Origin of the sequence: Psychroserpens mesophilus, from assembly GCF_050617655.1 — a bacterium.
Taxonomy (GTDB): Bacteria; Bacteroidota; Bacteroidia; order Flavobacteriales; family Flavobacteriaceae; genus Psychroserpens; species Psychroserpens mesophilus_A.
Genome location: NZ_JBODQC010000001.1, coordinates 519,042 through 576,712, shown reverse-complemented (window position 1 = coordinate 576,712; position 57,671 = coordinate 519,042). Strand labels below are relative to the sequence as shown.

Sequence of the window (57,671 nt, the reverse complement as noted above, 5' to 3'; positions counted from 1 at the left end):
TCCTGTCCAACCAATTGGTTGACCTCCTGGGTTTCCACCAATCGTATCATCATTAAACCAGTTATTTGGATCACCTAAATCTCCAACATTTTGCCATGAAGCACCTCCATCTACAGATGACTGTAACACCATTCCATCCCAGCTAAATTCTGCATTCCACCAAATACTAAATTCAATTGATGGCGCACTTAATGAAGATAAATCAAATACAGGACTTACAACAGCTGCGTCTTCACCAGTACCATAGCTTCCAGTCAGGTTAGTAACCCATGCATTTACTCCTGAATCTGCACTATTGATAATAGTATTTGCAGGCGTTCCTAATTCCCAAGAACCTGAAGCGGGATCATCAACTGTCCATCCGCCATCACCAGATTCGAAATCTTCAAAATAGGGATAGTTAGTGATTTGTGCATTAATATTCCAGGTTGAAAAAGCAAGGAATAATGCGAATAGGAAAGTAATCTTTTTCATTTGATATATACTATTAATTATTTTATATAATTTATTGGCACTAAACACCTTAGTCCTAGCCAAACACAATTGTAGCTAAACAAATAAGGTTAATCATAATAAGAATAGGAGCAAATAAGTAACCGAAGATAAAAAAAATGGTTATTAAGAAAGCCTTAACATTGCTATAATAGATAAAGTGCTGTTTTTATCGATAAAAAGATTGACTCATTAATTCATCTTACTTAATCGTATATAAACTGGAAAATGATCACTAAATCCTCCTTTATATTTTTTCCCAATATAAGTCCTAAATGGTTGCCCTTTAAATTTTCCGTGATATTGTGTTAAAAATTTGTCATCAAAAATATCGGCATCCTCAAATTTTAGACTCAAATCATCAGTTTCAAAAAAATTTGTTGAAAACAATATTTGATCGAAAACATTCCATCTAAAGTTATGATTCTGAGTACCTCTAGTATAAGACAACAAAGTGTTCATTGGGTTGAATAATTCTCCTTTTTCAGCAAGCATTTTAACACTTTCATTATTTGGATTATCATTAAAATCACCCATGACAATTAGTTTAGGGTTGTGTTCTTTTAATTTTATTAATTCTATAATTTCAACAGCCATTTGAGATGCAGCAATTCTGTTAATGGATGACGTTTCAAGTCCTTCACGACGAGATGGCCAATGATTTATTATACAATGAATTAACTCTCCATTAAGTTTTCCTGAAACAAGTAAAATATCTCTGGTAAAGTCTTGAATACCATTTTCCTTTTCAAGATAGATAGAAAAGGGTTTGGAATTTAACAGTTCAAATTCATCTTTGTTATAAATAAATCCAACATCAATTCCTCGTTCATCTTTAGAATCATAATGAACGATATCGTAATTGCAGTCTTTCAAACTTTCAGTTTCAATTAAATCCTGTAGTACTTTTTTATTTTCAGCTTCAGCTATCCCAATTAATGAAGGTGGCTTTTGTATGTGATTGAAACCAATTTTTGAGATGACATCTGCTAATTTATGTAGTTTTTTTTCGTACCTTTTTTTCGTCCATCGTTTATCTGATTTTGGCAAAAAATCATTATCGTGCGTAAGTCCATTGTCTTCAAAATCAAAAAGGTTCTCTACGTTATAAAATGCGACTGTGTAATAGTGTTCTTTTTCCACAAAACAAATTTAAATTTAAAATGCAATACACCTACTTTCAATTATGTAACTTTGTAAATATTTTAATTTATGATAGAAAAAAAAGACATACAACTTGAAAAGGCTGTTCTCATAGGAGTTATCACTAAAGAACAAAATGAAGAACGTTCTAAAGAATATTTAGATGAGTTAGAATTTTTAACTTACACTGCTGGTGGTGAAGTTTTAAAACGATTTGTTCAGAAAATGGACATGCCTAACCCAAAAACATTTATTGGCTCTGGTAAAATGGAAGAAGTTGAGACCTTCATTAAAGACAATGATATAGGCACTGCTATTTTTGATGATGAATTATCTGCAGCTCAAGAACGTAATATTAGTAAAATTTTAGGCTGTAAAGTATTAGATCGCACAAATCTAATTCTAGATATTTTTGCTCAACGAGCTACAACAAGTTATGCCAGAACTCAAGTAGAACTTGCACAATGTGAATATTTATTGCCTAGATTAAAAGGAATGTGGACACACCTTGAGCGACAAAAAGGTGGTATTGGGATGCGTGGTCCTGGTGAAACTGAAATTGAAACCGACAGACGTATTGTTAGAGATAAAATTGCTTTATTAAAAGCTAAAATAAAAACCATTGACAAGCAAATGGCTGTGCAACGAGGAAACCGAGGCAAAATGGTTCGAGTGGCTTTGGTAGGCTACACCAACGTTGGTAAGTCCACATTAATGAATGTAATTAGTAAAAGTGATGTATTTGCTGAAAACAAGTTATTTGCTACACTTGATACAACGGTTCGAAAAGTAGTGATTCAAAACTTACCTTTTTTATTAACTGATACTGTTGGTTTTATCAGAAAACTACCAACGCAATTGATTGAATCTTTTAAAAGTACTCTTGATGAAGTAAGGGAAGCTGATTTATTATTGCATGTTGTAGATATTTCTCATCCTAACTTTGAAGGACATATCGATTCTGTAAACAAGATTCTGGGAGAGATTGAAAGCTCAGATAAACCAACCATCATGGTTTTTAATAAAATAGACGCTTACAAACCTGAGCCTTTAGATGAGGATGATTTAGTAACTGAAAAAACATCAGCACATTATACTTTAGAAGAATGGAAGAACACATGGATGAATAAAGTTGGAAATAATGCTTTATTTATTTCTGCATTAAATAAGAAAAATTTGGACACTTTTAAAAAACGAGTCTATGATGAAGTTAGAGAAATACATGTGACCCGTTTTCCATATAATCATTTTTTGTATCCTGATTATGAAGATGAGTAATAAACTCATTAAAGCTAAAAAGGCTGCCTCTTAATTGAGACAGCCTTTTTAGTTCATATCAAATTTGATTACCAAATTCTAACTCTATCTTCTGGAGCTATCCACATGGCATCTCCTTCTTTAATATCAAATGCTTCGTAAAAGGCATCAATATTTCTTAAAGGTTGTGTTGCTCTTACCATTCCAGGAGAGTGTGTATCTGTTTTGATAAGTGTACGTAATGCATCGTCTCTTGTTAAGGTTCTCCAAACTGTTGCCCAAGACATAAAGAAACGTTGCTCAGGTGTAAACCCATCAATATTTTCTGGTCTTCCATTTTTTTCAAAATGTAATTGCAGCCCATCATAAGCACCAAGTACACCTCCAAGATCACCAATATTTTCTCCTAATGTATACTTACCATTAATGAACACACTATCTAAAACTTCGATAGCATCATATTGCTCAGCTAAAGCATCACCACGCTTAGTAAATTCTTCAAGATCTTTATCTGTCCACCAGTTTTTTAAATTTCCATCGCCATCAAAACGAGATCCAGAATCATCAAAAGCATGAGAAATTTCATGTCCTATAACAGCACCTATTCCTCCATAATTTACAGCATCATCAGCTGTATAGTTATAAAAAGGTGGTTGTAATATTGCAGCAGGAAAAACGATTTCGTTATTCAAAGGGTTAAAATATGCATTTACCATTTGTGGAGGCATTCCCCATTTTGATTTATCTACTGGCTCACCAATTTCTGATAGATTATCTTCCATAGACCATTGACCAACAGCCATCATATTCTCAGCATAGCTATTTCCTTCTTTAACCATCAAATTAGAATAATCTTCCCACTCGTCAGGATAAGCAATCTTAACAGTAAATTTATCTAGCTTCTCAATAGCTTTGGTCTTAGTGTCTTCAGTCATCCAGTCTAATTTCTGGATTCTATTTTGAAATGCAGTGATTACATTAGCAATCATTTGCTCAGCTTTCTCTTTAGCTTCTGGTGGAAATTTGGCTTCTACATATAATTTTCCGATAGCTTCTCCCACACTACCTGTAACTGTTCCTAAGGCACGTTCTTCTGCTGATTTTTGTTTTTTTGCTCCACTTAATGTTTTAGAATAAAACTCCCAGTTTGCCGTTTCAATCTCAGTAGTTAACCATCCAGCAGCATTATCTAAGGTACTCCAAACCATTAGCGTTTTTATGTCTTCAATTGGAGTTGATGTTAAAAACTCGCTTAATGCAGTCATGTATTTTGGTTGCATTACTAACACGGTATCTAATTCTTTTTTAACTCCCATATCATCAATCATCTTACTCCAGTCAATAGCAGGAGACATCTCCTGTAATTGCGAAATAGATCTTGGATTATTGAAATTACGAGCATCTCTAGCAGCTACCTTATCTAATCGAGGCTCGGCTAACTCCGTTTCCATTTTTAAAATTTTATTAGCTGCAGCATCTGCGTCTTCTTCACTGTAGTTAATGAATTGAAGCATTCTAGAAATATGCGCTTTGTATTGTTCTCTGATTTCCTTTGATTTTTCATCCTGATCTAAATAGTAGTCTCTTTGTAACCCTAAACCTCCAGGAAACAACCATGCAGCATTCATACTACTGTCATTTAAATCTGGACTAGCTCCAATTCCTGCAAAAGGGGCAGAAACACCTAGAGTTGTAGCGTAAACCGTTTGCATTTCATCAATGCTGTTAATACTGTTAATTTTATCAAGTAACGGCTGTAATGGTTTTATACCTGCTTCATTACGAGCAATAGTATCTAATTCTGATTCAAAAATCAGCAATGCCTTTTTTTGATCCGTTCCATCTTCATATTTACCCAGTTCTTTCGATGTTTTTAAAATTTCTAAAACATCATTTCTGGTGTCTTTTCGCAATACTCCAAATCCTCCCCAACGTGTTTCGTCATCAGGAATTTGAGTGTTTTTAGCCCAATTTCCATTGACGAAATTGTAGAAATCATCTTTTGGATCTACCTCTCTATCCATGTTATCGAGATTAATTCCAGGAATGTTCTCGACCATTGCTGTTTCCTCTTTTGGTTCTTCTTTACATCCTAAAAATGTAAAAACTGCCAAAACTGAGATTATCAAAATATTTTTGATATTAGTTTTCATAGTGTTTATAGTGTTTTTAATTTTGATTTAAAATTAGTCATTAATTAGAAGCTCTAACTTGTTGTTTGTTACATATTAACAAAATATTAAGAGAAAAGAATTCTGCTTTGTTAATAATTAATTTGGCTTTAAGATGTTATTTGCCTCAAACTCAAGCTTTTTGTTAATTTGAAGATTCAGATTAGAAAAGGCAACAAATACTTCTTTTATCGCTTTGATCTGTTCGTCTTTAGAAATATTATCAAGTAGTAATAGGCTATTCAGCTTAAGCATTTTTGTTTCTAATGCTGTGATTCTAGAATTAATTTCATTAGTACTTAATGCATTTGGAATTTCTAATCTAAAATCGTTTATAAACGTAGTAATTAATGTGATATCACTTTTAAAAAAAGATAAATCAGCCATCTTTAAATACTCCATTTGCCTGTTTAGTTCTTGGTACTTTTGCCAATCATTAACTGTTTTGGAAGCGTCGTTGCTTAACGCGTAATCATTATATTTGAGACTTTCAATCTCTTTTTTAGTTATGGTTTTAGATTCTTTTGGTTCTACTGAAGGTTCAATTTCTACATTTTGGGGATCTGTTTTACAACTGAAAACCATCATACAAATAACACAATACAACAAGAAATTAAATCGCATAAATTAATAACTGAATTTGGTCGTAAATATACTTAAAGAGAATATACTTTTAGGGTTATAAAAATGGATTTAACAAAAAATAAAGTGTTGTTAAATTTAAGCATTAATCTTTTTTGTCCTTTTTATTCTTAGTATTTTTGACTCATATTAATAACCGTATTTTTTTTATGTCAAAAGTATTAATCATTGGTGCTGGTGGTCAAATTGGATCTGAATTAACCTATAAACTTCGTAAAATTCATGGTGATGATAATATTGTAGCTAGTGATATCCGTTTTTCAAATATAGACATTACAAAATCAGGAGTTTTTGAAGTTCTTGATGCTAAAGACTATGACGCTATTAAAAATTGTGTTATAAAACACAATATTGATACGGTGTATTTAATGGCTGCAATGCTTAGTGCAACAGGAGAAAAACATCCAATGATGGCTTGGGATTTAAATATGAATTCTCTATTTCATGTTTTAAATCTCGCAAAAGATGGTATGATTAAAAAAGTATTTTGGCCATCTAGCATTGCTGTTTTTGGTCCCACAACTCCTTCTGTTGATACACCTCAGCATACCATTATGGAACCAACAACAGTTTATGGTATTACAAAACAAGTTGGAGAACGTTGGTGTGAATATTACAACAAACAATATGGTGTAGATGTAAGAAGTATTAGATATCCAGGAATTATTAGCTGGAAAACCATGCCAGGAGGAGGCACAACAGATTATGCTGTAGAAATTTATCACAAAGCTATAACCCACAAAACTTATGAATGCTTCTTATCTGAAGATACCCAACTTCCAATGATGTTTATGAACGATGCTATCAAAGCTACTTTAGATTTAATGGACGCTCCAGAGGATTGCTTAACAATTAGGTCTTCATACAATTTATCTGCAGTTAGTTTTACTCCTAGAGAAATATTTGAAAGTATAAAAGCCCATATCCCAGATTTCTCGATTTCGTATCATCCTGATTTTAGACAGAAAATTGCTGATAGCTGGCCATCCTCTATTGATGACAGTATAGCTCGCAAGGACTGGAAGTGGAATCACGATTTTAATTTAGAGCTAATGACTAAAGAAATGATTTTTCAATTAGAAAAAAAGTATCAGTCTTCTGAAAAAGTTAGCTAAAAAGTGACGACAATTTAAAACAGTCACGATGTACCAATAGAATATTAATTTAAACTATTGGCATTATGAAATCTTATCCTTTACTTGTTATTCTATTTATCTTTTTCTATTACTCTTGCAACGGACAAAAAGATCACAACTTACATTCAAATTCTAATATAGATACTGAAGAATTTATTGAAAACAACCAACAGTATAATTCTGAGAAGGCTGCTTCAAACACCAATACCTCTTCAAAAAAGCTAAAACTTTACAAGATAAAAAATAAGCAATTTGATATGTTATTTGGTGTAATGCCAATTCCAGTTTCATGGGAAATTACTAAGAACTCAGAAGATAATTTGCTCTTTAAAGCTTCAAATGGGATTAAAGTTTATGGTGAACGTTATAACATGTTTTTTTATTCTAATAATCAGGAGTTAAATTATTTTTATCAGCAAAACGGAACCCAAATAAAAGCACCTAAAGACATCAATCGTGTTATAAATGAAGATTTGAAGCCGTTTCTGGAATCTAACGGACTAAAATACATAGGTCAATTTCCGCTTCCTCAACTCGCTCACGCAGACAAACAGTTAGACAATGCTATTTTCAAATCTATGCCTGAAGAAAAAAAATATGAATGTATCGTTACCGAATGGGAAGATAAAAATGGTATTAAATCTCTGGGAGTCGTAAGATATTTTACCAATTACTACCCAACAGTTGGAGGTATGGATTGGGGCTATACATTAAATGGATTAGATGCTCCAAAAGCTGTATATGAAGATGCAAAAAAAGATTATATCAATGCCTTGCTCAATCTGCAAGTCAATCCAAACTGGATTCAAAAAAACAATCAATATTACGCTCAAAAATCTCAACAAAGTAATGCAGAGCATCAACAGCGTATGGCTTCTATTCGTGCGCAAGGTCAAGCCTTAATTAATACTGGAAACACCTACAGCTCAATAAGTGATAGTAATCATGAAAGCTGGAAAAGGAGAAATGCAATGACAGATGCAGGACACTCCAAATCTGTTGATGCGATCTGGGAACGTAGTAATGTACATGACCAAAGCGGAAACCAATATCAAGTTCAAGGGTATTATAACACAGTTTGGAAAAACAATAATAACGAATACATTGGAACCAATAATACCAACTGGAATCCTAACGTTGATAATACAACTAATAGCATTAATTGGGAACAATTAGAAAATAATGATGACAATTAATTAGTCGTTTCGATGTACTTAAAAACAGTTAATCGTCGAAAAGTTGATTTAATAGCATAGTATTGGTTGAAAATTGAAATAATTGTATCTTTCTGTTGATTAGCTATTAACATGAGGGAAGCCCACAAAACCAACCATCAATTACAACTTGTAGAAGCTATTAAAGCAAACGATCAAATTGCTTTAAAACAGTTTTATATGAGTAATTATCACAAAATTGAAGCCTTAGTCTTAAAAAATAGTGGCTCAGTTGATCATGCAAAAGACTTATATCAAGACAGTTTTATTGCCGTTTGGAAAAATTTAAAAGCGAATAAATTTGAACCAAAAAACGAAACGGCTTTACAAGGCTATTTATACCAAATTGCCAAAAACAAATGGATGGATGTTTTGCGATCAAGTACATTCAAAAAAACCAATGGATTCACCGATGAAACTTTAGCTTTTTTAAAAGAAGAACCAAAAGATGAATATAAAGGCGCTAATGAAGACAAATTAAAAGCAACAATGAATGCTTTTAAAAATCTCGGTCAACCCTGTAAACAGCTACTAACTAACTTTTATTATGAAAAGAAATCACTGAAAATTATAGCTTCAGAATTACAACTTGAAGAAGCTTCAGTGCGAAACAAAAAATACAGATGCATGGAAAAACTCCGAAGCATTGTGTTATCCTCAAAATCTTAAAAAAATTGAAAACTAATAGCACCATATCACAAGAACAACTCGAAGCCATTGAGCGATACATTAATGGAACAATGTCTCAAGAAGAACTCAAAGCATTTAAAACACAACTTGAGAATGATTCCGAATTTAAAACTCAAGTTGAAGATATCAGGATACTTCTATCTGGTATAGAAGAACAGTCACTTAAAGCACAGCTTGATGAATTTCATAACGACATCATAAAACAACCTTCTCAAGAGGACTCACCTAAAGTTCGTTATTTACAATTCAGAAAATTAGTAGCAGCTGCAGCTATCATTATTGCTTTAGGAAGTTTTTGGTTTTACAATCAAAACTCTACAGACAGATTATACTCAAAATATTTTGTGCCAGATCCAGGATTACCAACCACAATGAGCCATAGTTCAAATTTTGAGTTTTATGATGCCATGGTAAATTACAAACAAGGCGATTATAAAATTGCTATTGAAAAATGGGAAGTTTTAAAAGAAAAAACACCAAGTAATGATACACTAAACTACTTTTTAGGTGTTGCCTATTTAGCAAACAAAAGCGAAACTAATGCCATTCCTTTTTTAGAAAAATCAATTCAAGATAAAGATTTTCCCTTAGCTAATGATGCCTATTACTATTTAGGTTTAGCCTATTTAAAAGAAGGTAATATTAAAAAAGCAAAAGAAAACTTTCAAAAATCTAACATTGAAAACAGCAACATACTTCTGTCCAAATTGAACGACTAACCTTATTAAAAACAAGCAATTATGAGAAATTTTTTCAATTGTTATAGTCCTACCATGCTTTTTATTTTAGTAGTAGGCTTTAATCAATTTGGTTTTTCTCAACCCGATTCAATTTCTGGCATTAAACTCATCGATTATTATTTAGTTAATCAAAACATTAATAAAGCTGACACAGAATTAAAAAAACAAATCCACTCATTTGAGAGTAAGAACCTGTTCGATTCTCTAATTAATTACCCTTATTACGTAGGTAAAGTTTCATTGGCAAAAACCAATAAACATAATGCCGTTCTAACTGCTGAAAAGTTTGTAGAAAACATCAATTCCAAAAGAAAAAACCCCTTTATAAATTATAAAACCCTGTTAAGCCTAGCCGATTTTTATGATGAAGTTAGTGAAAACCAAAAATCCCTAAAAGTCACAGAAGAAGCGCTCAACATAGCTCAAAACATAAAAAATATAAGAGGAGATGCTATTGGTAAAATTCGTTATAATGTTGGAGCCTCATTAATGTCTCTTGGTGAAATAGAAAAAGCAAAAACCTATTTTATTCAGGCATTAAATGATTATGAATCTTATGACCAAACAGATCCAAAGGCTTTATCTGACACAAATAATGCTGTAGGAGCAACCATGTGGATGTCTTCTAAGTTAGATAGTGCCAAGTATTACTATTCTAAAGCAATAAAAGCCTTAGGTGTGATTAAACAAGGAGATTCAATTGAGAATTTATATTTAAAAACCGTAATTCAATCTAACATCTCATTGTTGGAGTATTCGGAAGGTGATTTACAAAAAGCGATACAAACACAAACATCCGTTATTAACAATTACGAAACAGTCGCAACTAATTCATTAGACGAAAACATTGTGTCTAAGTCAAAACGTTATCAGGCAAGAGCCATCTCTAATTTAGCGGTATTTTATAACGAATATGGAAATCTATACAAAGCCAATGAAATATTAAAGTATGCATTAGAGAAGAAAAAAAAGATGTTAAGTACAGCCAGCGATGTCGCATTTACTCTTATTCAGATTGGGCAATCTCAACTTTCACTTCAAAATTACGATGAAGCCATTACATCTTTAAATGCTGGATTACAACAGCTGGAGAAAAACTCTGAAAACAACAGTTATTGGAAAGCTACAGCTTTTCATGCATTAGCAGAAGTTTATACTGCTCAGAATAATATCATGAAAGCCAAAGCATATTTTGACAAAAGTGAAGTACTTTTTCTAGAAACTTTAGGGAACGAATATGACAAGGAGTTTTTAAACTTTTTAAGCAATAAAGCTCTTTTTTTAGCAGATAATAACGAGCCTAAAAAAGCCGTTGAAACTTCAAAAAAAGCTTACAATTATGTGTTAAAAAACAGCACTAATAATTCGTATCAACTATTTAAACAAATTAGTAATCTGGCAGAAACCTATTACTTATCAAAACACTATAATGAGGCTCAAGAATGGATAAAACGTGGTCATGAATATCTAGACAATAAGACCAATCGTTATACCTCAAGGATGGATTCTGTCATACTTCAACTCAACAAACCAAAATTAACACTTTTAAACACAAAATCAGACTACTATACAACACCACAAAGAGATGCTGTTTTTTTAAAATATAACATAGAAAAACTAGATGAGGCTTTGCGTTTATTAGAAAAACGTAAAGAAACCATTTTCACTTCACAAGATGTAAACATCTTACTTTCAGACTATAAAAACAATACTGACTTTGCAAAAAAATTGAATTTAGAATTGTACGAAATCAATAATGATACAAGCTCATTAAAAAAGTTAATAGAACTTCACGAATCTAGTATTTACAATCGGATTAGATCACGGCTAAACATGAGAAATAATCTCTCGTTTTCTAATATTCCTGAAACTGTTTTACATAGAGAGAAAAAATTGAAAGCCTCTATTTCAAAGGCTTTGGAAGACATCAATGATTTTAACTCTTATTTAAATGCAAATCACAACTGGGCATTGTTTTTGGATTCATTAAAACAAAAACATCCAAAATACTATAAAATGCGATATGCCAGTATTGAAACACCTCTGGATAATTTGCAAACTCATATTTCAGAAGAGGTAACTATTGTGCGTTATTTATATGTTGAAGAACAACTTTATGCTTTTTTAGTTAGCAAGGCAGATTATAATCTGATTAAATTAGACTCAAAAGACATTAGCAATTACATCATATCTTTAAGTGAAGACCAAACAACTAATCAAGCCACAAATGACTACCTTTTTTTATTGTATAATAAACTCTGGAAACCTTTTGAAAATAAAATAGGCACAAAAAATATTGTCATTATTCCAGATAGAGAGCTTTTTAATTTAAGTTTTGAAACCTTGACCAACTCTAAAGCAAACTCTGTTGAAAAGTTAGCAGAAAACAGCCTGTTGTCTAATTACAATATCTCTTACAATTATAGTTTGTTGCTCTTAAATGAGAATCAAAAAACAATAGATTACTCAAATGATTTTATAGCGTTTGCTCCTGAATTTAATGACAAAATGAAAGACAACTACAAAGTTTCAATTGTAGATTCGTTATCTGTCGATAAAACTTATTTACATTTATTACCTCAACCTTTTAGTGTTGAACTGGTAAAAGAATATTCAAAACTATTTAATGGTAAGTTATTTATAAACGAAAATGCTTCAAAACAAGTATTCACCAAGGAAGCCAATGAACATAAAATCATTCATATTGGAACACATGCTGAATCTAATAACATATTACCTGAGCTATCTCGTCTGGTTTTTGCCAAAGACGCGTCAAATAAAGACAACTCACTTTATACTTATGAAATTTACAATCAAAATTTAGCGTCGCATCTTGCTGTGTTAACAGCTTGTGAAACTGGTAAGCCAACATACCAGTCTGGAGAAGGTATGATTTCTTTAGCTCATGCTTTTAATTACGCTGGAAGCGAAAGTATTTTAACAAGTCTTTGGAAAATAGATGAGCAGTCTAGTGCAAAAATTATCAAATTATTTTATGATAATATTTCTGAAGGATTGCCTAAAGATAAAGCTTTACGTCTTGCAAAACTTGATTATATTAAAACTGCTCATGGACGAACAAAACACCCAAAATACTGGGCTGGTTTAGTTCTTATAGGAGATACTGCACCTATAGACTTAAATACGTCTTCAAATTTATTATTTTGGCTGCTTGGATCTTTAGTTATAATAATTTTAACCGTCATCGTCATCAAAAAACGAAACGCATAAAAAAAGAGTTTTCAAATAGATGAAAACTCTTTCTGTTATAAACTAACGGATAAACCAACGTTCAAAAAATTCCCTACAAATTAATAGCATTGTTGATTCATCACTTATTCATCGTATGAGTTTTAAAATGTGAGCAAAAAAACTATCTGAAACGTAACTGTCATTATCGTATTTTGATAAATTGTACCTTTCAGATAGTCTGGTTTAACTAACTCTATTATTGCTTTATAATTCGCTTGGTTATAGAATTATTAGAGGTGTATATTCTAACAAAATACATGCCGTTTGCATACCCTTCTAAAGATACTTGCATGGTTTCATTCATAGGCTTTAAATCTATTGTGTTCACCAGTTTTCCAGTGACATCTATGATTTCTAAATTAATGAGTTTTAACTGACTTGTATTCTTTATGTTCAATGTACTTAATACTGGATTAGGGTAAACAATGATATTATGATCTGATAATTGAAAATCGTCAACTCCTAAAGTAGTGTCATCTACTTTTAAGTTAAATGAACAAGACTCAATGTTTTCAAAGTCGTCAGTTACTTCAATTGAAATAAGATAATCTCCATCAGGCAAAATTGTACCTGGAGCAGGAGTTTGTTGAACCGTAAAACCACAATTATCTGAAGCAGCTACAGTTCCTTCAACAAAATAGTCTGGCAATATAAAATCGCCTGTTGTTTCAACTGTAAAACCACTTGGACAGTTTACTACAGGAGCAATATTATCTTCAACAGTAACAATAATTGTAGCCGAATCTTCATTTCCACTTTGGTCAATTACTGTTAATTTAACGGTGTTATCACCCAAATCAGCACAGGTGAAATCTGTAATATCAAGACTTAAACCTGTTACAGAACAATTATCATTTGAACCATTATCAATTTCTGAAGGTAAAACGCTTGCATTTCCAGAAGCGTCTAACTGAACTGTAATATTTTGGGCAATCGCTGTTGGGTTTATAGCATCTTGAACCGTAACTAAAGCTGAAGCTGAATCACTATTTCCACTCTGATCTGTAACGGTTAAGTTAACTGTATTTGCTCCTAAATTTGCACAAGTAAAATCTGAAACATCTAAACTTAGATTCGCTACTGAACAATTATCATTAGAGCCATCATCAATATCTGATGGTAAAATACTTGCATTTCCAGAAGCATCTAACTGAACTGTAATATTTTGGGTAATCGCTGTTGGGTTTATAGCATCTTGAACCGTAACTAAAGCTGAAGCTGAATCACTATTTCCACTCTGATCTGTAACGGTTAAGTTAACTGTATTTGCTCCTAAATTTGCACAAGTAAAATCTGAAACATCTAAACTTAGATTCGCTACTGAACAATTATCATTAGAGCCATCATCAATATCTGAAGGCAGAACACTTACATTTCCAGAAGCCTCCAACTGAACTGTTATATTTTGAGTTACTACATTTGGATTAGTGACATCTTCAACAGTAACAATAGCTTGTGCCTCGGCAAAATTACCATCATTATCTGTGACTGTTAAGGTTACTATATTATCACCTAAATCAGCACATGTGAAAACGGTAGTATCAAGAGAAAACTGGAGTTCATTTGTTGGTGTACAGTTGTCAGTTGTTCCGTTATCAACATCAGTATCTGCAATACTCACATTTCCACTGGCATCTAATTGCACTGTAATATCTTGAGTAATAATATTTGGTGGTAGAATATCCAACTTATCGGTAATCGTCAAAACCACTTTATTATTGTCTGGATAAGAGATATCAAATGTATAGCGTTTTCCATCAAAATCGACATTCTCGATAGGTGACTGTAAATTCTCTGTTGCAATAGTTCCTGAAGTTGTTGCAATGGTAAACTCGTCACCTATAGTGCCCTCAAATCCCATGGTAACATTTACCATACCTTCAAAAACAACATTGGTTCCTGTAATGACCAAAACATCATGTTCTGTATCAGGTATAAGTCCGTTTAATTCAATATCGAGAATTGTATTTCCTGTGGATATATAGTTTCCAATGACAGTTAAAGTTCCAGGTGAAGCACCAGGTGCTATGGTTCCATTATTTGTAAAGTTTGTAATGGTTGGCATATTAAAAATAGAAATTCCTTTGATTATTCCGCCAGCCTGATGATCTAAAACTCCACTAAAATTTAAGGTTCCAAATGCAGCTTCAATAGTTCCTGTATTAATTACCTCAACATTTATTACCGTTGAATTAGACGAACTACATATAAGTAACCCTTCATTATTTAATAGATTGATACCTACTCCTGTCTCACTTATTCCAGAATTATCTGCCTGAAAATCTATGGTGCCTGTAAGTGAGTTATTTAAAACACTATCATTTTGGATGAATATATCGCCTCCACTTTCAAAATTAATTTCTTCATTATTGTTGAGCGTTGTGATGCCATTAATAAAAACATTACTTGTTTGAACTGCTATCTTATTTTCATTTATTAAAATCCCTCCACCATCTAGGCTTCCACTAACCCAAGTTATCGTTTCATTTCCAGAAAAATCAAATATAGCAGTATCAGGACTGTTTACCCTAACAGTCGATCGCCAGTTTAGTGTTCCCTGCAGATTTCCAGTTAGTGTTCCTGAAAGGGTTACAGAAACATCCCAATCTAGATTGGCACCAGAAAACACGTTATAAATACCATCTGTAAGTTCTATGGCATCCACAACACCATTGCTTAAATTTAGGATTCCTTCTTCTACTTGTATTGTACCATTATTATTTTTTAGTTCAACATTTATAGTGGCTTGGTCTGTTGGGTCTGCGGTTACAAAGGATGTTTTTATCAGTCCAAAATTGCTCAGTAAATTAATTCCTGCTCCTGACTCACTTATTCCAGAATTATCTGCCTGAAAATCTATGGTTCCTGTAAGTGAGTTATTTAAAACGCTATCATTTTGAATGAATATATCGCCTGCACCTTCAAAATTAATTTCTCCACTATTGTTGAGTGTAGTGCTTCCATAAATAAAAACGTTACTTGTCTGAACTGCTATCTTATTTTTATTAAACAATGTTCCTCCGCCATCTAAATTTCCACTAGCCCAAATCAAAGTTTCGTTTCCTGTGAAATCAAAAGTAGCTGTATCGGCCACATTAACTCTTACCGCATCTCTCCAAACAATATTTCCCTCAAGATTTCCCGTTAAAGTTCCAGATACAGTGACATCATTATCCCATTCTAAGGTAGCATTTGTAAACACATTATAAATACCATCTTGAAGTTCTATAGAATCTACAGTCCCATTAGACAAATTTAAAATCCCTTTTTCAACTTGGATAGTCCCATCATTGTTTTTTAATTCTACACTTATGGTTGCTTGATCATCAGGATTTGATGTTACAAAGGATGTTTTTATCAATCCAGAATTGTTAAGTAAATTAGTTCCAGCTCCTGATTCACTTATTCCAGAATTATCTGCCTGAAAATCTATGATCCCTGTAAGTGAGTTAATTAGAGCACTGTCATTTTGGATGAATATATCACCTCCACTTTCAAAATTAATTTCGCCACTATTGTTGAGTGTGGTAATGCCATTAATAAAAACATTGCTTGTTTGAACTGCAATCTTATTTTTATTAAATAATGTTCCTCCGCCATCTAAACTTCCACTAACCCAAGTTATCGTTTCATTTCCTGTGAAATCAAAAGTCGCTGTATCTGCTGCATTAACTCTCACCAAATCTCTCCATACAATATTACCTACTAAGTTTCCCGTTAAAGTACCAGATACAGTGACATCGTTATCCCATTCTAAAGTAGCATTTGCAAACACATTATAGGTACCATCTTGTAGTTCTATAGAATCTACTGTTCCATTAGACAAATTTAAAGTCCCGTTTTCAACTTGTACAGTACCATCATTGTTTTTGAATTCTACGCTAATGGTTGCCTGATCATCAGGATCTGATGTTACAAAGGATGTTTTTATCAATCCAGAATTATTTAGCAAATTAGTTCCAACTCCAGATTCACTTATTCCAGAATTATCTGCCTGAAAATCTAAAATGCCAGTTACAGTATTATTTAGTACGGCATCTGCTGCTATAAATATATTTCCACTAGTCGTGAAATTAATAAATCCATCATTATTCAAAATAGTACCAAGAGCTAATGTCACATTAGTCCCATCTATATTCATAACTCCAGAGTTTGTCAATATAATTCCGTTTCCTCTTAAAGATCCTGCACTCCAGTTAATAGTTGTATTTGAACCAAAGGTTGAGGGTTCTGCAAAGGTAAAACTATTGTCTATATCAAAAACAGCATTTCCTTGTACATCAATAGATTTAACCGTTCCTACACTATTAAGAGTTACTGTAAAACCAGTTGGAATAATTACATCATCTGATGCAGTTGGCACCAGATTAGTGTCCCAGTTGTCTGTATTGTTCCAATTTGTGTTTGTTCCCAAACCTGTCCATGTAGTCTGAGCCATTGCTATTGCAGTCGTTAAACTCAATAGCATGAGTAGTAAAATTCGTTTCATAATTAATAGCTTTATATGTTTATATAGCTGTACATCGAATAAAATTTAAAATGTGAGCATCCTATAAAAGATTGTAGAATTCTTTAAAACTCTATTTATAAAGCCTAATAATTAAACCAGAATCAAAATTATACAAGCATTACTAAAAATTATGTAACGCAAACAGGCTAATTGTTTTGTAAATTATAGTATATAAAAATTAAGAATTATGAAATCTATTATACTCACTTTTATTTTATTGTTTAACGCTTTTACAGCATTCACTCAAAATGTTGAAGGTACATACTCGAATGAGTGGATATCAGACATTGGTGAAGGAATGATTTACACTATAACATTGGAAGATGATGGAAGCTTTACTTTTTATTACACACGTAAATATATTGGAGGTATTCCAGACAAGAATGTTGCAGTAGAAGGTACATGGACTTTAGATGGTCGTTTATTAATCCTAGATACTGACGTTGAAAGTCCTGAAGAATCTGAATTTGCTTCAGAACTAGATTCGAACAAAGCAAGATTTGTAAGTTATTCTCCAAGACACCACAAATATGATGAGGTTGAACCTTCATTAGAATTTTATGAATCTGATGTCTTTTATTTGAAAGACATGGATTTGATCAAAACAAAAGAAGACATAATCGCATTACATGAAGAAGATGACAATCAAGATGATTATCAAACTGATGTTGAATAAAATAATTATAATGCTACATGTAGAAGTTTTAAAATAAAGCTGTAATTAGCATTATTAAACGTATTAAACGTATTAAACTTAAGAGATTCCATGGCTTTAGCTTTGGGATTTTTTATTCAATGCAGCTTAGTTAGACTTAAATCTGTTTAAAATTAGCACTTTAGTTTGCACCACAAAAAAAGTCCAGCATTTCTGCTGAACTTTAGTTTGCTCCTCCTCTTGGGCTCGAACCAAGGACCCTCTGATTAACAGTCAGATGCTCTAACCAACTGAGCTAAGGAGGAGTGTTTGTCGCTTTTGCGAGCGCAAATATATATTATTTTTTAAGTTTCACAAACAAAAAAAACAAAAAAATGATTCAAATCTTTATTATATCCAATCGTTAATATTGGCAAATAAAACTAAAGTAATTAATATGATGAATCCAACAAGTTGAGCTCGTTCTAAAAATTTTTCGCTAGGTGCTCTGCCTGAGATCATTTCATACAATAAAAACATCACATGACCTCCATCTAAGGCAGGAATCGGCAGTAAATTTAAGACGCCTAACATTATTGAAAGAAAAGCTGTAAGAACCCAAAATGCTTGCCAGCTCCATACACTTGGAAAAATACTATAGATTGCTTTAAAACCACCAACTCCTTTATAAGCACCTGTACTTGGATTGAAAATGGCTTTTAATTGAGCTCCATATTTATTTAGTGTATCCACAAAATCTGATCCTCCTGCTACCCAACTTTCACCAAACGTATAAGTCTGTATCGCAATATCATAATATCCTAATTCTGCAAAACGGTCATTATCAAATGCTGGTTGGAATCCAAATTTTCCATGTTCATCAACTTTTAACTCACGGGAAATCGTATCCTTATCTCTTAACAATTCTACTCTTAAAGTCTGACTTTTATAGTTCGTCATTAAAGAGTCTAATTGATCAAAATATCTTAATGGCTTACCATCAATAGAAATAATAATGTCTTCGGCCTTAACATCTAACGATTTATTTAAAGAGGAATCTGCAACAGACCCTATCATAAATGGTATTCTACGTTCAAAGAGCTCTTTACTTTTTGCAGAAGTAAACTGACCAAGAAAATCTTCTGGTAAATCAATTACTTTTTTCTGACCATTTCTTTTAATCGTAATATTCTCAGCTCCAATGATATTTGAACGAACATCATAATCATTTACAACTTTGATATCATTTACTGCTAATATTTTATCTCCAGTTTTAAAACCTAAATCCTGAAGAAACTCATTTTCAACCCAATAACCATCTTTTAAACTCTCAATTTTAGTAGTTTTATCTCCATAGACAAAAGCAACAAAAACATAAATTAAATAAGCTAAAATAAAATTAACTGTTACACCACCAAGCATAATAATTAAACGTTGCCAAGCTGGTTTAGAGCGAAACTCCCAAGGCTGTGGAGGTTGAGCCATTTGATCTTTGTCCATGCTTTCATCAATCATTCCTGCAATTTTAACATAGCCTCCCAAAGGCAGCCAGCCAATACCATAAACGGTTTCTCCAATCTTTTTCTTGAATAAGGAAAATTTAATATCAAAAAACAAGTAGAACTTCTCTACTTTGGTTTTAAATAGTTTTGCTGGTATAAAGTGCCCTAATTCGTGAAGTACAATTAGAAGAGAAAGGCTTAATAAAAATTGTGATATTCGTATTACAAACTCCATGTATATCTCTGGTCAAAATTTTACAAGCCACAAAAGTAGTGTTTTATTACCAATTTAATTTTGAAATTTTTCATAAAAAATTGAAGTGTTTTATGTTTAAATAATGGATATTATTTAAGTGCAGCTTCTTTGATAAACAAATTAAAACTGAAAGTGCAATACACTTTAGGTGAGCTAACCATCTCAAATTATCACCAAATATGTGAAAAGATGTATTTAAAGTCAGGCTTAATTCTTTACCAGATTTTTATTAATAACACCATTATTGGTTTTAATTTGCATAAAAAGTAAACCTTCGGAAAAAGTGGACACATCAATTGCTTCTGTCCACTCTGAACGATACAATACTTGTCCGATAGCATTGTAAATTGTTATCGAATCAACATTTAATGTTTCTGGTTTTTTAAGATTTATGGTTACTGAAGATGGATTTGGAAACACTTTAAGTTCGCTTTCAAATTCAAATGTGTCTGAACTAAGCACCACTTGATTATTTGCCGAAATAATATCATATTCTGGATTGAAAATCACTTCCTGGACCTCAAATCCTACAGACTCTGTGAACTGTTGCATATTTGAAGTATGATCTAATACAAGATCTAATTCTTCCCCAAAGGTTCCTATTAACCGTATTGGAACTGGTGCTTCAAAAAACGACACAGATGGATGGCTTTGAGATTGTAAAAGCTCAATTGTAATTTCATTAGGTGAAGACTGATTCCAGTTTACAGTATAACTTGGATAGCCTTGATTGTATAACCAGTCACTAAAAAATTCGGATAAATCTTCTCCAGTAGAGGTTTCTACAATAGCAATGAAATCTTCTGTTTTTGCGTAACCATAAGCATGTTCAGGAGTCGTTAAATAATCTTGTAAAGCTTGAAAAAAACTGGCATCACCTAATTTCTTTCGAAGTATATGTAAGACCATAGCTCCTTTATTATAGCTAAGTCGGGAACTAAAAATACGACTTACGCTTGTGGTATCAATATCACTTAAATACACTGCGCCTCCAGATTGTGATGTAATTGAATTAATACGCTGTTGCTTCCATGTTCTGAAATTTGAATTTCCATCTAAGTTTTCATAAACCAAGCCAGACAAATAAGTAGCAAATCCTTCATTTAACCATATATCTTTCCAGCTGCCACAAGTAATTTTGTTTCCAAACCATTGATGTGCAAGTTCATGAGCAATTAGGTTTCTTCCGTAGCTTCCCATAAATGAAACCGTTGTATGTTCCATACCTCCACCAAAGCCAAATTGTGCATGACCATATTTTTCATCTTCATATGGGTAAGCTTCAAAAAGGTCAATAAATAAATCCATAATGTCAACAGTAACAGGAGTACTTGCTTGAGCATTGGACAAACTTTCAGAATAGACATAATTTACAATATCAAATGGGTTTCCGTTGTTAGGAACCTCATGAGAATACACTTCGTAATTAGTAACAGAAATCGCAATCAAATATGCAGGAATCGGATAACGATGTTTAAAATGTGTTGTTTTGTTGGTTCCATTAATGACCTGACTTTGCTCTAATCCGTTAGAAACAGCTATATATTCTTCATTTGTTGGATTAAATCGTGGTGCTGTAATTAACACATCAATAGAATCTATTTTATCTATCAAATCTTGTTTACAAGGCCACCAAGCTTTTGCTCCATAAGGTTCAGACAAAGTCCAGATAGTAGGATCACCATTATGAGTTTCCTGAACAAAAGAACCTAATCCAGAACTAATAGGATTTCCGGAGTAACTAATCGTCAACGAATCTAATACACCTGTATTCTGAACAACAGGTAAGGTTATTACCAATTCATCATTAGAATTTTGGGTGAATGCTAACATCGTTCCTCTTTGCTCTACCTGAGAAACTACAATGTTACTAGACAAATCAAAAGTGACAGTACTCATGTTACTTTTAGCTTCAAAGTAAGTGGTAACATCTCCAGAAATAAAAGCAACTGAAGGATCTAAATCTAGTTCCAGTCTATGGTATTTTAAATCGTAATTCCCTGTATTTAAATTGGCTCTATGCATTATTTGGCTTAAAGCAGATTTTGCTTCAGCAATGCGTACATCTTCTAACGTTTCATTAAAATCTTGAGAAAACGAATGCAACGATAGTAGGCAAAAAAGGGTAAGTAATAGTATTCTCATAGAACTCTAATTTTTTCTTTCTTTTAGCAATATAGCGTGTTAAAAGTACTGAATTTGTAGTAAATCTGTCGTATTTTTGCATCCAAATCTTACATTAAAGTCATAAAAACCAAGTTATGCTCGCGTTTTTTAAACAATTTAAACTCTTTTTCATTGTACTGTTAATTGTCTCTGGAGTAATCATTTCTATTTTCTATTCTATACTTAAAGTAGAGCAACCCTTACCAATTTATCAACCAAACCGCATAGACGCATCTCTTGTAGATAGTACAATTCAGCATAAAAAGAAATACCATACAATAGCAGATTTTAAGCTTATAAATCAAAATGGGAAAATCATTACACAAGATGATTATAAAGATAAAATTTATATTGCTGATTTCTTTTTTACAACATGCCAAACCATTTGCCCGATTATGACAGATCAAATGCATCGCATTCAAGAAAATATTATTAATGACGATGAGGTGATGCTTCTCTCTCATTCTGTAACACCAGAAATAGATTCTGTAGCACAATTAAAACGCTATGCTATCGAAAAAGATGTTAATGATGCTAAATGGAATCTCGTTACAGGTGATCGTAAACAAATTTATGATTTAGCGCGAAAATCGTACTTAGTTGTTAAAAATGATGATTCTGAAGACTATGGAATGATTCATACTGAAAATTTCGCACTCATCGATAAAGACAAACAAATTAGAGGCATCTATAATGGCGTTAGTCCAACTTCTGTTGACTCATTGCTTCAGGATATCAAGCGACTCAAAAAGGAATATCAATAGTTTTATCACAACAATTTCTTCACAACGATTTTTTGACTTATTTTTGCTTCTTTAAAATCAATCTAAATAAGCTTAAAGGTGACATTAGCAGATATAAAACGAGGACAACAAGCCATCATTACTGATGTTTCCTCAATTCATATTCCTCTTAAATTATTAGAAATGGGATGTTTGCCTGGTAATTTAGTAGAACTTGTTCAAGTGGCTCCTTTTGCCGATCCAATGTATCTCAATATTAACGGAACTCACTTGGCAATTAGAAAAGAAACTGCAATTCATATTTTAATCGATATTACTAATGGCTAAACAAATTAATGTTGCGCTTATTGGAAACCCGAATACAGGAAAAACATCTGTCTTTAATGCTTTAACAGGTCTAAATCAAAAGGTTGGCAATTATCCTGGCATAACTGTCGAGAAAAAAGAAGGGGTTTGCAAATTGCCCAGAGGTGTAAAAGCCCATATCATCGACCTTCCAGGAACGTATAGTTTGAATGCATCGTCATTAGACGAAAACGTGGTGATTGAATTATTACTTAATAAAAATGATAAAGATTTTCCAGATGTAGCAGTTGTGGTAAGCGATGTTGAAAATCTTAAACGAAATTTACTACTTTTTACTCAAATAAAAGATTTAGAGATTCCAACGATTTTGGTCATAAATATGTCTGACCGAATGAAATATAAAGGTATTCAACTAGACATCCCTGTTTTAGAAAAAGAACTGCAAACTAAGATTGCTCTTATCAGTACCCGAAAAAATAAAGGTATAGAACAACTCAAAGAGCTTATCATTAATTATAAAGAACTTTCTGTAAAACCTTGTGTTAATGCATCAGAAATTGATCATAATTATTTCGATAATCTCCGTAAAGCATTTCCAAATCAATTATTATATAAGCTTTGGTTGGTTATTACTCAGGATGTTAACTTCGGAAAAACGGACAGAAATGAAATTGACGCTATTAATAGTTTTAAAACGAAGAGTAAAGCCGATTTAAAACGATTACAGCAAAAAGAAACGATTAAGCGATATCAATTTATTAATAACGCGCTTAAAAAAGGGCAAACCATCGATTTGAAATCAGCTAAAGATTTACGCATTCAACTCGATAGGATTTTAACTCATAAAGTTTGGGGATACCTCATTTTCTTTATCATTTTACTGACCATATTTCAAGCTATTTATGATTGGTCAAGTGTTCCGATGGACTTTATAGACACAGTTTTTGCGTCCTTTAGTGAATGGACAAAAAACAGTTTACCTCAAGGTGCATTTACCAATTTAATTGCTGAAGGCATTATTCCTGGACTTGGAGGAATTGTGATTTTTATTCCTCAAATAGCCTTCCTGTTTCTATTCATTTCTGTTTTAGAAGAAAGTGGTTATATGAGTCGTGTCGTTTTTTTAATGGATCGTATTATGAGACGTTTCGGACTCAGCGGAAAAAGTATTGTTCCTTTAATTTCAGGAACTGCTTGTGCCATTCCAGCCATAATGGCAACCAGAAATATTGAAAGCTGGAAAGAACGTTTAATTACCATTCTCGTAACCCCTTTTACAACATGCTCTGCCAGACTTCCTGTGTACCTTATCATCATAGCTTTAGTAATTCCTGAAGGTCGATTTATTGGGTTAAGCTATCAGGCACTAACTTTAATGCTTTTGTATTTAATAGGATTTGGTGCTGCAATTGTATCAGCCTGGATGTTGAATAAAATACTTAAAATTAAAAGTAAAACATTTTTTGTGGTTGAAATGCCAAATTATAAATTACCACTATTCAAAAATGTAGCACTGACAGTTATTGAAAAAACAAAGTCTTTTGTCTTTGGAGCTGGTAAAATCATTTTAGCCATCTCCATTGTCTTATGGTTTTTAGCATCTTATGGTCCAGGTGATGACTTTAATAAAGCTGAAGAAATTGTAGCCATAGAATATGCATCTCAAAACTTATCTGCTGAAGAATTACAACAAAAAATAGCGTCTCATAAATTAGAGCATTCCTTTATTGGAATTGCTGGTCATGCTATTGAACCTGCTATCAGACCATTAGGTTACGACTGGAAAATTGGTATTGCCATTGTAAGTTCATTTGCTGCCAGAGAAGTCTTTGTTGGTACCTTAGCTACTATTTACAGTGTAGGAAATGATGAAGAAGAAACCATTAAAAACCGAATGGCAGGAGAAGTTAATCCTATTTTAGGCGGACCATTATTTAATTTTGCCAGTGGAATTTCACTCTTATTATTTTATGCTTTTGCCATGCAATGTATGAGTACGTTAGCCATTGTTAAACGGGAAACCAATAGCTGGAAATGGCCAACCTTACAACTTGTTATCATGAGTGGTTTTGCTTATATTGTTGCTTTAATCGCTTTTCAAGTCTTAAAATAAAATGAATACCATCATACAAAACATACTCGTTTTTACAACACTTGCCATTGCAATCGCTTTTCTGGTGCGTAAATTCATCTGGAAACCAAAAAAAGCTTCAACCAAAGCTTGTGGTGGAGATGATGGTTGTGGTTGTCATTAAAAAACCATTACTTATATTTTTTTAACCATGCCAACGTATGAGCAACCTTGCTGATTAAATTACTTGGTTTTCTATTAATGCCATGTGACGCATCAGGCAACTCAACCAATACAGTTTCTATTTTTCTGAGTTTTAAAGCATGGTATAGTTGTTTGGCTTCACTTGTAGGAGTTCGCAAATCATTCATTCCAACAATAACCATTGTTGGTGTTTCAACATTGCCAACTAATGAAAGTGGAGAAAATTTCCAATAGGTTTCAAAATTTTCCCATGGTTGATCAGGATATCTTGAATTAGCATATCCATAATAATTATCTGCCACTAAAGTTTTGCTAATCCAGTTAATCACAGGTTTATGCACAACTGCAGCCTTAAAACGATCGTTTTTTCCTATCATCCAGGCTGTCATGATGCCTCCAGCACTTCCTCCAGTAACGTATAATTTAGTTTGATCTGCAAGACCTTTATTAATTAAGTAATCAACACCATCCATCACATCGTTATAATCTTCTCCTGGATAATTATTGTATAGCAAATTTGCAAATTCTTCACCATAGCTCGTACTTCCTCTTGGGTTTGGATAAAATACTATATAACCATCAGCTGCATATAATTGCATTTCAGGAGAAAACCGATCACCATAATTAGAAATTGGTCCACCATGATTTTCAACAAGCAAAGGATACGATTTTGATGCCTCATAAAAAGGCGGCTTTACAATCCAGCCTTGAATTTGTCTTCCGTCAAACGTTGATGTGTACCAAACCTCTTCAACTTCACCAAGTGTTCTATAATCTAAAACATCAGAATTTAAATCGGTAATCAATGTTGGTTCCTTTTGATTCGATTTCAACACGGCTAAATCTGAAGGATATTCTGGTCGTGTATGTGTGTAAACAATGGTGCCTTTATTTGATACAGAATAAGATCCTCCACCATAAGGACGACCAATAGTGGTTCCTCCCAAATCATCACCAAGTTTTGTGATTTGTCCAGACCTTGTTATATGAGCTATTTTAGTATTACCTTTACTATCATAGGTAAAATACAAACCTTTTCCATTAGGCTCCCAAGAAATATCAGACACACTTTCATCTAAATCTGAAGATATAATTCTGCGATTAGTACCATCTATATTTATGAGATGTAAAACCGTATTTTGGTACGTTTGTACTTTATCTAAATACCCTAAAAAAGCAATTGTTTTTCCGTCTGGAGAAACTCTAGGTGAATAATCTGGACCATCCTGAGAGGTCAAAACTTTAATGTGCTTTGTCGCTATATCAACACTGTAAATTTCACTGTTATTAAATCTATATTCCCAATCTTCTACTCTATTTGCTGCAAAATAAATGGTCTTTCCATCAGGAGAAAATGATAAACTACTATTATGGTCATAATGGCCTGTTGTAATTTGATGCGCAGAACCACCTTCCGCAGGAATTGTGAAAATATGAGTAAAACCGGGTTCCATGTAACCAGAGCCATCTCTTTCATGTTTTAAACGGTCTGTTATTCTTGCTGGTTTTGCCCATTTTGCTCCTTTAGGTTTTGAAGGCAAATCAGCAATCACAGGAGGTTTTTCAGATATAAACATGGTGAATGCAAGATGCGTTCCATCTGGAGACCAGGTTAAATTTCCAGGAGATTTTTCAAGCTGTGATAACTTTGCAAACTGACCTGTTTTAGTCCAGTACATATACAATTCTGAACCTTCATTTGTAGCACTTATAAAAGCAATTCGATCTCCACTTGGTGACCATCTTGCCTGAGATTCATTGACTTCTCTTGAGGTTAATTTTTGATGTGAAGAACCATCAGTATTGATAATCCATAGATTTCCTTGCGAATTGTCATTCATAATATCAAATCTGTTACGTCTGTAAACAATTTGCGAACCATCAGGAGATATTTGCGGATCTGAAGCCCATTCTAATTCAAAGACATCTAAAGGTTGAAACGGTATTTTTTCAGCTTGGGCAAAACCAATTTGAAATGAGAAAACGAAGGTTAAAAAGAAACAAAATCGAAACATGTGGAGATCATTAAAAATTAAAATGTGAAATTACTAATAAATTAGTAAAATTGGTTTTAAACTATTTTAGGGAATTTTTCTTAACTTTGTTGGGATGAGTAAATTATTTGCCATACTATTATCTTCTTTAATTCTTTTACAAAGTTTAAGAATAGAATATAATGACATTATCCAGATAGATGATTTAATTGAACACGCTCAATTTCATAAAGCTGAATATGGTGATAATTTCTTCGTTTTTATTTCTAAACACTATGGCGAGCTTAAAGATGACCATAGCAAAAATCATCAGGAAGAAGAAAAAGATCATGATCAATTGCCTTTTCAATGTCATGACCATATCGTAACAATCACAGCTTTTGTGATTCAAAAATGCTTCTTAGAAATTGAATCGGTTGAATTATTAGAACTGAAAGACAGCCGTTTTCATTACCAGTCTACCTTATCTACTTTACACAAAAAAAGCCTCTTACAACCTCCAAAACTCGCATAATTCATTTTAGTTAATTTTTGTATCTGTCAACTTATTTCCTAATGAGTTGTCACTCACTTTATCAAATGAATTATGTTATCTCATATTATAAAATTTAGTCTGCGGAATAAATTTATCATTCTGCTATTTACACTTTTTGTTATTGGCTTCGGATTGTATTCGTTGTCACAAATTCCCATTGGTGCTGTTCCTGATGTCACCAATAATCAAGTTCAGGTCATTACAACATCTCGTAACCTATCAACTCAGGATATGGAACAGTTTATCACCTATCCTGTAGAATTGGAGATGGCTAATCTTCCAGGCGTTCAGGAAATTCGATCTGTATCCAAATTTGGGTTGTCTGTTGTAACGATTGTATTTGATGATGATATAGGCACCTATTTGCCTCGTCAACTCATCGCTGAAAAAATAAAATCGGCTTCTGAAAAAATTCCGGAAGGTTTCGGTACTCCCGAAATGGGACCAATAACAACTGGTCTGGGAGAAATCTATCAATATATTCTTGATGTAGAGTCAGAATATAAGAACGATTATACTGCTGAAGATCTTCGTACCATTCAGGATTGGATTGTTAAGCGTCAGTTGTCCGGAATTCCTGGTGTAGTTGAAGTCAATACTTGGGGAGGGTTTTTAAAGCAATATGAAGTTGGACTCAATTCTGAGAAGCTCAATGCTATGAATATTACTGCTCAGGAGGTCTTTACTGCTCTTGAAAACAACAATAGTGTTGCTGGAGGTGGTTACATAGAAAAAGTAAATCAAGCTTATTTTATTCGAGGAGATGGTTTGGTAAACAGTTTACAAGACATCGAAAATATTGTCATTAAAACCAATGATGGCGTTCCGGTTTATATTAAAGATGTGGCTTCGGTAGGCTATGGAAATGCTACACGATTTGGCGCCATTACAGGAAATGGTGAAGGTGAAAAAGTACTAGGTCAGGTGATGATGCTTAAAGGAGCAAACTCCAAACAAGTGATTGAAGCTGTTAAAGATCGTGTCGCTTCCATATCAAAATCATTGCCTAAAGGTGTTTACATTAATGCGTTTCTTGATCGAAGTGAACTCATTGGGAAGACAACATTTACAGTTACAGAAAACCTAGTATTAGGTTGTTTAATCGTAATTTTTGTGGTGGTTTTATTACTAGGTAACTGGCGATCAGGTTTGGTTGTAGCCTCTGTAATTCCGCTTTGCCTATTATTTGCTTTGTCTTTTATGTACATATTTGGAGTTGATGCTAACTTGATGAGTTTAGGTGCTATTGATTTCGGAATCATCATCGATGGCGCAGTTATCATAGTTGAATTTATCGCTTACAGAATTACCAAAAACCACGACAAACTTGCAGGTTTAAAATCTGAAGATTTACAATCCTATAAAGATGATATTACCTTTAAAGGCGCTTCAAAAATGATGAACTCTGCAATTTTCGGTCAGCTTATCATTCTAATTGTTTTCATTCCAATCCTGTCTTTAAGTGGTGTTGAAGGGAAAATGTTTAAACCTATGGCTTTAACCTTCAGCTTTGCCTTAATTGGAGCCATGATTTTTTGTTTTACCTATGTTCCTGTCGCTGCTTCCATATTTCTTAAACCCTCAAAACCTTCAGAAAAAAATATTTCTGTTCGTTTGATGCGTTGGCTCAACAGCATTTATGAACCAACAATTAATTGGGCATTACAAAGTAAAAAACTTGTCTTAGGACTTTCAATACTGCTTTTGAGTTTTTCGATATACCTGTTTGCAAATATGGGAGGTGAATTTGTACCAACATTAGATGAAGGCGATTTTGTGATTCAACCGGTTTTAAAAACAGGAACTTCGTTGAGTAATACAGTTGAGATTACGACTAAAATTGAAACCATTTTATTAGAAAAATTTCCAGAAGTAAAACAAGTCGTTACCAGAATTGGCGCAGCAGAAGTGCCTACAGACCCTATGTCTATGGAAGAAAGCGATGTTATTATCGTATTACATCCAAAAAAAGAATGGGTTTCTGCATCATCAAAAGACGAATTAGCTGATAAATTTAAAGAAGCACTGGCTGTGATTCCAGGTATGGAAGTAGAATTTACACAACCTATAGAAATGCGATTTAATGAGTTGATTACTGGTGTAAGAGCTGATATAGCTATCAAAATATTTGGTGAGGATTTAGACATCCTTTCAAAAAAAGGAAGCGAAATAAAATCACTCATTGAACATGTAAATGGAGCAGCAGATATTTCAGTAGAAAAAATTGATGGCTTGCCACAAATGAGTGTGAAATACAATAGAGAAAAAATAGCACGTTACGGACTTAACATTGAAGATCTTAATACTATGCTATCCATGGGATTTGCAGGACGAACTGTAGGCAACATCTTTGAAGGTGAAAAGCGATTTGACCTTGTGGTACGCCTAGAATCCTCAAAACGTCAAGACATCGATAACATCAAAAACCTCTATGTTGATTTACCAGATGGTGGAAAAATCCCTTTAAGTGAATTAGCATCTATCACTTACGAAAAAGGAGCCGCCAAAATATCAAGAGATGATACCAGAAGACGTATTGTTGTTGGAATTAATGTTCGAAATCGAGATTTAGAATCTGTAGTCAACGATGTGCAAGCATTGATTGATACGCATATAAAACTACCTACAGGATATACGATTACTTATGGTGGTCAATTTGAAAATTTACAAAATGCTAAATCGCGCTTATTAATTGCTGTACCTATTGCATTAATCCTAATTTTCATAATGCTTTACTTCGCTTTTAATTCAATTAAAGAGGCCCTTTTAATCTATTCTGCGATACCGCTCTCTGCAGTAGGAGGCGTTTTGTTTTTATGGATAAGAGATATGCCTTTTAGCATTTCGGCTGGTGTTGGCTTTATAGCACTTTTCGGAATTGCTGTTCTCAACGGAATTGTACTTATTGAACATTTTAAAGAACTAAAAAATGACGAATTTGAAACTATGGAAGCACTCATTAAACAAGGTACAAAAGACCGTTTACGAGCTGTCCTTTTAACAGCAGCAGCAGCAGCTCTTGGTTTTTTACCTATGGCTATCTCTACCAATGCTGGAGCTGAAGTACAAAGACCTTTAGCAACCGTTGTCATTGGAGGTTTAATTACAGCAACCTTACTAACGATGATTGTATTACCTGTACTGTATTCCTATTTTATGAGTACAACTTCAAAAAAAATAAAGCTTAGAGAAAATAAACATTTTGGAGTTGTAGTCCTTCTATCTTTATGCTCAACATTATCTTTTGGACAACAGAAATCCGTAATACTAGATGAGTTAATTACCAAGGCTATTGAAAATAATTCAGGACTCAAGGCTAATAAACTAAAGGTTGAACAGTCTGATGTATTAATTTCGACAGCTTTTGATTTTGATAAAACGGAAGTGTATTATTCTTATGATGAAAACAATTTAGCATTCAACAATAAACCTCTCGATGTATTCGGAATACAACAAGGGTTTAAATTTCCAACTGTTTATTTTGCAGGTAAAAAATTGAACTCTGCAAACTACGACCTTGAAGCATCCAATTATGCTATTCGCGAAAAAGCATTAAAACGTAAGGTCACATCTGGTTATTATCAATATCTGTATGCTAAAGAAAAGGCTCAGGTTATTTCCAGTTTAGATAGTTTGTATGAAAATTTTGCTGCCATTGCGAAACGACGTTTTGAATTGGGAGAAACTAATTATTTAGAAAAAATTACGGCTCAATCCAAACAAAAGCAAATCAGACTTAACCTGTCTCAGGCACAACAAGAACTCAAAGTCGCATATGCCAATTTGAAAGCTGTTGTTCAAAGTGAAGATACTTTGACTATTGCCTCAGAGCCATTCACTAAAATTCCGTTAGAGATTATGGATTTAAATGGCAGTCCTGAAATGGACTATTATAAAAACAAAATCTTAGTATTTGAAGCACAGCGTAAATATCAAAAACAGGAATTGCTTCCAGATCTAAGTCTTAATTATTTTCAAGGCACCAATTCTGGAATCAACTCCAATTTAATTGGTTATCAGTTTGGTTTAAAAATCCCTTTGCTTTTCAATGCACAGTCATCACGCATCAAATCATCTAAAATAGCAATAGATATTGCTGAAGAAGAATCGCAAGATTTTGAAATTAACTTCAACACCAAATATCGAGAGTTGCAATTAGAACTTGAACAATACGAAAAAGCACTCGCCTATTTTGAAAACGAAGGAGAAGCTATGGCTGATGAAATTCTTAAAACAGCTAACAGTAGTTTTAAAAATGGTGAAATAGATTTCTACCAATATATTCTAAGTGTTGAGAATGCATATGACATTCAGATTAATCATCTGGAACACCTCAACAATTACAACCAAACCATTATAAAAATTAATTATATAACCCTTTAAAATCAACGTTATGACACGTATTACATATATCGTTTGCTCTACTTTAGTTCTTCTGTTGCTTATGAATTGTAAAAATTCTGAAAACTCCCCTGAAACTACTATTTCAGAAGATGAAGATAGCCGCATACAAGTTTCTAAAGTTCAATTTAATCAAAACAATATGACTTTAGGAACGATAGAAAAAAAAGCAATGCCAATAAAGATTTCTGTCAATGGAATGATTGATGTTCCACCTGAAAACAAAGCTGTGATTAATTCAACAGTTGGAGGTTATATTAAAACAACACCTCTTTTAGAAGGTGACGTTGTAAAAAAGGGACAAGCTTTAGTAACCCTTGAAAATCCTGAATTTGTTACTATGCAACAAGATTACATGGAAGTGAAAGAGCAATTAAATTATCTAAAAGCAGAGTTTAATCGTCAAAAAACCATGTTGGAAGAAAACATTACGTCTCAAAAAAATTATTTAAAAGCTGAAAGTTCCTATAAAACTGCTATGGCTAAATACAACGGACTTAAAAAACAGTTAGTCATGCTAAATATTTCGCCTAAAAGTGTTGAACAAGGTAACATCTCCTCCATCGTGACTTTATTTGCGCCAATTAGCGGAAGCATTTCAAAGGTTAATGTAACCAGAGGAACTTACGTATCTCCAGCAACATCTATTATTGAAATTATTGACAACTCACATATCCATTTGGAATTATCTGTTTTTGAAAAAGATATTATGAATGTAGAAAAAGGGCAAAAGATAACCTTTAAAATTCCAGAAGCTTCTAATGAACTATTTTATGCTGAAGTGCATTTAGTTGGAACCACAATAAGTGAAAACAGAACAATAAAAGTTCATGCGCATCCACTTGATGAATCTCATAAATTCCTAACAGGAATGTTCGTCAATGCAGATATTATTACCGAAGAAAAAGATGCAAATGTACTGCCAGAAACTGCATTTGTAGAGATTGAAGATGACTATTATGTATTGCTTTTAAATGAAACCACAAACACGGATTACTTTTTCAATCAGGTAAAAGCAACTGTTGGAAACACAGTTAATGGTTATACAGAACTATTAGAAAGTGCAGACATAAAAGAAACAGATCAACTTTTGGTTAATGGCGCTTTTAATTTAATAGGTATAGAATAATTATGACTACCTAAAAATAATTGCTATAATTAAAATTTTAGTTACTTTTGTAAAATATTTAAGTAAGCTTAAAAATTAATTAAAGCGCTCAAAAATGTCTGTAGCAATAGAGAATTTTGTAAAAGCCATTTACAATAATGACAAGCATGATATCAAAGACACCAAACCTGGTAACATAGCAAAACAACTTGGTATTTCTAATCCTGCAGCTACAGATATGGCTAAAAAATTAGCTGCAAAAGACTTACTGCATTACGAAAAGTATCAAGCACTTCAACTCACCGAAAAAGGTAAAAAAATGGCACTCAATGTCGTTCGCAAGCATCGACTATGGGAAGCCTTCCTCTTTAAAATGTTTGATTTATCACTTCATGACATTCATCGTGAAGCTGAATTATTGGAGCATCAAACGTCTGATTTACTGGCAGAAAAAATTAGTGAATATCTAGGACATCCAAAGTTTGATCCACATGGTGATCCTATTCCAAATGCTGATGGCGAAATTACAACACAAGACACGTCAATCTCTCTTGCCGAAGCAAAAGAAGGACAAACATACACTATAGCCAGATTAATGAGCGACGACAAAGAATTCTTTGAGTTTTGTGCTTTAAATGAAATAAAATATCGAAATACGTTAACCGTTTCAAAACAATTTAGTGGCAATAAAATGACCCAAATAGCAATAGGTTCAAACACCATTGTTTTAAATGAAAATTTTACTAAAATTATTTATGTCGATGAAAACTAAATTCTTTAAAGATCATTTAAAACAAAGCTTAAAAGGTTTCATAATAACTTTTATGACTACAACAACTGTAGTTGATTCATTTGCTCAAAATGAAAATGAATCTAATATTGCTTCTGAACCTCTGGTGACTGATAGACCTGATATAACTGAATCTGCATCAACAATTGCTCCTGAATATATCCAGGTCGAAACAGGAGGTGCTTATGAACGGTTTGAAGCTAATAATGTCAAGTTTGAAACGTACACCTATAACACAACTTTAGTCCGTTTAGGGTTATTGGATAATTTAGAATTACGAGTTGGCTGGAACTTTTCGGAAGGACAAACCACAGTTAACGGAAGTAAATTAGAAAATATCTCTAGTGGTTTTAGTCCCTTATTATTAGGAACTAAGATTGCCATTGTAGACGAGAAAGGATGGAAACCACAAGTTGGAGTTTTAGGTCATTTATACCTGCCTTTTACTGCTGGTGAAGATTATCGACCAGCAACTACTGGAGCAGATTTTATTTTCGCTTTTGCACATACATTGAGCTCAAAATCAAGTCTAAGTTACAATCTCGGAGCACGCTGGCAAGATGATTCTCCTGAAGTTTCCTATTTGTATTCTTTATCCTATGGATACAGTGTTTCTGATAAAATAGGAATTTATGCAGAAATTTATGGAAATCTTCCTGAAGACAGTAAATCTAGTCATCTTTGGGATACAGGATTAACCTATCTTTTATCTAAAAATATTCAGTTAGACGCAACAATAGGTTCTGGAATTACTCAAGTACAAGATTTATTATTGAGTGCTGGTGTAAGCTTCAGATTACCTACTAAATAAATAAACAGTTATGAAAACAATAAAAACCTTACTAATACTCATTGTTGCTTTTTCTTTTTTATGCTGCAAAAATGACAAACCATCAAATGGAAAACTAAACGTAGTCACCACAACCACAATGATTACAGACTTGGTAAAAAACATTGGAGGTGAGTATATTAATATTCAAGGTTTAATGGGAAGCGGTGTCGATCCTCACTTATATAAAGCCAGCGAAGGTGATGTTACAAAATTGGTGAATGCTGATGTTATCTTTTATAACGGATTGCATCTTGAAGGAAAGCTTGTTGAAGTTTTTGAAAAAATGGGAAGCCAGACTAAAACACCTATCGCGTTAGGAGAAGAGCTAGATAAAAACACCTTGATTGGTTCCGATTATTTTGCCTCTAACTACGATCCTCATGTGTGGTTTGATATCAATTATTTTAAGCTGTTTGCACAAAAAGTAACTCAGGTACTTTCCGAAAAAGATCCTGAACATACAGATAGTTACAAAACGAATGAAACGAACTACATCAACAAATTAGATGTCCTTCAGTCTAAGCTAAAAGGTATTATTGAAACGCTTCCAAAAGACAAACGTATTTTAGTGACCGCTCATGATGCCTTTAATTACTTCGGAAAAGCTTACGACTTCGAAGTGGTTGGATTACAAGGTTTATCAACTGCAACTGAAGCTGGCGTTCAGGATGTTCAAAAATTATCAGCATTTATTATTGAAAAAAACATTAAAGCTATTTTTGTAGAAAGCTCAGTGCCAAAACGAACTATCGAAGCCTTAAAAGCTGCAGTAACATCTAAAGGTCATGATGTTAGTATTGGTGGCACTTTATATTCTGATGCTTTAGGAACCTCTGGAACAGCCGAAGGCACTTACATTGGCATGTTTGAATACAACGTGAATACGATTGTTAATGCTTTGAAGTAGGACTTTAAATAAAATGTCATTTAGAAGGAAGTACGACTAAAGAATCTAGAACTAAATCATTTTTAGATTCTTCACTACACTCTGAATGACAAAAAGATTAGGTATGACTAAAATTGCAGTACAAATAGATGATTTAACAGTAGCTTACAACTATAAGCCTGTACTTTGGGATATTGATTTAGAAATTCCTGAAGGTGTATTAATGGCAATCGTTGGTCCTAATGGTGCAGGTAAATCAACGTTAATCAAATCCATATTAGGTATTTTAAAACCAATTGCCGGAAGTGTATCTATTTATGGAAAACCATATAACAAACAACGCTCATTAGTGGCTTATGTTCCACAAAAAGGCAGTGTGGATTGGGATTTTCCTACAACAGCACTTGATGTTGTTTTAATGGGAACTTATGGAAGTTTAGGGTGGATTAAGCGTCCTAGACAAAAAGAAAAAAAAGCTGCTTTGGAGGCACTTGAAAAAGTAGGTATGCTTCCGTTTAAAAACCGACAAATTAGTCAGTTATCTGGTGGACAACAACAACGCGTATTTTTGGCAAGAGCCTTAGTACAGGACGCTTCCATATACTTTATGGATGAACCATTTCAAGGAGTTGATGCAACCACAGAAATCGCTATTATCAATATTTTAAAAGAACTCAGAAAATCAGGTAAAACCGTAATTGTAGTGCATCATGATTTACAAACAGTTCCAGAATACTTTGATTGGGTGACTTTTCTGAACGTAAAAAAAATAGCCACTGGTCCAGTTAAAGACATTTTTAATGACGATAATTTAACCAAGACTTATGGTATTAATTATAAAGTAAGTATTCAAGAGTAATGCCATTCCTGCGCAGGTAGGAATCTTATTAATTGGAACTTAAATAAAAATAGATTCTGCATCAAGTGCGGAATGACAAAAAAAGTAAAAAATCGAATTAAAAGACTACATACAACTCGTTTTCAGTGATTACACCTTAAGAACCATCACACTAGGAACAGCAATTTTAGGTGCTGTAACTGGTATGCTAGGTAGCTTTGCTGTACTCAGAAAACAAAGTCTTTTAGGCGATGCCATTTCACATGCAGCGTTACCAGGAATCGCTATTTCATTTTTAATTACTGGAGCAAAAGATAGTAACACCTTATTGATTGGAGCCTTAGTTAGCGGACTAATTGGTACCTTCTGGATTAGAGGAATCATCACTAAAACACATCTGAAATCTGATACTGCATTAGGACTAATTTTATCGCTGTTTTTTGGCTTCGGAATGTTGTTGCTTACATTCATCCAGAAACAACCTAATGCAAATCAGGCTGGATTGGATAAATATTTATTTGGACAAGCAGCAACACTTGTTGAAAGTGATGTTTGGATGATGGCAATCGTCACTGGAATTTGTCTCTTTGTACTCCTTCTCTTTTGGAAAGAATTCAAGATTTTACTATTCGATAAAGAGTATGCTAAAACACTTGGATTTAATACCAAAACTATCGACATCCTAATTACAAGCTTTATCGTTTTAGCTATTGTATTAGGCTTGCAAACCGTTGGTGTTGTATTAATGAGTGCCATGTTATTGGCTCCTGCTGCTGCTGCTCGACAGTGGACAAACAGTCTTGCTAATATGGTGTTTCTTGCTGCTGCGTTTGGTGCGTTTTCTGGTGTTTTCGGAACGGCAATTAGCGCTAGCCAAGACAACCTTTCAACTGGACCAGTAATTGTAATTGTTGCTGCGGTTTTTGTATTTGTATCGTTTGTATTTTCTCCTAGTCGTGGATTATTATTTAAACAAATCCGATTAATAAAAAACAGACGTGATTTAGAATTGCATAAGACTTTAGCCTTAATGTATCATATTGCAGAAACACACGAAAATATTTCTCATCCACACGAAATTAAAATTCTGAATAACTTTCAAGGGTTTACCAAAGGCACGTTAAAAAAACTCGTTGAGAAAAATTATGTAACGCTACAAGGTACAACTTGGAGCTTAACTAATGAAGGTTTTGAATCAGCTTCAAATTTGTATAACCAATTGACCAAACAAGATGAGTAACGCACAACTTGAAATACAAATTATAGCCAGTCTGGTTGCGATTGCCTGTGCTATTCCTGGTACATTTTTAGTGCTTCGTAAAATGGCGATGATTAGTGATGCTATTAGTCATTCTATATTACCAGGAATTGTTGTTGGTTTTTTTATCACTCAAGATTTAAACTCACCTTTATTAATTCTACTTGCAGCAATTACTGGTGTGATTACTGTAGTTCTGGTTGAATACATTCAAAAAACCGGATTGGTAAAAGAAGACACTGCTATCGGACTTGTATTTCCTGTATTATTTAGTATAGGCGTGATTATGATTGCCAAAAACGCAAATGATGTGCATTTAGATATTGATGCTGTACTACTTGGTGAATTAGCTTTTGCTCCTTTTGACCGCTTATTCATATCAGGTGTTGATGTTGGTCCGAAATCACTTTGGATTATTGGAAGTATCTTAATCATTACCATTGCCTTACTGTTCACATTCTTTAAAGAATTAAAACTAAGTACATTCGATAAAGGTTTAGCGGCTTCATTAGGATTTTCACCTGTAATCATTCATTATGGGTTGATGACGGTTTCATCAATAACTACAGTTGGTGCATTTGATGCTGTTGGTGCTATTTTAGTTGTAGCATTAATAATTGCTCCTGCTGCTGCTGCTTACTTACTAACCACAGACCTTAAAAAGATGCTTGTTTTATCTGTTGTTTTTGGAGTTTTCAGTGCCATTTCTGGGTATTGGTTTGCACATTGGTTAGATGCTTCTATTGCTGGCTCCATAACCACAATGCTTGGTGTTTTATTCTTAATAGTCTATTTGTTTGCGCCAAGTAAAGGGATTATTGCCGTAATGTACAGAGAAAAACAACAACGTACAGAAGTATCGTTGCTTACATTTCTATTGCATTTGAAAAACCATGACGATGAACATGAGCGTCATGTAAATCATTTAAATGAACACATCAATTGGCAAAAGGTTCGTTCTAAAACGGTTCTAGATCTGGCCTTAAAAAACAATATGATTGAAATTAACAAGAATATTGTATCGCTTACTACAAAAGGTGATGAGTTTACAACTCAAGCTATCGATTATATCATTACCAATGAAGATTCTCAAATAGAAGATATGAAAGAAGATTTCTTTCTGTTTAGAGGATAATTTATTGTTTTATAAGTTTCATCCCTGTTATCCAGAAAATTTCAGATTCAAAAAAGCTAAGCGCTGTTTTAATAATTCGGTCTGATTTATCTCTAGGTGATTTAGTGATAAATCGGGCTTTGGTTCCTGTGAAATCTAAGGTGAATTTATCATTAACACCTGAGGCTTCTGTAGTAAAAGAAATTACCTTTTTATCTTGAGTCCAAGTACCTCTTCCATAAGTGTGTGTTTCTTTAGGAATACCATTTTCAATTCTTCTGTAATTATAATATTCAAAAGTTCCGTCTGTATTAAGTGTTAATGTTCGTATGAGTTCAAAATCATTAGAACTAGATTTCCACTGATAGACTCCAGAAACATCCTGAGCGTTTATGAGCATTGAACTTAATAAAAGTAAAGAGTATAATAAAAATTTCATTGATGGTTGTATTAGTTGTTTTCCCTATTCACAAAATTCATACCAATCATTCATGTTGCACAATTTACACAAAGTAAACTTTCTGGTCTAATCAATATTCTTCCTAATGGAATAACCTGTTTACATTTTAAACACATCCCAAAATCATCGTCATTAAGTTTAGACAGTACAATTTTTAAGGTGTTGAGTTTATTTTCAGCTTGATACAATGACGCTTCATTTATGGCTTTATTGTTAATTGCATCCATTCTACTTACACGACCAATGGCATCATTTGGTGCGATGGGTTTAGTCAATTCTTTATAATGAATTATAGAGGCTTCTGTTTTAGAAATCTCATCCAGTATCGTAGTTTTTAATTGTGCTTTATCCATGAGGTGTAATCCTGTAATTCGTCTAAAATAAGTGATTAAATGGAGCTATTTTTCTTTGTTGCCAAAAATTACATGTAACTCATTGATTACCTAACAGGTAAAGCTATAATAATGATTCTCGGCTTTATTGCTGTTGTTATATTTGTGTATCTAAATTTTAAGAAAAACGCTACTTTAAAAACATTGAAAAACAAATAAATAAGCAAAATTAAAAACCTCTTTCTTTCTGAAGCTGCTCATAAGCCTTTTGTACTTGTCTGAATTTTTCTTCAGCACCTTCCTGATATTCTTTCCCTAAGTGAATTACCTTATCTGGATGGTATTTTTTTGCCATGTGGCGATAGGCTTTTTTAATCTCATCAACAGTTGCACTTTTAGTTATTTCTAAAATTTTGTAGGCATTATCACTACTGTCATAAAACATCGCTTTAATACTTTCATAATCACGAGAACTGATGCCTAAATACCCACAGATGGTATAAATTTGTTTGACCTCAACTTCAGTAACCATTCCATCTGCCTTAGCTATTCCGAAGAGAAAATGCACCAATTGCAAGCGTGATGAATGATCCATCATTTGCCTAATTTGCAGACATACCTGTCGTGTTGGGATTTGCTGTTTGCTGATATTCTTAAACAGGCGAAATGCATGGTTTGCACGTTCTTTACCATACATACTCACAAACTGTTGCCTTACATAATCGAGTTCTCTTTGGTCCTGAATGCCATCGGCTTTAATAACAACTGATGCTAAAATAAGTAAGCTCACTTCAAAATCTCCAGATTGTGTTTGCGCTTGTTTTGTTGGTCTATCATAATTTGGTGCTTTTCGATAACTTCCTCTGGACCCCTTTCTTGTTGTTGGTCCATCACCTAACAAAAAACCGCCTTGTTGAGCCGTGTTATCAATTAAACTACCAACAGCCAATCCTATTATAGCACCAATTGGTCCACCAAAAGACCAACCTATAGCACCACCAATCCATTTTGCAAAACTCATGTATGTAATTTATTTATTGTAAATTTCAAATATACCATTTGTTAGTTGATATTTTTTTAGTTTTTAGCACTTATCAAAGCAACCTTTTAAGGATATAAATATCTAAATTGTGTAAAACCAATTACGTCATGAAAAAGCATATCTATATATTTCTGCTTGTTGTATTTACATTTTCGTGTAATAATAATGATGATCATTGCTCTTCCCATAGCGATCCAACTCTCTATGGCACTTGGTCTTTAATAAACGTTTCAGGTGGATTTGCTGGTGTAAATCAGGATTTTGAAGCTGGCATCATTACATGGACATTTGATAACCAATCACAAGAACTAACCATAATAAATACGAATACAGAAGCTGTCTTTGATGGCTACCCTTCAGGTGTATATGATTTTCAAGTTCTAACACCTGAAGACGGTTTTATTACAATCGTTTTAGATGATAGTGTTGAGTTGGATATCGACACCTTAACAAACCATCAGCTTATTTTAGATGAAGGTATCGCTTTTGATGGATTTTCATATACGTTTGTGAAGTAAGTTATTGCTAAATCCCTAAGTTATCCGTTATTGAAAACTTTAATGATACTATTCAAACAGCTTACTAAGTTTAGCTTTGTTCCTGTTATTTTTGCGTATCTTTGCTATCTAAATATTAATCTGAAAAATTAAATATATGTATCCAGCAGAATTAGTAAAACCAATGCGTGAGGATTTAACAAACGTGGGTTTTGAAGAATTACATACATCAGAAGCTGTTGAAACAGCATTAGCCAAAGAAGGTACAACATTAGTCGTAGTAAATTCAGTTTGTGGTTGTGCTGCAGCTAATGCTCGTCCTGGAGCAAGAATGAGTTTACAAAATGCAAAACGTCCAGATCACATTGTGACTGTTTTTGCAGGTGTTGACAAAGAAGCTGTTGATGCAGCAAGAGCTCACATGATTCCATTTCCTCCAAGTTCGCCAAGTATGGCATTGTTTAAAGATGGTGAATTGGTACACATGTTAGAACGTCATCATATTGAAGGTCGTCCAGCAGAATTAATTGCTGAAAACCTTATGGATGCTTACAACAATCATTGCTAGAAAAAGTAAAATTGCTACCGAATTAAAGCCACGATTTAGTCGTGGTTTTTTTGTGTATTATAGGCATTAAATTACATTTGTTATATGAGAAAATTATTGGCTTATCCATTAACAATTTTGTACTTGTTTGTGTTTGGAATGACCTTACTTATTTTTCATCCAATACAGTGGATTTGCTTTAATGTTTTTGGTTATCAGGCACATAAAAAAAGTGTTGATGCACTTCAGTTTTGTTTAGTAAGGTGTTTACACATTTTAGGCACGCGTTTTACTTGGTATAATCCAAATCATATTCCCAGAAATAAACCATTAATTATAGTTTCTAATCACCAAAGCATGTATGACATTTCACCAATAATGTGGTACATGAGACAACATCATGTCAAGTTTGTAAGTAAACAGGAGCTCGGAAAAGGTATTCCAAGTGTATCCTATAACTTACGACATGGTGGTTCTGTTTTAATAGATCGGAAAAATCCACGTCAAGCTTTACCTGCAATGTTAAACTTTGCTGAATACATTGAAAAAAACAATCGTGCAGCAGTTATTTTTCCAGAAGGCACGAGAAGTAAAGATGGACATCCAAAACCATTCAAAACAAAAGGATTAGAATTGTTGTTTAAAAAAGCACCTTCTGCATTAGTGGTTCCTATTACGGTTAATAACTCATGGAAAATGTTGCGTTATGGCACATTTCCAATGGGAATTGGGAATCATCTCAAGTTTACTGTTCATGAACCTATTGAGCTAAATTCAATAAATGATCATAAAGAGCTCATAAAAAATATAGAACAAACAATTACGAAAGCCATTATTTTAGACCAATGACATCAGACCAACTTGAACATATACAGCACACCAAAAACTTCGTAAAACAAACCTTAGAATCTGCTGAAGGTGGTCATGATTGGTTTCATATTTTAAGGGTGTATAATAATAGTTTACTCATCTCTAAAAATGAGTCTGTAAATGATTATGTTGTTGCGTTGGGTGCATTGCTTCATGATATTGCTGATAGTAAATTTTATGATGGAGATGAGACCATTGGACCACAAAAAGCACGAGAATTTTTATTTAAAATAAATGTAGATTCAACAGTTATTGAACATGTTGTAAAAATCATAGAAAACGTGTCATTTAAAGGCGGAAATGAAGCTCAGAGTTTTTCTTCAAAAGAACTAGATGTTATTCAAGATGCAGATCGACTGGATGCGCTTGGTGCCATTGGTATTGCGAGAACTTTCAATTATGGTGGTTATAAAAACCGGAAATTATACGACCCTTCGATACCACCTGATTTAAAGATGACTAAAGAAGCCTATAAAGCTTCCACAGCACCTACTATTAATCATTTTTATGAAAAATTATTGCTCTTAAAAGATCGAATGCATACTAAAACCGGAAAACAAATTGCACAGAACAGACATCTGTATATGGAAGGATTTCTTAAGCAATTTTATGCTGAATGGAATGGAAAGAAATAAAAAGAAGTCATTTAAAATAACTTCATCTGTCCATCTTTATAAATATCGTGTAATTCCGTATTTAATTTTGGTATTTCTTTATTCTTGAAATACTTCAATCGCGCCAGTTTAATCAAATCATTAATTTGCTTTGCTATGTGACCTTCACCACGCATTCGTATACCATATCTGGAATCATTGAGAGCTCCTCCATGGCAATTTTCAATTTGATGTAATACCTTTTCGGCTCTATCTGGTAAGGTTTTATGTATCCAATCCGTAAAAATTTCTCCAATTGCTCCATTTAGCCTCACGATTGTATGAGCCATACTCAAAGCTCCAGCTTCTGAAACTGCCTTAGCCAAAGGTAGAATTTCATGACTGTTAATAGATGGAATTATTGGAGCCATCATGACATTTACCGGAACACCATTTTCACTTAATATGTTTACCGTTTGTAAACGCTTTTTTATGGTAGTTGTTCGTGGTTCTAAAACGCTTCTCGTAGTTTCCGATAGTGATGTAATAGATACATTTACACTAATTAAATTATCGTTTGCCAACGCTGTAATAAGATCTAAATCACGAAGTATTAATGCATTTTTTGTAATAATTGAAACTAGATGCTTATACTTTAAAAATAGGTTTAAACAGGCTCTTGTAATTTCAAATATTTTTTCTGCTGGTTGATAACAATCTGTATTTCCTGACATGACGATTGGGTGAGCTTTCCAGCTTTTGCGCTTTATAAAAGCTTCTAACAAATTTGGGGCATCTTTTTTAACCAAAATTCGACGTTCGAAATCCAATCCAGCACTAAAACCCCAAAACTCATGACTATTTCTGGTATAACAGTAAATACAACCATGCTCACACCCTTGATACATGTTCATAGAATACGCCATTCCAACATCTGGACTAGCAACCTTATTGACTATAGTTTTTGGAAAAACAGGTAAGTAAAGTGTTTTATTTCTGTCGACTTCTTCTCCTTCCTTAGCACAATATTCTAAAAAATCATCGCGTTGTTCATGGCTAAGTGAAAAAAAGTGATTGTGAACATTTTGCTGAGCGCCACGACCTTTTATAATTGATTTTTTAAACATATTTTGTATTTTTTTGTAAAATTACAAAATATCATAATGCAAATTATAGTCTTTAAATGAGCTTTATCAACAAAAACTAAATGTCTATTTTCCCGGAAATTCAGCCTTTCGCTTTTCTAAAAATGCAGAAGTTCCTTCTTTAAAATCTTCAGTGCCAAAACATCTTCCAAATTGTTTGATTTCTGTTTTAAAACCATCAACTCCATCTTTATAATTTGCATTTATAGATTTGATAGCACCTTTGATTGCTACTGAAGAATTACGCATAATTTTACCAGCAATTTTTTCAGTAAAAGGTATTAATTCTTCTTCAGAAGTCACGTGATTTACTAAACCGTAATTTAAGGCTTGATTAGAATCAATCATACCTGCAGTCATTACCATTTCCATAGCACGACCTTTCCCTACCAACTGAGGCAAACGTTGCGTTCCACCATAACCAGGAATCACTCCCAGAGACACTTCTGGCAATCCCATTTTAGCATTTGAACTCGCTATTCTAAAATGACAGGCCATGGCCAGTTCTAAACCACCTCCTAATGCAAAACCATTGATTGCAGCAATGACAGGTTTGGAGAGGTTTTCTACAAAATCAAATAATAATTCCTGTCCTTTAGCAGCTAACTTTGCGCCTTGTTTGACATCGAAATCTGCAAACTCACTAATATCTGCACCAGCAACAAAAGCCTTTTCTCCACTGCCTGTTATAATAATTACTTTAGTATCATCACTTCTATTAGCCTCATCAAAAGCATCATGTAATTCCTGTATCGTGTCTTTGTTCAAAGCATTAAGCTTCTGAGGTCTGTTAATTGTAATTGTGGTGATTTTGTTACTCGTATTTGATAAAATATTCTGGTAATTCATTGCGCTTGTATATTATATTTTAGGGAACGTGACTGTAAAAGTAGTTCCAATTCCTTGTTGAGATGTAAAGGTAATACTTCCTTTATAAGTTTCCACAATATTTTTCACCATGGCAAGTCCCAATCCCATTCCACTGGATTTTGTGGTAAACTTAGGTTCAAAAATCTTGCTTTTATTTTCTTCGGAAACACCTATTCCATTATCTTCAATCGTTATCTTAACCATATCATTTTCTGAAAACACTTTAACTTCAATCTTAGGGTTTTCTCTATCAAGCGGAATGGCCTGAATTCCATTTTTCACTAAGTTAGTCACCACTCTAATTAATTGTGTACGATCAAAATTAGCCATGATTTCATTGTCTTCAGAAGAAAAGTGTATGTAATCTTCACTAAAAATATCTAAACCTAATTTGACAATTTTTGAAACATTAAGGGTTTCATTCTTTTGCGCTGGCATTTTAGCGAAATTAGAAAATGCAGAAGCGATAGAACTCATGGTATCAATTTGTTGAATGAGCGTCTTACTGTATTCATCTACTTTTTGATAAATATGTTCATCTTCAGGGTTGAACTTACGCTGAAAACTTTGTACACTCAATCGCATTGGTGTTAATGGGTTTTTAATTTCATGAGCCACTTGTTTAGCCATTTCTCTCCAGGCTTGTTCTCGTTCACTGGTAGCCAACTGAACTGCACTTTCTTCGAGTTCATCAATCATACTGTTATATGAATTGACTAAAGTTGATATTTCTTCGCTAGATGATTCTATGTCAATCTTTTTATTACGTTTTTCCAGACGTGTTTCGTTGATTTTGTCTGAAATTGTTTTTAATGTTCTAGTAATATATTTTGATAATAACAATGCTAAAATTATAGCGATTAACATCATAAACAAATAAGCATAACCTAAGCGTTCTAAAAACTCATTAAGCTCTTTATTTAAGAAATCATCGTTTTCTAAATAAGGTAAATTTAAAATGGCTAAAGGCTTAGATTTTGAATCATAGATATAGGTGTATGACGATTGAAACGTTTCTCCGTTTTTTCTGTTTTTTACAACATATCTGTGTTCAGCAGTATTAGATATAGCGTTGAGCACCTCAACATCAATACACTGTAAAATAGTATCTTTTGCAAAGCTTGCTTTAGAGGATTTTAACAATGTGCCATCTAAATCGTATAAGTTAACCTTTAGGCCATGAATAGCTGCTATTCTATAAATTTCATCTTTAAAAATAAGTGCTATTTTTTCGGTTTCAACAGGATAAGTTGTTTCCTTAATAACATAATTAATATCACTAACAATAGCTGTTTCTTTTCGTTCTAATCTTTCTTTATGGTAATCGACAGCTTCTTCATTGTACTGGTAAATGGTTACTGCAGCAATCAATATAGATGCAATAAGCACCAATAATATCATAGCAAAAAATATACGAACACGTAAAGACAATTTTTTTAACCTCATCTGCAAATTTGTAGTGAATCTAGGTAATTATTCGTTTAAATGTAACAATAATTAAGCCAATATTATGCTTCAGGGTTTTTGTGTCGCATATTTTTATAAAGTTTAAACCCTAGCATTAATAATATGCCCAAAACTATAATTCCAACAACACCAAACACCCAATTAATGGCGCTCTTAAGAATTACAAGAAATACAACTGCAAATAAAATAAAGGTAGCACCTTCATTCCAGAGTCGCATAAAATTTGACGTCTTTTTTACCTCATCCCGTTGCAATTGTTTAAAATACTGATGTGTTTTTAAATGATATATAATTAACAACACGACAAAGGTGAGTTTAACGTGCATCCAAGGCTGTTGCAACCAGAAAGGCTGTAAAATGATTAACCAGATTGCAAAACCAGTTGCTAAAATTGCTGAAGGCCATGCAATGATATTCCATAAGCGCTTTGCCATTAATTTTAATTGCTTACCGAGAATTTCCTTGTCAGGAGATGGTTTATGAAACGCTTCAATTTGATACACAAACAATCTAGGAATGTAAAACAAACCTGCAAACCAGGTCACTATAAAAATGAGATGTAGTGCTTTTATATAATTGTAATAGTCCATTTAAAAATCTTTAGATTATCTAAATTTACAAACTCTTCTTAGAGAAATCTCAACGGTACTCGATATGACGTTAACATTAATCTTCAACAAATAAATAGTTTAATTGTTTCTCGTTAAACGCTGAATTAAAAGTGGTAATTTCTTGAGTAATTAACTTATTAAAAGTATCTAACTGTTCTTTAATTTTAGAAGTTAATTCATTTTTAACAATAATATCTTGATCTGTAGGCGCAAAATCTCCCATGCTTACCAAAGCATTTAAATGTCCGAGTTTATTCGTTAATCGTATTGGAAAATTTAATGGGTCTTGACCACTTCTGTTTTTTGTCTGGTATAAAGCTTCTTCAATTTCAGTAAAGGCTTCTTTCAGATTTTTGGCTTTTCCCAGTAAATCTTTTAAATCTTCATTGCCTTTGTATTGCACTTCAAATACAGAAAGCTGTGCTTTGATGTTTCTGATTTTTTTAATCGATTTATGTGCATCATCCATGGTTTTGTTAACATCTGTGATGAAATCAAACTGCTTTTGCATATCAGCCTGAGTACTTTCTGCTCTTTGGTCTGCCAAAATTTTGAAAGTTTGAGGTATCTCAGTTCCATTTATATTAAGATGCACTTTGTATGTTCCTGGTATTGCAACTGGACCATCTAAACTTGCCCACCATAAAATCATGCCATCTAGTTTTTCGGCACCTTTATAAGTCATGTCCCAAATAAACTGGTTCATTCCCTTTTTAACTTCTAGCTTATTTTCTTTTTTATTTTTACTTGAAAAGCTTTGTATCGTATCTCCTTTTTGGTCAAAATAGGTTAATGACACCTCATCATTTTCTTTGTCATAATCCTTCAAATTGAAATAGGTCATCACTCCATCAGGATGATTTGTTCCAGACGTTTTACTATTCTTAGTATAACCTCCTTGTATTCTATATGTATCTTTTGGCTTAAACAGTTTATGTTCTTGAGAATCTGAAGCATTTAGCTGATGTAACACCGTCAAGTCATCAATGACCCATAAACTTCGACCTTGTGTTGCCACTATTAAGTTATTGTTTTTAACCGCTAAATCTGTTATTGGAACAATTGGAAGATTCAACTGAAACGGTTCCCAGTTTACTCCATCATTAAACGAAATGTACATTCCTGTTTCGGTTCCAGCATATAGCAAACCTTTCTTTTTAGGATCTTCTCTTAATACTCTGGTAAAATGCTCTCGATTAATTCCGTTAGTGATTTTCTTCCATGTTTTTCCGTAATCAGTTGTTTTATATAAATAAGGTTCAAAATCACCTGTTTTATATTTAGTTCCAGCCACATAGCATGTTCCAGCATCATAAACACTTGGTTCAATACTATTAATCATCATCCATTCTGGCATGTCTTTAGGTGTTACATTCTCCCAGTTTTGTCCACCATCTTTTGTCACATGAATCAATCCGTCATCACTTCCAACCCAAAGTAATCCTTCAGTAATTGGTGATTCTTGAGCTGCAAAAATAGTACAATAATATTCTACAGATGTGTTGTCTTGCGTTATTGGACCACCTGAAGATTTCAATTTTTCTGGATCGTTTCTTGTTAAATCGGGACTGATGATATCCCAGGATTGCCCTTCGTTTTCTGTAACATGCACATGCTGAGAAAAGGTATATAAGCGATCTGGATTATGCTTTGAAAAAATAATAGGGAAATTCCACTGGAAACGATACTTCATCCCTTCTGCACCATGACCCATCGGATTATCAGGCCAGACATTTATGGCTCTAACGGTTCCTGTTTTATGATTTACTCGTGTTAGAAATCCGTCGTAACTTCCACCATATACAATATCATTATCTTCAGGATCTATGGCAATATGTGCTGACTCTCCTCCTGCGGTTGATTCCCAGTCGTCTTCAGTTATGGACCAGCCATCTGTTCTATGCGGAATTCTGATGGTTGAATTATCCTGCTGAGCAGCATAAATACGATATGGAAAATGATCATCTGTCGTCACACGATAAAATTGTGAAGTCGGCTGATTATGGTAAGTACTCCAGGTTTCGCCTCCATCGTAAGTGACTTGAGCTCCTCCATCGTCTCCTATAATCATTCGTTCTGGATCTTCAGGAGCAATCCATAAGTCATGATGATCACCATGAGGTGCGTTGTAGGTGTCAAAAGACTTTCCACCATCTGTACTTTTATGGTAGCGAACATTTAACACATAAACAACATCAACATCTTTGGTATCTGCATACACTCTGGTGTAATACCAAGCGCGCTGACGTAATTTACGTTCGCTGTTTACCTGTAACCAGGTTTCACCGCCATCATCGCTTCGGTATAAGCCACCATCATCTTTGTTTTCAATAATTGCCCAGACACGTTGGTTGTTCACTGGTGACACAGTAACTCCTATGATTCCTAGGGTTCCTTCAGGAAAGCCTTCTTTAGTTGAAATTTCTGTCCAGGTTTTACCTTTATCTGTACTTTTCCAAAGTGCCGAACCTTCACCTCCAGAACTTAAGCTATAAGGTGTACGCTGTACTCTCCAGGTAGATGCATATAATATCCTTGGATTAGTTGGATCAATCAATAAATCTACAACTCCAGCCTGTTCATTAGCAAATAGTGTTTTTTTCCATGTTTTTCCGCCATCTGTACTTTTGTAAACACCTCGATCTTGGGTTGGTTTGTATATATTTCCTAAAACTCCAGCATATACAATATTGTGATCTGTGGGATCTACAGCAATTCTGGGAACATGACGTGAATTTTTCAATCCTGCGGAAGTCCAAGTTTTTCCAGCATCAACGCTTTTCCAGATGCCATAACCTGAAGATACATTGCCTCGAACGGTTTTTTCTCCACCTCCAACATAAATGACATTAGGATCACTTTTAGAAACAGTAATCGCTCCAATACTTCCACCAAAAAATCCATCAGAAATATTTTGCCAGCTTCTTCCTCCATCTAAGGTCTTCCAGATGCCTCCACCTGTAGAACCAAAATAGTATAAATTAGGTTGTTTAGGTACTCCTGTTACTGCCGCACTTCGACCTCCTCTGAATGGTCCAAGTAGTCGATATTCTAAAGCTGAATATTGTGACTCATTGAAAGTTTGAGCTTCTAATTGATTGAAATTTCCAATAAAAAAAAGGCAAAACATAAGAGTGAATAATCTCATTGTATAAGTGGATTTGTTAGTTGCATAAAAATAAGCATAAAAAATATTATGCTGTTGTCTTACTCAATTTTAACGTCACTTCGCGATGTAAAAACAAAGCTGTTACCATAGTAGATAATAGGTCTGAAATTGGGAACGACATCCAAACTCCTAATTCACCATAAAACTTAGGAAGAACAAAAATTAATGGTATGAAAAAGAACCCTTGTCGCGTTAATGTTAATAATAGAGCAGGAATTGCTTTTCCTACAGCTTGAAAATAAGCCGCTCCTATAAGTTGAACCGCAATAATTGGAGTCGCAGCAAAAACCCATCGCATGGCTGAAGGTGTTTCTCTTATAACTTCCGCATCGGTAGTGAAAAGTCGGGTAATTTCTTCTGGAAAAATCATCAACAGTATAAACACTAAAGTTGCCAATGATGCTGCATATTTTAATGCTGTCCCAATGGCTTGTTTGACACGTTCGTATTGATTGGCTCCATAATTATATCCAGCAATAGGAAGAAATCCTTGTGTAATACCAAAAACAGGAAATAAGGCAAACATGAGCATTCGACCAACAATGGCATAGGCTGTTACTGAAGTCTCACCTCCAAGATCGTATAAAATATTGTTCATAAATAAATACGTAATACTTACAATAGCTTGTCTTGAAAGTGTTACAAATCCTAATGACCCTATTTCTTTTATTATAGATATCTTAAGTTTAAAATAACAATTGGTTAGCTTTAGTTCTGAATTTTTAGACATGAAATACCAAAAGATAAACAAAAAGCAAAGTAAGTATGAAGCTGTTGAAGCCCAAGCTGCTCCTGCCATTCCTAAATCCATTATATTTATGAACACATAATCTAATATCAAATTCCCAACCGAAGGAATCATCATGGCGTACATGGCAAATTTTGGTTTTCCTTCAGCACGAATGACGGTATTTCCCATCATGCAAAGTGCTAAGAATGGAATTCCATAAAGCACAATTGTGTAGTAAATTTTAGCAGGTTCGAAAATAGCACCTTTACCTCCAAATACAGGAATAATATCATCTACAAATAAAAGACCTGGAATAATTAATAATACTGTAAAAAGAAGGGTTAGCGTGATTTGGTTTCCAAATGTTTGTAATGCTTTAATCGTATTATTTGCGCCTAAAGCTCTTGAGATAATAGAAGAACCACCAACGCCAATGCTCATTCCTAGAGCTGCAATAAAAAAAGAAACAGGAAGTACAACATTAATAGCTGCAATGGCTGTTGAGCCAATCCATTGTCCAACAAAAATAGTGTCTACCAAAATATTCAGTGACATGACTAAGATTCCAATAGAAGCAGGTACTGCCTGTTTAATAAGTAATTTACCTATAGGCTGAGTCCCTAAATCTTTTGAAGTGGTTTTTGCCATTATGCTGAAATGGTTTCAGATAAAGCCCATTCATTTATCCAGTTTGATAATAAGTCTACAAATTCTTTATCATCATTTAAACAAGGAATGGTTGTAAAGTCCTTTCCACCCATTTCGTGAAAAATCTCTTCGCCTTCCATAGCGATTTCTTCCAGTGTTTCCAGACAATCACTAACAAATGCAGGAGTTACAATAGCCATTTTTTTGATGCCTTCTTTTCCTAATCGCTCTATTGTTCTGTCTGTATAAGGTTGTAACCAAGGATCAAAACCTAATCTGGATTGAAAGGATGTTGAAAACGTTCCTGCTTTAAGTTTTAAAGTTTTTCCTACTAATCGTGTTACTTCCAAACATTGATGCCTATAGCAAAACTCATGAGCAGGAGATGGTGTTGCGCAACAGCTGCCGTCAATTTTACAATGCGATTTTGTGATATCACTTTTTCTAATGTGACGTTCTGGAACGCCATGATAAGAGAATAATAAATGCTCATAGTCTTTCCCTTCTAAATGTTTAGCAATAGAATTTGATAAGACGTTAATATAGTTTTTGTTGTTATAAAACGCTTTGAGGTCTTGAATTTTTATATTAGGAAAATGCTCTTTTCTAACGGCTTCTGCCAATACCAAAATTGTTTCAGTAGTAGCCATAGCATACTGAGGATACAACGGCATTAAAAACACCTCATCAACACCTTTATCTGCCAATTCCTGCAGCCCCTTTTTAATAGTCATACTTCCATAGCGCATGGCGAGTGCCACGGGAAAGTCGACTTGTTTTTGAATCTTTTCCTGTAAGCGTTCAGAAAGCACAATTAAAGGTGATCCTTCATCCCACCATATTTTTTTATAAGCTGCTGCTGAAGCCTTCGGACGTGTATTTAAAATGATTCCTTTCACAAGTAAGGTTCTCGCCCAAAGCGGCACATCTATAACACGTTCGTCCATTAAAAACTCACCTAAATATTTTTTGACGTCTTTAGGGTCTGGAGAATCAGGTGATCCTAAATTAACGAGTAAAACTCCTTTCATGTATTTAGTTTTCTTTTAGCAATTTTTGTTTTACAAAAATACGATAGTATTTTTTAACTCTCCTAAAAATTGTCCATTCACTCATTGAAAGTACATATTCACACATTTATAATTGAAAGATTCGGCAATAGAGTTTCAATTTACATTGAATTTAAAATGCCTATACGTAGAACTACGTATTGTGTCGCATTGATAAATAGAATATATTCGTTACCTAGCTTTTAATAAATTATTTATGAAACAAAAAATTAAACTGGGTATTCTATTTTTTGGAATCACTTTATTACTGTATCAATGTCAAAAAGTTGATGACTCACAAACAACTGTTTCTAATGAAAAAGCAACCTTAAAAATATCTGTAGTTCATGGCGATGATCATTTTGCAAAAAGTCATCCGGTTATTTATAACAAGCTTAAAAAAGCTAATCAAGATAAGGTATTAGCAAGAGAAACGCAATATTCTAATGATTATGATTTTTATTTTAACCTAGATAATATTCAAATTATTGAGAAACCAAACTATACTCAATATACCATAGTGGTAGAAAGCACTATTGAAAACTACGATTTATTAAACTATATACTAATTTTATATAACGATGGTGAAGAGTATCAATACTTAGCAACCTATCCAAGAGTTGAAACAACTGAAGGCCTGGAAATTAACCATTATAGTGCAACATTAGAACGTTTAAATGGGCAATCCCTTTTAGCAAGAGGTATTAATATGAGTGACTGTGCTGATGGAAATGAACCTCAACTCGTAGATGTAACCCAAACTTACAGTTGTACGGAAATAACCTGTACTAGCGGAAATCACACCTCAGAACAAGAGTGTTTTTGCGGTCAATACGTTAATGGTATGTACTACAATTGTCAAAGAGCATACCTTGATTGTGGTTGGAGTTCTGTTAATAATTGGAGTTGCACAGGAGGAGGAAGCCTAAATGGTCCTGGTACAAGTACTAATGGTTCAAATAATAACTCTAATGATAATACTATAGGAACAGTAGCTTTAAATGATTCTCAGAATCTCAAAGACAATTGTAGAGAACTTAATAAGTTAACTTCACCACCAGCTTATCCTGTGAATAATACGTATACTATGGATGGCAATCCATATAATACATATGGCTTAATACCAACATTAGACTGGCAATTATTAATGCAGATCAAGAACTAAATAACGATAAAGAAACGGGGTTTGGTCTTTATAATAGGGGTAATTTCATTGCTACAGGACCTTATGCGCATTATGTGCCAGCAAATAATGACACTCATAGTGTGAATTTTCAGCCTATACCTTATCTATTTGGCACTATACATACACATCCCAAAAATAGTACTCATAGAAATTGGATACCCATGTTTTCATTAGATGATATTTACTCTGTATTAGATATAAGAAATCAATACGCTATAGACCAATTTTATAATAACTTAAACACAGCTGGTGACGCTCTTTTTACATCTATACTAATTGTTGACCAAGATAATGAAACAAAAACTTATGCCATAAAAATTGATGATATTACTAAGTTTCAAAAACTTCAAGATATTAAAAACGATGTAGATGATGCTAATGGTGATGGCATTGATGAATATTATAATTTGAATGAAGAAATGGAAAAGGCATATATTCAAGATGCCAATAATGTTAGTGGCTCAGCCGAACAATACCAAAAGGTTTTTCTAAAATTTATTAACGATAATGATTTAGGTATTAGTCTGTATGAGATGGAACAGACCAATGACGGCACACCACAAGTACAAGAAAATTGGAAAAAGCTTAACCTCAGTAGTTTTGATACAATTACATCAACGCCTTGCAATAACTAAAAAAAAATAATAATCATGAAAAATATAATATATAAAATACTAATAGTACTAATATTCCCTACTTTATCCTGTATAGCCCAAAACCCTGTGGTAGCAATAGACGCATCTATATCAGAAACTGTTGATGGTGCCTATTTTAAAGATTTAAATAATGAATTTAATAAATTTGTAGGCACATGGAAGTTTACCAATGGTAATGAAACACTAACAATAGCTCTTAAAAAAGGGTTGATGATCTATAACGGTAAAGATTACCAAGATGAACTTTTGGGCGAATATAAATATGAGATTAGTGGTCTCACAGTTGTTAATACATTACCTAATATTGATAATACAAATCCTGCTAAACATAATATTAGAGGCAACCTTATCATAAGTCACAATCAATCTATTAATTGCGATGATTGTTCAGAAAATGAAAAACGTGTAGAGCTTTATTTTAGAGATTCCGAAAGACTTTATTTAACTTCTCATATCATCCTTAGGTATTTAGAAAATGAAAATAACTCAGAAAAATTGACTGCTACCATATACCAATACAGCAGTACAATTTTACCTTATGCAAATGCACCAACTGTTACTCGTGTGCCTTATGATACATACACTATGGAAAAACAATAAATAATTAGAAAAATAAAACTAACCATAAGAGAATAGTATTTCTTTTGGAAATTATACATATAATAAATGGTAACATTTAGAGGCTTCACTAAAAAAGTGAAGCCTCTAAATTTTTAACCCAAAGCCATCAAATACTTCTTTGGTGTCGTTCCATATTTCTTTTTAAAAGCCGAAATAAAATGGCTCGATGTACTGTACCCAACTTTCAGTCCGACTTCATTGACATTATGATCACCAGCCTCTAATAATTTTCTGGCAAATTCCATTTTATAATCAAACAGAAAACTAAAGACTGAGTCGCCATAAATTTGTTTAAACCCTTCTTTCAACTTTTTTAAACTCAGACCAATTTCATCTGAAAGCTCTTGTAGCGTTGGAGGTTCTGCCATTCGGGAAATGATAATGTCTTTTGCTTTTCGTATTTTTATGACGTTCGTTTCATCAACTAAAAATGGACATTGTTCAATATCTGCGTCTTCACTTCTGTTAAAATACAAACTCAACACTTCTAAAGCTTTTCCTTTAAAATAAAGATTCTTAATAGAATTGTTTAAATTATAATTAATGATTTGATTCAACGCAATAGCCATTGAAGGCGAAATCTTTCCATCTTTATAATACTTTTTGTCTTTATTATCATCACTTAAGAATGTAATATAATCGGCCTCCTGAGAGAATAAACCATGAAACTTCTTTATAGAAACCAATACAGAAATTAACCAAGATTTAGGATGCACCTCTAAATGAATTGGCAAATCACGTTGCGGATTATAAAGCAGTAATGAATTCTCTTCATCAATCTTTAAACGATAGTTACCATTATTAAAAATAAACTCGCTCGAACCTTTGATACAGAAATGAAACTGAATAAAACTACTATCAATCTCACGTTCAACAATTTGAAGTGTATTAGATTCATTTTGATATGTTAATACGAAAAACCCATCATCCAATTTTGTTTCTTCAAAAGAACCTCTAGCGACATTTTTTGAATTTGAAAAATCAGAATTATTTTTATTGTTATTTAGATTCATTCTAAACAAAAGCAATTTAAAGTGTTGTTATTACTGCAAAAATATGACATTTATCATGTTATTTTAAGAAATAACATTAAAAAACCACAAACGACATTAAAAGTTCTTCTAGCGTTGTTTTTATTCTTGTAAGCTTTATATTTTTGTTCTTGTAATTTCCAAATCAGGTATGGAGCACTACAACATGTCGAGAGGCACAACATTTTATGCTATTGGTCTCAGCTACAAAAAAGCTGATGCAGAAGTACGAGGTCATTTTAGTTTAGATGAACCTTCTAAACTTAATGTCTTAGAACAAGCCAAACAAAATGGCATTGAAAGTCTTATTGTTACTTCAACTTGTAACAGGACAGAAATTTACGGATTTGCAGAACATCCTTTTCAACTAATTCAATTGCTTTGTGATAATACTAAAGGAACTGTTGAAGAATTTCAAAAAGTAGCTTACGTTTATAAAAACAGAGATGCTATTTCCCATATGTTTCGCGTTGGTTCTGGGTTAGACAGTCAAATTCTTGGTGATTTTGAGATTATCAGTCAGTTAAAAGTCAGTGCGAGATTATCAAAAAAATACGAGTTATTCAATCCGTTTTTAGAACGATTGGTAAATGCTGTTATACAAGCTTCTAAACGTATAAAAACTGAAACTAATATTTCATCTGGAGCAACCTCAGTATCCTTTGCTTCTGTACAATATATTATGAACGAGATTGAAAACGTTTCAGAAAAAAATATTTTACTTTTCGGAACAGGAAAAATCGGAAGAAATACTTGTGAAAATTTGGTTAAGCATACCAAAAATGAGCACATCACTTTAATTAACAGAACTAAAGACAAAGCTGAAGCTGTTGCCGGAAAGTTCAATGTATTAGTTAAAGATTATGCCAATCTTCAGGAAGAAATTAACACCTCTGACATTTTAATCGTTGCTACTGGTGCTCAAAACCCAACTGTTGACAAACATTGTATCCAAACAACAAAACCTTTGCTGATTCTAGATTTATCTATTCCTAAAAATGTTAATGAAAACGTCACCGATTTAGATAATGTAACTTTGGTTCATTTAGATGATCTATCTCAAATAACAGATGAAACTTTAGAACGAAGAAAAGCACATATTCCTGTTGCTGAAGCAATTATAGAAGATATCAAATCTGATTTTAATGCATGGTTAGCTACACGAAAATTCGCACCTACTATTAAAGCATTAAAACATAAACTTACCGATTTTGCTTCCGCAGAATTAGATACGCAACGCAAAAAGATGGCTGACTTTAACG

General features: G+C 33.3%; 47 protein-coding genes and 1 tRNA gene (2 of these 48 cut by a window edge). 28 read left to right on the top strand and 20 right to left on the bottom strand.

The window, feature by feature from the left end; translation table 11 throughout:
- A protein-coding gene (locus tag ACRHNM_RS02520; protein ID WP_431133316.1) for a gliding motility-associated C-terminal domain-containing protein crosses the window boundary here: on the bottom strand, window positions 1–474 show its 5' end (the start). Its footprint begins 5,508 nt before the window's first position; 474 of the gene's 5,982 nt are visible here — the first part of the coding sequence; it begins with the start codon at window positions 472–474; its stop codon lies off the left edge, out of view.
- A 210-nt stretch (window positions 475–684) separates the two neighbouring features.
- The gene (locus tag ACRHNM_RS02515; protein WP_431133315.1) at window positions 685–1,635 is read right to left on the bottom strand and encodes an endonuclease/exonuclease/phosphatase family protein; all 951 of its coding nucleotides are present in this window, start codon (window positions 1,633–1,635) and stop codon (window positions 685–687) included.
- A gap of 69 nt (window positions 1,636–1,704) precedes the next feature.
- Here ACRHNM_RS02515 and hflX point away from each other — a divergent pair, with 69 nt between their 5' ends.
- Window positions 1,705–2,913, top strand: a complete 1,209-nt coding sequence (gene hflX, locus ACRHNM_RS02510) for a GTPase HflX (RefSeq protein ID WP_431133313.1) — start codon at window positions 1,705–1,707, stop codon at window positions 2,911–2,913.
- Between the two features lie 68 nt (window positions 2,914–2,981).
- On the opposite strand, the gene ACRHNM_RS02505 is transcribed toward hflX, so the two are convergent.
- A complete protein-coding gene (locus ACRHNM_RS02505; protein WP_431133311.1) occupies window positions 2,982–5,045 on the bottom strand; it encodes a M13 family metallopeptidase in 2,064 nt (687 codons plus the stop codon).
- Window positions 5,046–5,162: 117 nt separating this feature from the next.
- Complete coding sequence (locus tag ACRHNM_RS02500; protein ID WP_431133309.1) at window positions 5,163–5,687, bottom strand: hypothetical protein; 525 nt, start codon at window positions 5,685–5,687, stop codon at window positions 5,163–5,165.
- Between the two features lie 167 nt (window positions 5,688–5,854).
- On the opposite strand from ACRHNM_RS02500, the gene ACRHNM_RS02495 reads away from it, so the two are divergent.
- The 5 genes from ACRHNM_RS02495 to ACRHNM_RS02475 all read left to right on the top strand — a co-directional run bounded on the left by ACRHNM_RS02495 (window position 5,855) and on the right by ACRHNM_RS02475 (window position 12,716).
- Window positions 5,855–6,820 carry an NAD-dependent epimerase/dehydratase family protein gene (locus ACRHNM_RS02495; protein ID WP_431133307.1) on the top strand — a complete coding sequence of 322 codons (966 nt, stop codon included), beginning with the start codon at window positions 5,855–5,857 and terminating at the stop codon, window positions 6,818–6,820.
- A gap of 65 nt (window positions 6,821–6,885) precedes the next feature.
- On the top strand, window positions 6,886–8,037 hold the full coding sequence (locus tag ACRHNM_RS02490; protein ID WP_431133305.1) for a hypothetical protein: 1,152 nt from the start codon (window positions 6,886–6,888) through the stop codon (window positions 8,035–8,037).
- A gap of 111 nt (window positions 8,038–8,148) precedes the next feature.
- Window positions 8,149–8,724 (top strand): RNA polymerase sigma factor, encoded by a 576-nt coding sequence (locus ACRHNM_RS02485; protein ID WP_431133304.1) that lies wholly within the window; start codon window positions 8,149–8,151, stop codon window positions 8,722–8,724.
- Window positions 8,725–8,729: 5 nt separating this feature from the next.
- On the top strand, window positions 8,730–9,464 hold the full coding sequence (locus tag ACRHNM_RS02480; protein WP_431133302.1) for a tetratricopeptide repeat protein: 735 nt from the start codon (window positions 8,730–8,732) through the stop codon (window positions 9,462–9,464).
- A 21-nt stretch (window positions 9,465–9,485) separates the two neighbouring features.
- Window positions 9,486–12,716: a CHAT domain-containing protein gene (locus ACRHNM_RS02475; RefSeq protein ID WP_431133300.1), complete on the top strand. Its 3,231-nt coding sequence runs from the start codon at window positions 9,486–9,488 to the stop codon at window positions 12,714–12,716.
- A 217-nt stretch (window positions 12,717–12,933) separates the two neighbouring features.
- Here the strand turns inward: ACRHNM_RS02475 and ACRHNM_RS02470 are convergent, their stop codons facing one another.
- A complete protein-coding gene (locus ACRHNM_RS02470) occupies window positions 12,934–17,226 on the bottom strand; it encodes a T9SS type A sorting domain-containing protein (protein ID WP_431133298.1) in 4,293 nt (1,430 codons plus the stop codon).
- A gap of 208 nt (window positions 17,227–17,434) precedes the next feature.
- On the opposite strand from ACRHNM_RS02470, the gene ACRHNM_RS02465 reads away from it, so the two are divergent.
- Window positions 17,435–17,923: a hypothetical protein gene (locus ACRHNM_RS02465; RefSeq protein ID WP_431133296.1), complete on the top strand. Its 489-nt coding sequence runs from the start codon at window positions 17,435–17,437 to the stop codon at window positions 17,921–17,923.
- A 210-nt stretch (window positions 17,924–18,133) separates the two neighbouring features.
- Here the strand turns inward: ACRHNM_RS02465 and ACRHNM_RS02460 are convergent.
- The 3 genes from ACRHNM_RS02460 to ACRHNM_RS02450 form a co-directional block, all read right to left on the bottom strand.
- Window positions 18,134–18,207 (bottom strand) — tRNA-Asn (locus ACRHNM_RS02460).
- 85 nt (window positions 18,208–18,292) lie between these two features.
- On the bottom strand, window positions 18,293–19,618 hold the full coding sequence (gene rseP, locus ACRHNM_RS02455) for an RIP metalloprotease RseP (RefSeq protein ID WP_431133294.1): 1,326 nt from the start codon (window positions 19,616–19,618) through the stop codon (window positions 18,293–18,295).
- 228 nt (window positions 19,619–19,846) lie between these two features.
- A complete protein-coding gene (locus ACRHNM_RS02450) occupies window positions 19,847–21,784 on the bottom strand; it encodes a M1 family aminopeptidase (protein ID WP_431133292.1) in 1,938 nt (645 codons plus the stop codon).
- A gap of 116 nt (window positions 21,785–21,900) precedes the next feature.
- Here ACRHNM_RS02450 and ACRHNM_RS02445 point away from each other — a divergent pair, with 116 nt between their 5' ends.
- From ACRHNM_RS02445 to ACRHNM_RS02430, 4 genes are all read left to right on the top strand, one after another.
- Window positions 21,901–22,569 (top strand): SCO family protein, encoded by a 669-nt coding sequence (locus ACRHNM_RS02445; protein ID WP_431133290.1) that lies wholly within the window; start codon window positions 21,901–21,903, stop codon window positions 22,567–22,569.
- 78 nt (window positions 22,570–22,647) lie between these two features.
- Entirely contained in the window at window positions 22,648–22,875 is a 228-nt protein-coding gene (locus ACRHNM_RS02440; RefSeq protein WP_431133288.1) for a FeoA family protein, read from the top strand.
- Window positions 22,868–24,967, top strand: coding sequence for a ferrous iron transport protein B (gene feoB / locus ACRHNM_RS02435; protein ID WP_431133287.1), 2,100 nt, complete (start codon window positions 22,868–22,870; stop codon window positions 24,965–24,967). Before ACRHNM_RS02440 ends, feoB begins: the two co-directional genes overlap by 8 nt.
- A 1-nt stretch (window position 24,968) precedes the next feature.
- The gene (locus tag ACRHNM_RS02430; protein WP_431133285.1) at window positions 24,969–25,109 is read left to right on the top strand and encodes a FeoB-associated Cys-rich membrane protein; all 141 of its coding nucleotides are present in this window, start codon (window positions 24,969–24,971) and stop codon (window positions 25,107–25,109) included.
- Window positions 25,110–25,116: 7 nt separating this feature from the next.
- On the opposite strand, the gene ACRHNM_RS02425 is transcribed toward ACRHNM_RS02430, so the two are convergent.
- Window positions 25,117–27,144, bottom strand: coding sequence for a S9 family peptidase (locus tag ACRHNM_RS02425; protein ID WP_431133283.1), 2,028 nt, complete (start codon window positions 27,142–27,144; stop codon window positions 25,117–25,119).
- Window positions 27,145–27,238: 94 nt separating this feature from the next.
- Here ACRHNM_RS02425 and ACRHNM_RS02420 point away from each other — a divergent pair, with 94 nt between their 5' ends.
- From ACRHNM_RS02420 to ACRHNM_RS02380, 9 genes are all read left to right on the top strand, one after another.
- Window positions 27,239–27,637, top strand: coding sequence for a hypothetical protein (locus tag ACRHNM_RS02420; RefSeq protein WP_431133281.1), 399 nt, complete (start codon window positions 27,239–27,241; stop codon window positions 27,635–27,637).
- A gap of 72 nt (window positions 27,638–27,709) precedes the next feature.
- Window positions 27,710–32,041: a CusA/CzcA family heavy metal efflux RND transporter gene (locus ACRHNM_RS02415; RefSeq protein ID WP_431133280.1), complete on the top strand. Its 4,332-nt coding sequence runs from the start codon at window positions 27,710–27,712 to the stop codon at window positions 32,039–32,041.
- 10 nt (window positions 32,042–32,051) lie between these two features.
- Window positions 32,052–33,188: an efflux RND transporter periplasmic adaptor subunit gene (locus tag ACRHNM_RS02410; protein ID WP_431133278.1), complete on the top strand. Its 1,137-nt coding sequence runs from the start codon at window positions 32,052–32,054 to the stop codon at window positions 33,186–33,188.
- A 94-nt stretch (window positions 33,189–33,282) separates the two neighbouring features.
- A complete protein-coding gene (locus ACRHNM_RS02405) occupies window positions 33,283–33,939 on the top strand; it encodes a metal-dependent transcriptional regulator (RefSeq protein ID WP_431133276.1) in 657 nt (218 codons plus the stop codon).
- The gene (locus tag ACRHNM_RS02400; protein WP_431133275.1) at window positions 33,929–34,768 is read left to right on the top strand and encodes a transporter; all 840 of its coding nucleotides are present in this window, start codon (window positions 33,929–33,931) and stop codon (window positions 34,766–34,768) included. The genes ACRHNM_RS02405 and ACRHNM_RS02400 overlap by 11 nt, the downstream gene beginning before the upstream one ends.
- 10 nt (window positions 34,769–34,778) lie before the next feature.
- Window positions 34,779–35,696, top strand: a complete 918-nt coding sequence (locus ACRHNM_RS02395; RefSeq protein WP_431133274.1) for a metal ABC transporter solute-binding protein, Zn/Mn family — start codon at window positions 34,779–34,781, stop codon at window positions 35,694–35,696.
- A gap of 103 nt (window positions 35,697–35,799) precedes the next feature.
- A complete protein-coding gene (locus ACRHNM_RS02390) occupies window positions 35,800–36,534 on the top strand; it encodes a metal ABC transporter ATP-binding protein (RefSeq protein WP_431133272.1) in 735 nt (244 codons plus the stop codon).
- Between the two features lie 109 nt (window positions 36,535–36,643).
- A complete protein-coding gene (locus ACRHNM_RS02385) occupies window positions 36,644–37,753 on the top strand; it encodes a metal ABC transporter permease (RefSeq protein ID WP_431134011.1) in 1,110 nt (369 codons plus the stop codon).
- The gene (locus ACRHNM_RS02380) at window positions 37,746–38,906 is read left to right on the top strand and encodes a metal ABC transporter permease (protein WP_431133271.1); all 1,161 of its coding nucleotides are present in this window, start codon (window positions 37,746–37,748) and stop codon (window positions 38,904–38,906) included. The genes ACRHNM_RS02385 and ACRHNM_RS02380 overlap by 8 nt, the downstream gene beginning before the upstream one ends.
- Before the next feature lies 1 nt (window position 38,907).
- Here the strand turns inward: ACRHNM_RS02380 and ACRHNM_RS02375 are convergent, their stop codons facing one another.
- The 3 genes from ACRHNM_RS02375 to ACRHNM_RS02365 form a co-directional block, all read right to left on the bottom strand.
- Window positions 38,908–39,324 (bottom strand): hypothetical protein, encoded by a 417-nt coding sequence (locus tag ACRHNM_RS02375; RefSeq protein WP_431133269.1) that lies wholly within the window; start codon window positions 39,322–39,324, stop codon window positions 38,908–38,910.
- A gap of 50 nt (window positions 39,325–39,374) precedes the next feature.
- Window positions 39,375–39,698 (bottom strand): TraR/DksA family transcriptional regulator, encoded by a 324-nt coding sequence (locus tag ACRHNM_RS02370; RefSeq protein ID WP_431133267.1) that lies wholly within the window; start codon window positions 39,696–39,698, stop codon window positions 39,375–39,377.
- 208 nt (window positions 39,699–39,906) lie between these two features.
- On the bottom strand, window positions 39,907–40,698 hold the full coding sequence (locus tag ACRHNM_RS02365; RefSeq protein WP_431133265.1) for a TerB family tellurite resistance protein: 792 nt from the start codon (window positions 40,696–40,698) through the stop codon (window positions 39,907–39,909).
- Between the two features lie 128 nt (window positions 40,699–40,826).
- On the opposite strand from ACRHNM_RS02365, the gene ACRHNM_RS02360 reads away from it, so the two are divergent.
- The 4 genes from ACRHNM_RS02360 to ACRHNM_RS02345 all read left to right on the top strand — a co-directional run bounded on the left by ACRHNM_RS02360 (window position 40,827) and on the right by ACRHNM_RS02345 (window position 43,268).
- Window positions 40,827–41,237 (top strand): hypothetical protein, encoded by a 411-nt coding sequence (locus tag ACRHNM_RS02360; protein ID WP_431133263.1) that lies wholly within the window; start codon window positions 40,827–40,829, stop codon window positions 41,235–41,237.
- 136 nt (window positions 41,238–41,373) lie between these two features.
- Window positions 41,374–41,784 carry a BrxA/BrxB family bacilliredoxin gene (locus tag ACRHNM_RS02355; protein ID WP_431133261.1) on the top strand — a complete coding sequence of 137 codons (411 nt, stop codon included), beginning with the start codon at window positions 41,374–41,376 and terminating at the stop codon, window positions 41,782–41,784.
- Between the two features lie 84 nt (window positions 41,785–41,868).
- On the top strand, window positions 41,869–42,612 hold the full coding sequence (locus ACRHNM_RS02350) for a lysophospholipid acyltransferase family protein (protein ID WP_431133259.1): 744 nt from the start codon (window positions 41,869–41,871) through the stop codon (window positions 42,610–42,612).
- Window positions 42,609–43,268: an HD domain-containing protein gene (locus tag ACRHNM_RS02345; protein ID WP_431133257.1), complete on the top strand. Its 660-nt coding sequence runs from the start codon at window positions 42,609–42,611 to the stop codon at window positions 43,266–43,268. The genes ACRHNM_RS02350 and ACRHNM_RS02345 overlap by 4 nt, the downstream gene beginning before the upstream one ends.
- 11 nt (window positions 43,269–43,279) lie before the next feature.
- Here the strand turns inward: ACRHNM_RS02345 and ACRHNM_RS02340 are convergent, their stop codons facing one another.
- The 7 genes from ACRHNM_RS02340 to hemH form a co-directional block, all read right to left on the bottom strand.
- A complete protein-coding gene (locus tag ACRHNM_RS02340; protein WP_431133255.1) occupies window positions 43,280–44,353 on the bottom strand; it encodes a PA0069 family radical SAM protein in 1,074 nt (357 codons plus the stop codon).
- An 84-nt stretch (window positions 44,354–44,437) separates the two neighbouring features.
- A complete protein-coding gene (locus ACRHNM_RS02335) occupies window positions 44,438–45,220 on the bottom strand; it encodes an enoyl-CoA hydratase/isomerase family protein (RefSeq protein WP_431133253.1) in 783 nt (260 codons plus the stop codon).
- Between the two features lie 12 nt (window positions 45,221–45,232).
- On the bottom strand, window positions 45,233–46,687 hold the full coding sequence (locus ACRHNM_RS02330) for a sensor histidine kinase (protein ID WP_431133251.1): 1,455 nt from the start codon (window positions 46,685–46,687) through the stop codon (window positions 45,233–45,235).
- 62 nt (window positions 46,688–46,749) lie between these two features.
- Window positions 46,750–47,298, bottom strand: coding sequence for a CopD family protein (locus tag ACRHNM_RS02325; RefSeq protein WP_431133249.1), 549 nt, complete (start codon window positions 47,296–47,298; stop codon window positions 46,750–46,752).
- A 76-nt stretch (window positions 47,299–47,374) separates the two neighbouring features.
- Window positions 47,375–50,449, bottom strand: coding sequence for a WD40/YVTN/BNR-like repeat-containing protein (locus ACRHNM_RS02320; protein WP_431134009.1), 3,075 nt, complete (start codon window positions 50,447–50,449; stop codon window positions 47,375–47,377).
- A gap of 64 nt (window positions 50,450–50,513) precedes the next feature.
- Window positions 50,514–51,866 (bottom strand): MATE family efflux transporter, encoded by a 1,353-nt coding sequence (locus tag ACRHNM_RS02315; RefSeq protein ID WP_431133247.1) that lies wholly within the window; start codon window positions 51,864–51,866, stop codon window positions 50,514–50,516.
- Window positions 51,866–52,897 carry a ferrochelatase gene (gene hemH, locus ACRHNM_RS02310; protein ID WP_431133245.1) on the bottom strand — a complete coding sequence of 344 codons (1,032 nt, stop codon included), beginning with the start codon at window positions 52,895–52,897 and terminating at the stop codon, window positions 51,866–51,868. The genes ACRHNM_RS02315 and hemH overlap by 1 nt, the downstream gene beginning before the upstream one ends.
- Window positions 52,898–53,132: 235 nt before the next feature.
- On the opposite strand from hemH, the gene ACRHNM_RS02305 reads away from it, so the two are divergent.
- The 3 genes from ACRHNM_RS02305 to ACRHNM_RS02295 all read left to right on the top strand — a co-directional run bounded on the left by ACRHNM_RS02305 (window position 53,133) and on the right by ACRHNM_RS02295 (window position 55,357).
- Window positions 53,133–54,080, top strand: coding sequence for a hypothetical protein (locus ACRHNM_RS02305; RefSeq protein WP_431133243.1), 948 nt, complete (start codon window positions 53,133–53,135; stop codon window positions 54,078–54,080).
- 182 nt (window positions 54,081–54,262) lie between these two features.
- Window positions 54,263–54,736: a hypothetical protein gene (locus ACRHNM_RS02300; RefSeq protein WP_431133241.1), complete on the top strand. Its 474-nt coding sequence runs from the start codon at window positions 54,263–54,265 to the stop codon at window positions 54,734–54,736.
- A gap of 15 nt (window positions 54,737–54,751) precedes the next feature.
- Window positions 54,752–55,357 carry a DUF6705 family protein gene (locus ACRHNM_RS02295; protein ID WP_431133239.1) on the top strand — a complete coding sequence of 202 codons (606 nt, stop codon included), beginning with the start codon at window positions 54,752–54,754 and terminating at the stop codon, window positions 55,355–55,357.
- 113 nt (window positions 55,358–55,470) lie between these two features.
- Here ACRHNM_RS02295 and ACRHNM_RS02290 read toward each other — a convergent pair whose 3' ends face one another.
- A complete protein-coding gene (locus tag ACRHNM_RS02290) occupies window positions 55,471–56,391 on the bottom strand; it encodes a helix-turn-helix transcriptional regulator (RefSeq protein WP_431133237.1) in 921 nt (306 codons plus the stop codon).
- A 169-nt stretch (window positions 56,392–56,560) separates the two neighbouring features.
- Between ACRHNM_RS02290 and hemA the strand changes: the two genes are divergently transcribed.
- Window positions 56,561–57,671 carry the 5' portion of a glutamyl-tRNA reductase gene (hemA, locus tag ACRHNM_RS02285; protein ID WP_431133235.1) on the top strand. 152 nt of this gene lie beyond the right edge of the window, so only the first 1,111 of its 1,263 coding nucleotides appear in the window; the start codon lies at window positions 56,561–56,563; the stop codon falls past the right edge of the window.

Bases quoted from the DNA above. Each gene is read 5' to 3' on its own strand.
- ACRHNM_RS02335 (WP_431133253.1), bottom strand. From the start codon at position 45,220: ATGAATTACCAGAATATTTTATCAAATACGAGTAACAAAATCACCACA.
- ACRHNM_RS02315 (WP_431133247.1), bottom strand. From the start codon at position 51,866: ATGGCAAAAACCACTTCAAAAGATTTAGGGACTCAGCCTATAGGTAAA.
- ACRHNM_RS02495 (WP_431133307.1), top strand. From the start codon at position 5,855: ATGTCAAAAGTATTAATCATTGGTGCTGGTGGTCAAATTGGATCTGAA.
- ACRHNM_RS02490 (WP_431133305.1), top strand. From the start codon at position 6,886: ATGAAATCTTATCCTTTACTTGTTATTCTATTTATCTTTTTCTATTAC.
- ACRHNM_RS02505 (WP_431133311.1), bottom strand. From the start codon at position 5,045: ATGAAAACTAATATCAAAAATATTTTGATAATCTCAGTTTTGGCAGTT.
- ACRHNM_RS02355 (WP_431133261.1), top strand. From the start codon at position 41,374: ATGTATCCAGCAGAATTAGTAAAACCAATGCGTGAGGATTTAACAAAC.
- ACRHNM_RS02360 (WP_431133263.1), top strand. From the start codon at position 40,827: ATGAAAAAGCATATCTATATATTTCTGCTTGTTGTATTTACATTTTCG.
- hemH (WP_431133245.1), bottom strand. From the start codon at position 52,897: ATGAAAGGAGTTTTACTCGTTAATTTAGGATCACCTGATTCTCCAGAC.
- ACRHNM_RS02415 (WP_431133280.1), top strand. From the start codon at position 27,710: ATGTTATCTCATATTATAAAATTTAGTCTGCGGAATAAATTTATCATT.
- ACRHNM_RS02380 (WP_431133271.1), top strand. From the start codon at position 37,746: ATGAGTAACGCACAACTTGAAATACAAATTATAGCCAGTCTGGTTGCG.
- ACRHNM_RS02475 (WP_431133300.1), top strand. From the start codon at position 9,486: ATGAGAAATTTTTTCAATTGTTATAGTCCTACCATGCTTTTTATTTTA.
- hflX (WP_431133313.1), top strand. From the start codon at position 1,705: ATGATAGAAAAAAAAGACATACAACTTGAAAAGGCTGTTCTCATAGGA.
- ACRHNM_RS02400 (WP_431133275.1), top strand. From the start codon at position 33,929: ATGAAAACTAAATTCTTTAAAGATCATTTAAAACAAAGCTTAAAAGGT.
- ACRHNM_RS02410 (WP_431133278.1), top strand. From the start codon at position 32,052: ATGACACGTATTACATATATCGTTTGCTCTACTTTAGTTCTTCTGTTG.
- rseP (WP_431133294.1), bottom strand. From the start codon at position 19,618: ATGGAGTTTGTAATACGAATATCACAATTTTTATTAAGCCTTTCTCTT.
- ACRHNM_RS02290 (WP_431133237.1), bottom strand. From the start codon at position 56,391: ATGAATCTAAATAACAATAAAAATAATTCTGATTTTTCAAATTCAAAA.
- ACRHNM_RS02330 (WP_431133251.1), bottom strand. From the start codon at position 46,687: ATGAGGTTAAAAAAATTGTCTTTACGTGTTCGTATATTTTTTGCTATG.
- ACRHNM_RS02445 (WP_431133290.1), top strand. From the start codon at position 21,901: ATGCTCGCGTTTTTTAAACAATTTAAACTCTTTTTCATTGTACTGTTA.
- ACRHNM_RS02405 (WP_431133276.1), top strand. From the start codon at position 33,283: ATGTCTGTAGCAATAGAGAATTTTGTAAAAGCCATTTACAATAATGAC.
- ACRHNM_RS02500 (WP_431133309.1), bottom strand. From the start codon at position 5,687: ATGCGATTTAATTTCTTGTTGTATTGTGTTATTTGTATGATGGTTTTC.
- ACRHNM_RS02420 (WP_431133281.1), top strand. From the start codon at position 27,239: ATGAGTAAATTATTTGCCATACTATTATCTTCTTTAATTCTTTTACAA.
- ACRHNM_RS02365 (WP_431133265.1), bottom strand. From the start codon at position 40,698: ATGAGTTTTGCAAAATGGATTGGTGGTGCTATAGGTTGGTCTTTTGGT.
- ACRHNM_RS02425 (WP_431133283.1), bottom strand. From the start codon at position 27,144: ATGTTTCGATTTTGTTTCTTTTTAACCTTCGTTTTCTCATTTCAAATT.
- ACRHNM_RS02325 (WP_431133249.1), bottom strand. From the start codon at position 47,298: ATGGACTATTACAATTATATAAAAGCACTACATCTCATTTTTATAGTG.
- ACRHNM_RS02395 (WP_431133274.1), top strand. From the start codon at position 34,779: ATGAAAACAATAAAAACCTTACTAATACTCATTGTTGCTTTTTCTTTT.
- ACRHNM_RS02350 (WP_431133259.1), top strand. From the start codon at position 41,869: ATGAGAAAATTATTGGCTTATCCATTAACAATTTTGTACTTGTTTGTG.
- ACRHNM_RS02305 (WP_431133243.1), top strand. From the start codon at position 53,133: ATGAAACAAAAAATTAAACTGGGTATTCTATTTTTTGGAATCACTTTA.
- ACRHNM_RS02430 (WP_431133285.1), top strand. From the start codon at position 24,969: ATGAATACCATCATACAAAACATACTCGTTTTTACAACACTTGCCATT.
- ACRHNM_RS02465 (WP_431133296.1), top strand. From the start codon at position 17,435: ATGAAATCTATTATACTCACTTTTATTTTATTGTTTAACGCTTTTACA.
- ACRHNM_RS02485 (WP_431133304.1), top strand. From the start codon at position 8,149: ATGAGGGAAGCCCACAAAACCAACCATCAATTACAACTTGTAGAAGCT.
- ACRHNM_RS02300 (WP_431133241.1), top strand. From the start codon at position 54,263: ATGTTTTCATTAGATGATATTTACTCTGTATTAGATATAAGAAATCAA.
- ACRHNM_RS02340 (WP_431133255.1), bottom strand. From the start codon at position 44,353: ATGTTTAAAAAATCAATTATAAAAGGTCGTGGCGCTCAGCAAAATGTT.
- ACRHNM_RS02320 (WP_431134009.1), bottom strand. From the start codon at position 50,449: ATGTTTTGCCTTTTTTTTATTGGAAATTTCAATCAATTAGAAGCTCAA.
- ACRHNM_RS02450 (WP_431133292.1), bottom strand. From the start codon at position 21,784: ATGAGAATACTATTACTTACCCTTTTTTGCCTACTATCGTTGCATTCG.
- ACRHNM_RS02470 (WP_431133298.1), bottom strand. From the start codon at position 17,226: ATGAAACGAATTTTACTACTCATGCTATTGAGTTTAACGACTGCAATA.
- ACRHNM_RS02390 (WP_431133272.1), top strand. From the start codon at position 35,800: ATGACTAAAATTGCAGTACAAATAGATGATTTAACAGTAGCTTACAAC.
- feoB (WP_431133287.1), top strand. From the start codon at position 22,868: ATGGCTAAACAAATTAATGTTGCGCTTATTGGAAACCCGAATACAGGA.
- ACRHNM_RS02345 (WP_431133257.1), top strand. From the start codon at position 42,609: ATGACATCAGACCAACTTGAACATATACAGCACACCAAAAACTTCGTA.
- ACRHNM_RS02375 (WP_431133269.1), bottom strand. From the start codon at position 39,324: ATGAAATTTTTATTATACTCTTTACTTTTATTAAGTTCAATGCTCATA.
- ACRHNM_RS02295 (WP_431133239.1), top strand. From the start codon at position 54,752: ATGAAAAATATAATATATAAAATACTAATAGTACTAATATTCCCTACT.
- ACRHNM_RS02370 (WP_431133267.1), bottom strand. From the start codon at position 39,698: ATGGATAAAGCACAATTAAAAACTACGATACTGGATGAGATTTCTAAA.